The sequence below is a fragment of the Pseudomonas sp. ACN5 genome (assembly GCF_002303975.1).
GTDB classification, from domain to species: domain Bacteria; phylum Pseudomonadota; class Gammaproteobacteria; order Pseudomonadales; family Pseudomonadaceae; genus Aquipseudomonas; species Aquipseudomonas laurylsulfatiphila.
The window spans coordinates 1-54,828 of the sequence record NZ_MRCP01000009.1; the positions used below are offsets into that span (position 1 = coordinate 1).

Sequence of the window (54,828 nt, forward strand, 5' to 3'; positions counted from 1 at the left end):
GAGCCGTGGGGCGGGCAGTTCCTGTTGGGCACCGATAACCTGGGGCGCGACATGTTCAGCCGCCTGGTCTATGGCGCGCGCAACACCCTGGGCATTGCCTTCCTCACCACGGTGTTGGCGTTTTTGCTCGGTGGGTCCTGCGGCTTGATCGCGGCGATCAAGGGCGGCTGGGTCGATCAGGGTTTGTCGCGGGTGGTGGACATCCTGATGGCCATTCCGCAACTGATCTTCGCCTTGCTGATCCTCAGCGTGGTCGGCACCACCGCAACGTCGCTGGTGTTGGTGATTGCGCTGCTGGATGCGACCCGGGTGTTTCGCCTGTCGCGCGCGGTGGCCATGAACGTGGTGGTGCAGGACTTCGTCGAAGCCGCGCGCCTGCGTGGTGAGGGCCTGTGCTGGCTGGTGACCCGCGAGGTGCTGCCGAACGCCGCAGCGCCACTGATTGCCGAGTTCGGCCTGCGCTTCTGCTTCGTGTTCCTGTTCATCAGTGCCTTGTCGTTCCTCGGCCTGGGCATTCAACCGCCCACCGCCGACTGGGGCAGCATGGTGCGCGACAACGCCGTGCTCATCACCTTCGGCGACATCAGTCCGTTGCTGCCCGCCCTGGCCGTGGCCTTGATCACGGTCAGCGTCAACTTCGTCGTCGACTGGATGCTGCATAAATCCAGCGGCCTCAAGGAGTGCTGAACATGAAGACTGCAAAACCTTTGCTGGAAATCCGCGACCTGCACATCGAAGGCCATTACGAAGACGCCTGGCATCCTCTGATCAAGGGCATCGACCTGACCCTGCAACGGGGCGAGGTGCTGGGGCTGATCGGCGAGTCCGGCGCGGGCAAGTCGACCCTCGGCCTGTCGGCCATGGGCTACACCCGCGACGGTTGCCGGATCACCGGCGGCTCGGTGCACTTTGACGGCATCGACCTGCTCAAGGCCAAGCCTGAAGCCCTGCGCAAACTGCGGGGGCTGCGCATTGCCTATGTGGCACAGAGCGCGGCGGCTTCGTTCAACCCGGCCCATCGGCTGATCGACCAGCACGTCGAAACCGCTGTGAAAAACGGCGGCATGAGCCGCGACCAGGCCATGCGCGAGGCGGTGGAACTGTATCGGGTGCTGCGCCTGCCCAACCCCGAAACCATCGGCCAGCGCTATCCGCACCAGGTCTCCGGCGGCCAGTTGCAGCGGGTCATGACCGCGATGGCCATGACTTGTCACCCGGACCTGATCATCTTCGACGAACCGACCACGGCGCTGGACGTCACCACCCAGATCGAAGTCCTCGCCGCCATTCGCGACGCCGTGGCGACCTATGGCAGCGCGGCGATCTACATCAGCCACGACCTGGCGGTGGTCGCGCAGATGGCCGACCGCATCATGGTGCTGCGCCACGGCAAACTGGTGGAAGAGGCCGAGACCCGCAAGATGCTCGGTGACCCGCAGGAGGACTACACCAAGTCGCTGTGGGCGGTGCGCAGTTTCCGCACCGAACCCAAGGCTTGCCCGCAACAGGAGCAACCGCTGCTGGAGCTGCGCAACAGCTGCGCCAGTTATGGCCGGCAACCGGTGCTGCACGACGTATCGTTGAAGCTGTATCGCGGCCAGACCCTGGCGGTGATCGGTGAATCCGGTAGCGGCAAGAGCTCCACGGCGCGGCTGATCACCGGCTTGCTGCCGCCGACTTACGGCCAGGTGCTGTACGACGGCGAACCCTTGCCGGCGGACTTTCGTCAACGCAGCAAGGAACAACTGCGGCGCATCCAGATGATCTACCAGATCCCCGACACGGCGCTGAACCCGCGTCAGCGCATCGTCGATATCATCGGTCGGCCATTGACGTTTTATCTGGGCCTCAAGGGCAAGGCCATGCGCGCACGGGTCGCCGAGTTGCTGGAAATGATCGAACTCGACCCGGCGACCTTCATGGAGCGTCAACCCCGGGAACTGTCGGGCGGGCAGAAACAACGCATCTGCATCGCCAGGGCCCTGGCGGCCGATCCGCAACTGATCATCTGCGACGAAGTGACCTCGGCCCTGGACCAACTGGTCGCCGAAGGCGTACTGAAATTGCTCAACCGCATCCAGCAACAACTGGGTGTCGCCTACCTGTTCATCACCCACGATGTTGCTACTGTGCGGGCGATTGCCGATGAGGTATTGGTGATGCAACGGGGCAGGGTGGTGGACCACGGCTCGCGCAGCCAGATCTTCACCCCGCCGCACCAGGACTACACCGGGCTGCTGTTTTCTTCCGAACCGCAAATGGACCCCGACTGGCTCGACCGCTTGCTGGCCACACGCGCTTGCACACCTTCAACCGATACGCTGGAACACGTCTAAGGAACCACCATGAAAGTACTGATCGTCCACGCTCACCCGGAGCCGCAATCCTTCACCGCCGCCCTGCGTGACCAGGCCGTCGCCACCCTCCAGGCTCAGGGCCACGAAGTGCAGGTCAGCGACCTGTACAAAATGAACTGGAACCCGGTGGCCAGCGACGCCGACTTCTCGAATCGGGAAAACCCCGAGTACCTGGTCTACGCCCTGGAACAACGCCTGGGCGTGAAGAGCCAGTCGCTGGCGCCGGACATCCAGGCCGAACTGGACAAACTGCTGTGGGCCGACCTGCTGATCCTCAACTTCCCGATCTTCTGGTTTTCCACCCCGGCCATGCTCAAGGGCTGGATCGACCGGGTGCTGGTGTCGGGCATCTGCTATGGCGGCAAGCGCTTCTACGATCAGGGTGGATTGGCCGGCAAGAAAGCGCTGGTGACCGTGACCCTGGGTGGCCGTGAACACATGTTCGGTGAGGGCGCGATCCACGGTCCGCTGGAGGACATGCTGCGGCCGATCCTGCGTGGCACGCTGGCTTACGTCGGCTTCGATGTGCTGGAGCCGTTTGTGGCCTGGCATGTGCCGTACATCAGCGAAGAGGCGCGCCAGCAGTTCCTGGTTGATTACGGCCAGCGCCTGCAACACCTGAGTGATGATCAGCCGTTGGTATTCCCGAAGCTGTCGCAGTTCGATGACAAGCTTTATCCACTGACCACCAATGCCTGATCAACATCGCTAACCCTGTGGGAGCGGGCTTGCTCGCGAATACGATGGCACAGTCAACATTGATGTCGGTTGACCCACCGCCTTCGCGAGCAAGCCCGCTCCCACAGTTTGAACTTCAGTGCATTCGAATACCCGCGCCATTGTTCTGAATACGCAAACACTGAAGTCGCCGAGAATGGAATTGTTGGTGCAGTGGCGGGCTTGTAGCCTCCATTACGCCGAACACCACGATCCGCCAACGATCGGGTGGAGCTCAAGCCAGGGCTCATCAAGACGTCATACCTTGCTTTCGGCCTCATGCCCCTTCGGGGGATTGGCGCCTAATAAAAATAAGGAAGGCAGGTATGAGTATTCGTGCATGGGTTTGCGCAGCAACCCTGTTCGCGCCCGTTCTGGGTGCCGACGTTTTGTTTCCCTCTATGGCGCTGGCAGCAGACGATCCCATGGGCTCGCTGGTGCGCAATGTCTTCGGCGACAGCCTTGAGCGTGAACACGGGATCAAGATCTACGGCTGGGCTCAGGCCGGAGTGATCTATAACAACAACGGCACGGATGACGTCAGCAAGCAGAGCTTCTTCAATACCGACGAAGGTGTGAACCTCAACCAGTTCGCCCTGGCCGTGGAGAAGAAACCCAAGAGCAATGTGATCGGCCGCGTCGGACCGTTTCCCGGCGCGATGCCGCAAGAAGCCGATTGGGGGTTCAACGTCACGGCGCTGTACGGGAAGGATGCGCGCTTCTTCAAGACCTACGGCTGGGACGAAGACCTGAGCGTCAACCGCGACAACAAGCCTGAAGATCCGGCGTTCACCGTCGCCCAGGCTTACGTCAACTTCTACTTCCCCGTGCTTGGCGGTTCGGAGTTGATGGTCGGGATTTTCCACACGCCGCTGGAAAACGAAATCGGTTTCGCCTTGCCATCGCCGGCACCGACCGACTTCTACACCCACACTTACTCCTTCATGCACGGCCCGGCCAAACATGCCGGGGCACTGTACTCGTTCAAACTGCCTTCGGAGCCGGGCGAAAGCATGCTCGGCTTCGAGCTGGGCGTGGTGCAGGGCTGGAACAACCTGCAGGACCCCAATCACTCGCCGGACGTGATCGCCAACGTGCGCTGGCGCTCGGCGGACTTCGGCACCTGGATCGACTGGGAAAACATCTATGGCAATGGCGCTGGCGACAGTTTCGCCGAATGCAGTTGTGGCTCGCCGCTGCCGGCGGGCACCAAGGATGACGACTACAAGCGTCTGGCGTCTTACCTGACCCTGTCGCAAGTGCTCGACCCGAACAACCGCGTGGCGCTGGAGTTGAACTACGGCAAGCAGGAGCAGGGCGCCTTCGCCGGGTTCGCCAACAAGAACGACGCCACCTGGTATGGCACGGACGTGAACTGGTACCACAAACTCAGCGAAAACCTGATGTGGAACAGCCGCGCCGAGTGGTTCTACACCGACGCCCCGGTCCACGTGATGATGGCCAACATCGACCCGAACACCGGGATACCCGATCCGACCTGGGGCAGTTTCTACGGCGTCACCACCAACCTGGCCTGGACGCCGAAACCCAACGTGCGCCTGCGCCCGGAACTGCGCTACGACATCCATTCAGGCCCCGGCCGCGATGCCTATGCCGACGGCGAAAAGGATTCGCAAGTGGTCGCGTCGTTCGACGTCAGTTTCTTCTTCTAAACGGATTTCCCTGCTTTATCCCTGACCCTGCGTGATGGCCCGGCCACACGTGGCGACCCCGTTCGTCCAGGCTTTTGGAGTACTTACATGACAGACAACAACGATAAAAACCTGTTAGGCCGCGACTTCTCCCGCCGTGATTTCCTGCGCAGTACCGGTATTGCCGCCGGTGGCGTGGCACTGGCAAGCATGCCGTTCACCTTTGCCATCGGCGGTGAGCGGGTGATCAAGCTCGGATATGTCAGTCCGCAGACCGGGCCGTTGGCGCCCTTTGCGGCAGCCGACAACTACATCATCGAGTCGCTCAAGCAAGTGCTGAAGAATTCGATCAACGTTGGCGGCAAGGCCTATCGCCTGGAAGTCATCGTCAAGGACAGCCAGTCCAACCCCAACCGCGCGGCGGAAGTGGCGAGCGAGCTGATTCTCTCGGACCAGGTCGATCTGATGCTGGTGTCGTCGACCCCGGAAACCACCAACCCGGTGTCCGACCAGTGCGAAATCAACGAGATTCCGTGCATCTCCACGGTGGCTCCGTGGCAACCGTGGTTCTTTACCCGGGGCGGCAAGCCGGAGCAGGGCTTTGAGTGGACGTACCACTTTTTCTGGGGCCTGGAAGATGTGATCGGCACTTACAGCGCGATGTGGGGCGCGATGCCGTCGAACAAAGTGGTGGGCGGTCTGTTTCCCAATGATGGCGACGGTAATGCCTGGGGCGATCAGAAGCTCGGGTTCCCACCGGTACTGGCGCAAAAGGGCTTTCAATTGGTCGACCCTGGCCGCTTCCAGAGTCTGACCGACGATTTTTCCGCGCAGATCGCCGCGTTCAAAAAGGCTGATGTCGAGATCGTTACCGGCGTGGTCATCCCGCCGGACCTGAGCACGTTCTGGACCCAGGCCCGGCAGCAAGGTTTCAATCCGAAAGCCGTATCGGTGGGCAAGGCATTGCTGTTTCCGACGGCAGTCGAGGCATTGGGCAAGGCCGGCAACAACCTGTCGACCGAAATCTGGTGGAGCCCGACGCACCCGTTCAGCTCGTCATTGACCGGCGCCAGTGCCGGCCAATTGGCCCAGGGTTTCACCCAGGCCACCGGCAAGCAGTGGACGCAACCGTTGGGGTTCGTGCATGCCCTGTTCGAACTGGCAGTGGACATCCTCAAGCGCACCGAAGAAATCGGCAACGCCCAAGCGGTCCGTGATGCCTTGCTCAAGACCCACCTCAACACCGTGGTCGGCCCGATCAACTGGAATGGCGGACCGGTGAAGAACGTCGCCAAGACGCCTCTGGTCAGCGGCCAGTGGCGACTGGGCAAGGACAATAAATACGACCTGATCGTGACCAGCAATGCCACCGCCCCGGCGATTCCGCTGGGCGGCGAGATGCAGGCCATTACGTATTGATCGCGCAACAGGACACGGGTGCACCATGCAACAACCACTTCTGCAAATGACCGATGTGCACAAAAGCTACGGCTCGGTGAAGGTCACGGATGCCATCGACCTGACCCTGCAACCGGGTGAAGCCCTGGGTATCATCGGCCCCAATGGCGCGGGTAAAAGCACGCTGTTCAACCTGATCGCCGGTGGCGTGGCGGCCGACAAGGGACAGATCCATTTCGAAGGCCGCAACGTCACCCGCGAACCTGTGTTCAAGCGCTGTCAGCAGGGCATCGGCCGTTCCCACCAGATTCCGCATCCGTTCGTGAAAATGACCGTGTTCGAGAACCTGTTGGTGGGCGCAACCTTCGGTGCACGGCTGCGTGACAACGAAGCCAGCCAGTGGTGTGCGCAGACGCTGGAACTCACTGGCCTGATGCGCAAGGCCAACGTGCTGGCCGGCTCACTGACCTTGCTCGACCGCAAGCGCCTGGAAATGGCCCGGGCCTTGTCGACCCAGCCGCGCCTGTTGTTGCTCGACGAAATTGCCGGAGGCCTGACCGAACCGGAATGCCTGGCACTGGTGGAAACCATTCAGGGCATCCACAAGTCGGGTGTCGCCATCATCTGGATCGAGCACATCGTGCACGCCTTGCTGGCGGTGGTCAGTCGCCTGACGGTGATCAACTTCGGCGCCAAATTGGCCGAAGGCGAACCGCGCAGCGTGATGGCCGACCCTCGGGTCCAGGACATCTACATGGGCATCGGGAGCTGACGCATGCTGACCATCGAAAAACTCTGCGCCGGCTACGGCGACTTTCAAGCGCTATTCGACATCAGCCTGACCCTTGAGGCGGGTGAAACCGTGGCGATCATCGGCTCCAACGGTGCGGGCAAGTCGACGTTCCTGCGCTCCTTGGCCGGGTTGATCAAGAACCAGCCGAGCGCCATTACTTTCAAGGGGCAGGCCATTGGCGACATGGCCGCCAATCAGGTGCTGGAGCGCGGCATCGCGCTGGTGCCGGAGGGCCGAAAGCTGTTTCCGTCCCTGAGCGTGGAAGAAAACCTGCTGATCGGCGCCTACAGCAAACGCCCGGGACCGTGGACGCTGAAGCGCATCTATCAGCTGTTCCCGGTGCTGGAAAAACTGCGCAAGCGTCCGGGCACCGCACTGTCTGGCGGCCAGCAGCAAATGGTCGCGATTGGCCGGGGCCTGATGGCCAACCCGCACTTGCTGTTGTGCGACGAAATCAGCCTGGGCCTGGCGCCGACGACGATCAAGGACATCTACGCCGCATTGCCCTCGATCAAGGCCGACGGCACCACGGTGATTCTCGTCGAGCAGGACATCAATCAGGCACTGAGTGTGTGTGACCGCTTCTATTGCTTCCAGGAAGGGCGCGTGTCCCTGACCGGCCGGCCTGGGGATGCGGACAAAGCACAAATCAAAGCCGCGTATTTCGGGATCTAGTGATGGAATGGCTCAATACTTTGCTTCAAGGCATGTTGCTCGGCGGCCTGTACGCGATGTTCGCGGTGGGGCTGTCGCTGATGTTCGGCATCATGCGTCTGGTCAACATCGCCCATGGCGACTTCATCGTGCTGGCGTCGTACCTGGCACTGCTGGTGGTCAATCACCTGGGGTTCAGCCCGTTGGCGAGCTTGCTGATCGTGGTGCCGCTGATGTTTTGTTTCGGCTATCTGCTGCAACGGCTGTTGCTCAACCGCACGCTGGGCACGGACATCCTGCCGCCGTTGCTGGTGACGTTCGGCCTGTCGATCATCGTGCAGAACGTGCTGCTGGAATTCTTCAGCGCCGACAGCCAGAAACTGGCTCAAGGCGACCTGGAGGTGGCCAGCGTCGGCATGGGCAGCCTGAGCGTCGGCGTGATGCCGCTGATCGTGTTCTGCAGTGCGCTGCTGATCATTGGCGGCCTGCAATTGCTGTTCTACAAAACCTCGTTGGGCCGGGCGTTTCGTGCCACCTCTGATGACCAGCACACCGCACGGCTGATGGGCGTCAACAACGCGCATATTTTCGGCCTGGCCATGGCGCTGGCGATGGCCGTGGTGTCGATTGCCGGCGTGTTCCTGGCGATCCGCACCAGTTTTGACCCTACGGTCGGGCCGGCGCGGCTTTTGTACGGCTTCGAAGCGGTGATCATCGGCGGCCTGGGCAGCCTGTGGGGCACGCTGGCCGGAGGGGTGATTCTCGGCGTTGCGCAAACCCTGGGGGCAAAAATCGATCCCGGCTGGCAAATCCTCGCCGGCCACCTTGTATTTCTGCTGATCCTGGTCGTGCGCCCGCGTGGCCTGTTTCCCCGGAGTGTCGACTGATGAATGCCTTGAACAATCCCGCGCTCGCTTATCGCGTACAACGCACGACCACCAGCAGCACCATCGGCCTGTCGTTGCTGGGCCTGTGCATATTGATCTTGCTCAGTGCACCCTTGTGGGCCGATCGGGCGAGCCTGCGCCTGGTGGTGGAGTTCGCCTATTACCTGGCGTTGGCGCAAATGTGGAACCTGCTGGCGGGCTACGCCGGCATGGTTTCGGTAGGGCAGCAGGCCTTCGTCGGTCTGGGCGGCTATCTGCTGTTTATGCTGGCGAGCCAGTTCGGTGTACCGCCCTTGGTCGCGGTGCTGCTTTCAGGCGTGTTGGTGGCGTTGCTGGCGATTCCCACGGCGCTGATCGTGTTTCGTCTGCGTGGCGCCTACTTCGCCATCGGCACCTGGGTGGTGGCGGAGGTCTTCCGTTTGGGCCTGGCGCAGATGAGCAGCCTGGGTGGCGGGTCGGGGCAAAGCCTGCCGGCAGCGATTGTGCGGCAGATCGGCAATGACCGGGACGGGCGCGAAACGCTGATCTACTTCACTGCACTGGGCATCGCCATCGGCGCCGTGGCCGTCGTGTTTTTTCTGCTGCGCTCGCGTCAGGGTCTGGCCCTGGCATCGATTCGTGATTCCGAGCCGGCATCCGGCAGCCTCGGTGTGGATACGTTCCGCACCAAACTGATGGTCTACGTACTGGCCGCCGGTTGTACGGGCGTGGTTGGGGCGCTGATCTTCCTGCAAAAGCTGCGCATTTCTCCGGATGCGGCGTTCAACCTGCAGGACTGGACGGCGGTGGTGATCTTTATCGTGATCATCGGCGGCATCGGTACCCTCGAAGGACCGTTGATTGGCACGCTGATTTACTTCGTGTTGCGCGGCTGCCTGGCGCAGTACGGTGCGGTGTACATGATTATCCTCGGCGTGGTTGCGGTAGTGATGATGCTCAAGGCTCCGCAAGGGGTGTGGGGACTGATCAGCGAACGCCTGGGCTGGCAGGTGTTCCCGATGCAGCGACGATTGTCCGCCCGGCCATGACCTGTAGGAGAGAGCCCGCTCGCGATGGACGTTAACGATAACGCTGGGTACCTGACACCCCGCGGAGTTCTCAAGTCCATCGCGAGCAGGCTCGCTCCTACAGGCAGGTTTTCGCCCTGGAAGTGGAGCGACAGGCTAACCTCGCTGTTCATACAAGAACAAAAACATCCAGAGAACCTGCCCCATGGATCGTTTACTCAGTGTCGAAGCCTTCGTGCGGGTTGCCGAAACCGGCAACTTCGCCAAGGCGGCCCAGCAACTGGGCGTGACCCGTTCGGTGATCACCCACCGCATCCAACAGCTGGAGCAATTCATCAATGCGCCGCTGTTCCATCGCAGCACCCGCCATGTACGGCTCTCCGAAGTGGGCGAGACCTACTACAAGGAATGCGCGGACATGGTCGCGGGCTTCAACTCGCTGACCGAACACATGCGCGAACTGCGGGCCAAGCCCACTGGCAAGCTACGGGTGCAGATGCTGCCGGGTTTTGCCATCGGTCACTTCGGCCGCATGCTGGCCGAGTTCACGCGCTTGTACCCGGACATCGAAGTGGACGTGATCGTCAACGACCGGGTGGTGGACCCCATCGAAGAAGGCTTCGACGTGGCGTTCCAGATGTTCCCCCCCATGGCCGAAACCCTGATCGAGCGCAAGCTGTTCAGCGTGCGTCGATTGTTCTGCATGTCGCCCGATTACGCCGGCGAGTTCGGTGTACCGACCCATCCCCAGGAGTTGCTGCAACACAAGATCGCCCTGTACGAAGGCTATCCGTCACGCAACCGCTGGATCTTCACCCGCGACGACGAGCAAGTGGAGCTGAGCCTGCCGGGCCAGGTGCGCTCCAACTCGGTGCATTTGCTGCGCGATTACGCACAGACCGGTGTGTGCATTGTCTGCCTGCCGACCCTCGTGGCCAGCGATGACTTGCTCAGCGGCCGGCTGATTCCGGTATTGCCGGATTACGCACTGTCCTCGTTCAATTTTTCGGCGGTGTATCCCGCCACCCAGCGTCGGGCCTTGAAAGTGCGTACGTTGATCGACTTTCTGGTGGACAACTTCGGCGATGAACCATGCTGGGACAAGCCCTTGCTGGAACGTGGCTGGGTCCGCTGAGCCCATACACGAACCCTGTGGGAGCGGGCTTGCTCGCGAAGGCGGTGTATCAGACGACATTTGTGTTGACTGACACTCCGCCTTCGCGAGCAAGCCCGCTCCCACAAGGATTGCGATTGAGCAATGACGCCAGTGTTTGCGTTTCGCAAACACTGTTGTCGCCGGTCCTCTAATTGTTCGCAGAGCGGGTGCGACGTACTGTTGGCTCACTGTTACTACAACAACAAAACGGTGAAAACCATGAGTAGCGCTGCAATCGAAACGGTCTTCGGCTCGCTGGACAACTACACCAAAGGGTCGGTTGAAATCATCAGCGGCCAGGCCAGCCACTATGCCTTTTCCAACATTTTCGAAGTGGCGGATAAATCCCTCCCTTATGAAAAAGTCGTGGTGGGTTTCAACCTCGGCTACGTCGTTGAATCCATCCGTGCCGAAGGCCAGTCGCCCTGGTACACCGCAGCACACGACGAATTCGCCATCGTCATGGACGGTGAGGTTCGCGTGGACTTCCTCAAGCTCGATGCGCCGTTGAAAGCCGGCGAGGGCACGCATCTGGCCGGTGACGTACCTGCAGGCAAACCGATGGGTTATGTGTTGCTCAAGCGCGGCCATCAGTGCCTGTTGCCGGTCGGCACCGCTTATCGCTTCGAAGCCAGCCGCCCGGGTGTGATCCTGCAGCAGACCATCAAAGGCCCGTTGTCGGTCGAGAAATGGGCCGACATCTGCTTCAAGTGATCTGCCACGCCGACCGTCCAACCCACAACAACAAGAGAAATTCCGCCATGGCCATGCTTGAAACCGCTGCCGACACCGCCCACCTTGCCGACGATGAAGTCCAGGCCAGCGCGCCCCATGCCGTCACCGGCTACCGCTCATTCAAACTCGGCGCCTTCGAACTGTCGCGCGACGAGTATTTCGCCCGCATCACCTGGCCGGCCAAGGGCCAGACCCGCTCGCACCTGATTCCGGTCGACGCCTTCCTGCGCGCCATGATGCGCGACGTGGCCTGGGGCTTTTTCTATGGCTGGGTCAACTTTGACCACGTCATCGGCACCCGCAACTACTACGGCAAGGTCGACCTGTACGCCGGCACCTTCAACGGCACGCTCAAGGCGGCCGGGGTCAATTACACCGAAAACTTCGAAACGCCGCTGATCATGGCCACCTTCAAGGCCATCCTGCGCGACTGGACCAACGCCACCTTCGACCCCTTTGCCGCCCCGGAAGAAACCGGCAGCGCATTCGGGCGCAAGAACGGCAACAACATCGAAGCCATCGAGCGCTCGCGCATCGCCACCAAACGCATGCCGGGCCTTAAGGATGACTCGCCGCTACGTGACGACCTGCCGGTCAACCGCCAGTTCATCGATGTGCCGCAGGACGAACCGGAGGTCCACGCCGCCGAAGGCTTCGAAGGCGAATTGCATGCCTTCAACCTGTTCAAGTACCTGTCGCGCTCTGACGTGACCTGGAACCCGTCGGTGACCTCGGTGTGCAAGGCCAGCCTGTTCTGCCCGACCACCGAGGAGTTCATCCTGCCGGTGTTCCACGGCAACGACCGCATCGAGTGGTTCCTGCAGATGTCCGACGAAATCATCTGGGACGTCGGCGACAAGGACGACGGCAATCCCCGTGCGCGCATCACCATGCGTGCCGGCGACATCTGCGCCATGCCCGCGGACATCCGTCACCAGGGCTACTCGACCAAACGCTCGATGCTGATGGTCTGGGAAAACGCCACGCCAAACCTGCCGCAACGCTACGAAAGCGGTGAGCTCAAGCCGTATCCGATCGAGTTCTAGGACCTCGTGTCCGGCCCGGCTTCGCGCCGGGCAATGCGTTCAGCAATCACTTCGTCAAACACTGCGCCAGCCGCGCGGTGCGAGGAAACCATTATGCAAAATCAGCTCTATATCGATGGCCGCTTCGTGGATGCCGTCGCCGGCGGCACCATCGACGTGGTATCACCCCATGACGGCTCGTTGATCACCCGCATCGCGGCTGCCGAAGCCGCTGACATCGACCTCGCCGTGGCCGCCGCCAAACGTGCGTTCCCGGCCTGGTCGGCGCTGGGCGCCGCCGAACGCGGACGCCTGTTGCTCAAACTGGCGGACCGGATCGAAGCGTGCAGTGAGGAACTGGCGCAGCTCGAATCCCTCAATACCGGCCACCCGATCCGCGATTCCCGTGGCCTCGACGTGCCGCGCACGGCGGCGTGCTTCCGTTACTTTGGTGGCATGGCCGACAAGATCGAAGGTTCGGTGATTCCGGTCGAAGCCGGGTTTCTCAACTACGTGCAGCGCAAACCGATTGGCGTGGTGGGGCAGATCGTGCCGTGGAACTTCCCGCTGATGTTCACCAGCTGGAAAATGGGCCCGGCGCTGGCGGCGGGCAACACCATCGTGATCAAGCCTTCGGAAATCACCCCGTTGTCGACCTTGCGCATTGTCGAGCTGATGACGGAAGTCGGTTTCCCCAAAGGCGTGGTCAACGTGGTGCCGGGCTTCGGCCATACCGCCGGGCAAGCGCTGGCCGAACACCTCGATGTGGGCAAGATTGCCTTTACCGGTTCGACCGCCACCGGGCGGCGGATCGTCGAAGCCTCCAAAAGCAACCTCAAGCGCATCCAGCTGGAACTGGGCGGCAAGGGCGCGAATATCGTGTTCGAAGACGCCAACCTGGACGCGGCGGTCAACGGCGCAGCCTGGGCGATCTTTCACAACCAGGGCCAGGCCTGCATCGCCGGTTCGCGGCTGATTCTGCACAAAGACATCGCTGATCAATTCCTTGAGCGTTTCATTGCGTTGGCCAAGTCCATTCGCCAGGGCGATCCGCTGGACCCGGACACCGAAATGGGCCCGCTGACGTCGGCGCTGCACCGCGACCGGGTGATGGCGTACATCGATATTGCCATCGAGCAGGGTGGCAAGGTCCTGACCGGCGGCAAGGCACCGGATGGCCAGGCGTTGGCCAATGGGTTTTACATCGAGCCGACGGTGGTCGAGGCCAAGCCCGGTGACCGCGTTTGCCAGGAGGAAGTCTTCGGCCCGTTTGTGACCGTGGTGCGTTTCAGCACTGACGAAGAAGCCCTGGCGATTGCCAATAGCTCCGAATACGGGCTGGGCAGCGGCCTGTGGACGCAGAATTTGAGCCGCGCGCACAAGATGGCCGACGCGATTCACGCCGGCATGTGCTGGATCAACTGCTACAAACGGGTCAATCCGGGCAGTCCGTTTGGCGGTGTCGGTCAGTCCGGTTATGGCAGGGAAATGGGCTTCGAAGCGATCCACGACTACACCGAAGCCCGTTCGGTCTGGGTCAATGTCGACGCCAACATCCCGCCGTACTACAAGCGCTGAGGCCAGTCATGAATCCCTTTGTCTATCAAAGCCTGCCGACCCGTGTGGTGTTCGGCTGGGGCAAGCTCTCGGCGCTGGCCGAGGAAATCGAACGGCTGGGTGCGCGGCGTGCGTTGATCCTGACCACACCGGAACAGCACGGGCTCGGCGAAAAGGTCGCGGCGTTGCTCGGTGATCGTGCCGCCGGTGTCTATCCAAAGGCCGTGATGCACGTTCCGCTGGAAGTGGCGCAAGCGGCGCGCCTTGAGGCAGCGCGGCTGGATGCCGATTGCTGCGTGGCCATTGGCGGTGGCTCGACTATCGGCCTGGGCAAGGCGATCGCGATGGATTCCGGCCTGCCCATAGTGGCGGTGCCGACCACCTACGCCGGCTCCGAGATGACGCCGATCTACGGGCTGACCGAAAATCGCCTGAAAAAAACCGGACGGGATCTGCGGGTCTTGCCCAAGACCGTGATCTACGACCCGCAATTGACCCTGACCCTGCCAGCGCACATTTCGGCCTGTTCGGGCATGAATGCCATGGCCCACGCGGTCGAGGCGCTGTACGCCCAGGATGCCAACCCGATCATCGGCTTCATGGCCGAAGAGTCGATTCGCTCGCTGGCACAGGCCTTGCCGGGTGTGGTCAACCATCCCGATGACCCCGAGGCGCGCAGCCAGGCGTTGTATGGCGCGTGGCTGGCGGGCATTTGCCTGGGCTCGGTCGGCATGGCCTTGCACCACAAGCTCTGTCACACCCTGGGCGGGACGTTCAATCTGCCCCACGCCCAGGCACACGCCATCGTCTTGCCCCACGCCGCGCATTACAACCGCGAAGCAGCGGCCGGGCCTTTGCAACGGGCTGCACGCGCGTTGGGTGGGAGTGAGGCGAGCGAGGTCGGTGCCTTGTTGTACGCACTGAATCAGAAACTGGGTATTCCACTGGCCCTGGCGGACATCGGCTTCCCGGCCAACGGCCCGGCCGAAGCGGCGCAGATCGCCTGCGCCAGCCCTTACTACAACCCGCGGCCGTTTGAACAAGGCCCGATTGAGGCGCTGCTCAACCGTGCTCTGACAGGTCAGGCCCCAGCCTGATCAGCCAGTCACCCTTATCCTCGTCGGAATAACAACAATGACCGATCAAGACAAAACCATGGAATCACTGATCTCCCGACAGGCAGTGAACAGCTTCAACGACGCGTCGAATGCACGTTACAAACAGATCATGCAAAGCCTGGTGCGCCACCTGCATGGGTTTGTCAGCGAGGTCGAATTGACCGAGCAGGAGTGGTTCGAAGGCATTGGCTTTCTGACCGATACCGGGCACACATGCGATGGCCTGGTGCGCCAGGAATTCATTCTGCTGTCGGACACCCTGGGTGTTTCGATGCTGGTCGACGCGATCAACCATCGGCACAGCGCAACGGCCACCGAAACCACGGTGTTCGGGCCGTTCTACATCGATGGCATGCCGGATCGCGAGTTCGGCGAAAACATGGCCTTCACGCCCGGGGAAACCGCGCTGGTACGCGGGCGTGTGGTCGACATTCATGGCAATGCCTTGTCTGGAGCGGTGCTGGATGTGTGGCAGACCGCCGAAAACGGCATGTATTCCGGGCAGGACACCGAACAGCCTTTCGGCAACTTGCGCGGGCGCTATCGCACCGACGCGGATGGCTGCTTTGCGATTCGCACCATTGTCCCGGTGGCCTATCCGATACCGACCGATGGCCCGGTAGGGCGCATGCTCGATGCCGCCAACCGCCATGCGTGGCGGCCAGCTCACCTGCATTTCATGATTGATGTGCCGGGCTATCGCAAATTGGTGACGCACCTGTTCAACCACGATGATCCGTATCTGCAATCCGATGCAGTGTTTGGGGTGAAACAGTCGTTGCAGGTGATTTACGAAGACTTGACCTGCCACGACGATGTGTCCGCCAGGCTGGGTATGGACGTGCCGTTCAAGCGTGCGTGTTATGAATTTGTCATGGAATCTGCGTGAATCATGGGTCAGTTCTTTGCAGTGTTTGCCACTGATCATTTGGACTGCCAGGCGCTGCGCCAGCGTCTGCGGCCCAGTCACCAGGCGCATTTGCGTGCGACAGGGGATCATCGGGTCGTCGTGCGCCTCGGCGGCCCGATCCTTGATGATGCCGGCGCGGCGATGACAGGTACGTTGCTGGTCATCGAGGCAGGCAGCCTGCCGGAGGTGGAAGCGTTCATGCGCGACGATCCCTATGTCCAGGCGGGGCTGTTCGCCAGCCTGCAGATTCGCCCCTGGCACTGGAGCCTGGGTAACCCGGAACTGCGCGGTTTTCCATGACCAGCATTTCCTTGTGCCGACTGGACGACATCGCCGACGGCGGGGCGTTGGGATTGCCACAGCACCAGCAACTGCATCCCGCCGGGCTGGTGGCGGTGCGCCAGGGCGCACAGGTGTGGGTTTACATCAACCGCTGCCCGCATTTCTCGGTGCCGCTGGACTTCAATCCGCAGCAGTTCTGCACCTGGCGTGGCAAGGTCCTGATGTGCGCCCATCACAGCGCGATGTTTCGTTACGACGACGGGCACTGCATCGACGGCCCTTGTAAAGGCGCACAACTGGAGGCCGTGCCGGTACGTTGGGTCGAAGACCAACTGGTCATGGAGATTGAACCCACCGCCGGTCAGCAATCGGGTGGCTGATGGGGGCTGATCTAAACTCCTGTTGGGGGTGAGCCAGGTTCATCCGGAGGTCATCATGAAAAAATTGTCACCCATCAGCCTATGTCTCGCCTTGTCGGTTTTGAGCGCCCCGGGATGGGCGCAATCGGTGGTGCCGATGAAAGGGCAAAGTTCGCAACAAACCCAGGCCGACATCAACGAATGCAACAGCATCGCCGCCAGCCAAAGCTCCTCGACGGCTTCCACGCCTTCTGGCGGGCGGATCAAGGGTGCCGCTGTGGGGGCCGCCGCCGGCGCGGCTGGGGCCCAGGTGCGCGGCAATCAACGTGACGAGGTCTATGATCGTGTCGACGATGACACCAAACAGGACTATCGCCAGAACCGCGCCAAGGAGACGGCGGCAGCCGGTGCCGTGGTCGGTGCGTCACGTCAGCGCCAGGAACGCCGGGAGCAATCGAAAACCACGCAGGCGAACACCACGTCGGCTTACACCAGCTGTTTGCAGGGCAAGGGTTATCAGGTCAATCCTTGAATCAGGTACTGAACGGTGCCCCGCGGTGTTCTCTGGTTTTTCGCGAGCAGGCTCGCTCCTACAGTGGGGCATTGGCCGCTGGCGAAAATACAAACCCTGTAGGAGCGAGCTCGCTCGCGATGGTCGTCAACGATAACGCTGGTTGGCAGGTGCCCCGCGGTGTTTTCCGGTTTATCGCGAGCGAGCTCGCTCCTACAGTGGGTAATGGCCGCTGGCGAAAATGCAAACCCTGTAGGAGCGAGCTCGCTCGCGATGGTCGCCAACGATAACGCTGGCTGGCAGGTGCCCCGCGGTGTTCTCCGGTTTATCGCGAGCAAGCTCGCTCCTACAGTGGGCAATGGCCGCCGGCGAAAACACAAACCCTGTAGGAGCGAGCTCGCTCGCGATGGTCGTCAACGATAACGCTGGCTGGCAGGTGCCCCGCGGTGTTCTCCGGTTTATCGCGAGCAAGCTCGCTCCTACAGAAGCACCCATCTGACAACCGTTCATCGGTGGACTACGCTGCGGTCTGTACACTCGAACAGAAATTTGTGAAGTAGGGATCTGACAGATGCGGAGCAGGCTGCTCGTTGTATTGTTCACTGTTTTCGGGTTGTTCTGGTCGTTGCAGCTGTGGGCCGAGGATTCACCAAAGGCGGCAGATGCGCCTGCTGAACTGAAAGTGGCCAACCGCAGTGTCATGGTGTTTCGCGCGACCCTCCTCGGTGAAGCCCCGGCCTCGCGGGTCAAACGGGCGAAAGCGGTGATCGGTGAGGCGCTGGACGAGGCCGACGACCTGAAGGTTACCCTCGACCCGATCATGACAAGCTACATGGTGCTGCTCGGTTCTCGCCGCGCTTTCATCGTTACGTCCAAGGATTTCGACGCCACCGAATTCGACTCGGTGCAGCAAGCCGCCGAAGCTGCGGCTGAAAAACTGCGTCAGGTGGTGGCCGAAACCCAGGAAGCTCGCAGCCTGCACTTGATACTCCGGTCGGTGGGTGCCGCGCTGCTCGCCACCGGAATCTATCTGGGCCTGCTCCTGGCCATGGTTTTTCTACGGCGCAAATTGCTGAAAAAACTGCCCGACCTGATGCATCGGCATACCCAGGCCCTGAAGGTCGGGCGGGTGCCGCTGATCGACGCCAACTTCCTCTATCCATTGGTCAGCCGCGTGCTGGAAGTGTTGCGCTGGGTCATCGTGCTGCTGCTCACCTACGAATGGCTGGGGTTTGTCCTGTCGCGTTTTCCCTATACCCGGCCCTGGGGTGAAAGCCTTAACAACTATCTGCTGGAAGTCGCCGACTATTTGCTGCAAGGGATTCTCGGGGCCATCCCCGGACTCGGCGTAGCGCTGGCGATCTTCTTCATTGCACGAGGCGCCACAGCCTTCTCTCGCCGGATACTGCGGCGCATGGCGACGCCCGGCACCTTCAACTGGCTGAACCACGAAACCCTGAAACCCACCCAGCGCCTGACGTCGCTGGCGATCTGGCTGTTTGCCCTGGCCATGGCTTATCCCTACTTGCCGGGTGCCGGGACCGATGCGTTCAAAGGTTTGTCGGTGCTGGTCGGCCTGATGATCTCGCTGGGTGCTTCCAGCGTCGTCGGGCAGGCGGCGGCCGGATTGATCCTGACGTACACCCGAACCTTGCGCCCCGGTGAATTCGTGCGCATTGGCGAGCACGAAGGCACGGTCACTGAACTGGGCATGTTCACCACCAGCATTCGTACTGGCCTGGGCGAGGTGCTGACCCTGCCCAACTCGATGATCACAGGCACGGTCACCAAGAACTACTCACGGGTGGTACAAGGCCCCGGTTATGTGGTCGACACCGTGGTCACCATTGGCTATGACACCCCCTGGCGACAGGTCGAAGGGATGTTGCTGGAAGCCGCCAGACGCACGCCCGGCGTCCTCGAAACCCCACCGCCGCAGGTGTTCCAGACGGCGTTGTCGGATTTCTACCCCGAGTACCGATTGGTGGCCCAGGCCATCCCCAGCCAGCCGAGGCCGAGAGCGGTGCTGCTGAGCATGCTGCACGCCAACATCCAGGATGTGTTCAACGAGTACGGTGTGCAGATCATGTCGCCGCACTACCTGGGTGATCCGCAACAGGAGAAATGGGTGCCCAGGGACAAGTGGTACATGGCACCGGCGCAAGAGTCGAAGGATACGTTGAAGTAATGGCAGGGGACTGACAGGGCGAGGACGCGCATTGCGGCAAGTGCGATGAGCGACCGAGGGCGGTCGCTCAGTTGCAGCGATGTTAAAAAAGCATATAGGCGGATGCAGTCGTCTGATTCAGGTCGATCTCTCCGACCTCCAGCACTTCGTATTCAGCGCGCACACCGATGTTGCGAAAGACATCGAATTCCACGCCGAGACCGTAGGTCAGGTCAACCCCGGTATCGTCGTCGGTGGCATTGCCGTCGGCGTCCCAGGCGTGGGCACCGACACTGCCGAACAACCGCACCCGATCACCCAGCGGAAAGCCGACATGGGCGGCAGCCTGAGCCGACTTGCCGTCGAAATCGATGTTCTTGTCCTTGAATTGACCGAGATCGACGTAGGCACCTTCGAAGGCCAGGTAGCTGTTGACGCGATAGCCGGCATAAACTTTGTAGCTGGTGTCCTCGTCGTCCAGCCGGGATTCTTCGGTCTGGATGCTGCTTACGCCAGCTCCAAGATACAAACCTTTGTCATCAGCGAGCGCCTGGAAAGACAGCAGCGATAGCAGTGAAGCGAAGCCAAGGTTTCGAAGTAGCATGTGTAGTGGAGTCCTTGTACAGGTTTGTCAGGTGTTAGGGTTCGGCGAGCATTTGAGGGGCCATGAGGAGTTAATAGAAGTCATTGATTGATATTTTCGGGTCGTAAGGCGGGCTGTTTGCCGGGCATTGAAAGTAGCGTCTTGCCAACGCCTGGACAGACAGCGCGTTGGAGAACAACCAGCCTTGTGCCAACAGGACACCCTCCGAAACCAGATGCGGCAGTTGCTCCGCAGTCTCGACACCTTCGGCCACGACCTTGAGTCTTAGCGACCTGGCCAACTGGGCAATGTGTCGCCACAGCGCATCCTCGGCCGCGATCCTGTCGGCGGCGATGAACGAGCGATCTATTTTCAGAATGTCGAAAGGCACTGAATCGAGGAGCGAGAGGTTGGAATAGCCGATACCGAAGTCGTCCACGGCGATGCGATGACCGCACGCACGAAGCCGTCGCAATTGTATGGCGGCAGGCTTCTGGTCGAGCATGGTTCTTTCGGTGATTTCAAAGGCCATGGCTGACACAGGCATGTTGTAGGTCGCCAGCACGCTGGCCACATAGTCTGGAAAGTCCGGGTCCTGAATATCCTGGGCAGACAGATTGACCGTAATGTAGAAGTCCTTGCACGCCCAAAGGTAAGTGCTGTAATCCTCCGCTACTTGTCGAATCACCGAACGCGTCAGTGTGCGGATCAGGTCAGACTTCTCCGCCACCGCAATGAACACGTCAGCAGGCACAGGGGTGCCGTTGTCGCTCCAGTGGGAAAGTGATTCGGCGCCAACCAGATAGCCTGTCGTCAAATTGACGATCGGCTGATAGTGAACGCCCAGCGTGTTGGCTTTCAGGGCTTTGCGAAGTCGTACGGCAGTAGAGGTGTAATGCCGTTGGATACACCTTGCGAGCAACAGCAGTGCTGCGAACACGCACGCAAGGCCAATGAATAATTTGAATTTAAGACCTGTCAGGTAACTCGACGGAAGCGAAATGACCGAGATCAGTTCATTTCGGTTGCCTGCAAAGGCGATGAGGACCTTGTCTGCCGAGGCAACCAGTTCTTCAAGGTGGAACGGTTTCAGCATTTGCAGGGGCTTGAGGCCTGTGGAGGCAATGGGTACTGCGCCACCGGGGCCGATGAGGTCCAGTTGCAGATCCTCGGGAAACTTCAAGTTGTCGAGCAGGATCTTCTTGTTTGCCCAGACGTAGGTCGACTGTTCCGACACGATGATAAAGTCGGTGTCCGCAGAAACGGCGTGGCCGGAATCGACCCAATAGGTTCGCCTTCCAACGGAGAACCTGCGCTTCTCATTACCGGCCAGTATCGACGGCAGTTCTTGTCCATAGGAGGAGCAGATCTTGCCATTGGGCAACTGGATTGCCGCTTGATCAACAAATCGCAGGTCTTTGACCAGGTCGGCCAGTTGTGAATACTGCTCGACGGAGCATTCCTGACCTGAGCGATCAAGATCGCCGAGGGTTTCCAGTACCTTGTCGATCTGCGCATTGGGCTCCACTTGAGCCGCACGCAGATCGGCATAAACGTTATTCAACTTCCGTGCAACGACTGACTCCGCCAGACCTGCGGCGCAGAACCATGCAGCCCAGCCCGCTGCAGCAATCAGACATACAGTGATTGCGTGCCTTCCAGATAACGCTTTATATACGGCAATCATCGAAAACCCCGAGGAATCATTATTTCACTGTGCACTTTGCAGTCGCGAGTTAAACCTCTTCAGTACCAGTCAATGACCCAGGCCAATAAGATGCCGCTGACATAGGCGGTCATGCACAGCATGATTTTTTGCTTGAGTGGCAGCGTGTTTATTCGATGAAGCATGCTTATCTCCTTGATTGGGAAAACAAGCAATTGTCGGTATCCATGGCTAATCAACGGAAATTATTAATCCTCATTTTCAGGGGGTTGATGGAAACGCGCCAACGACCTGGTTGTATAGGGATGAGGTGGTATTCCTGGGCCTGGCTGAGTTGCGCCTGGCCGTTTCTGACGGTGTCTCTCCGTAAGCAGTCTGATAGGCCTTGGAAAAGCGGCCCAGATGATGAAAGTTCCAGAACATGGCGGTTTCCGTCACGGTGGGCCATGTTTTATTGATCAGGTCGCGGCGGGCACTGGCGAGTCTCAAGTTTCTGATATAGGCGATTGGCGACATCCCGAATGTCTCGATAAAGCCAAAATGCAGGGTGCGGGTTGTCGTCTCAAGTTGCCTTACGAGTGACTTGATGGTGAGCGTTTTTTTGACATTGTCATGAATGTACTCGATGGCTTCTATCGCCACCTTCCGTCTGGTGGGGACTTTACGTCTAAAGCTGCCAGCGGGGGTCAATGATTGCAATACAGACGCAAGTACCGCAGTTTCAATCGTTGAGCGATCTGCTTGAGCGTACTGTGGGGAGGCCGCGTCATTGATGTCGACACAGCAGGCGCTGATGGCTTGAATGGCGGACTGTATGAATTGAAAGTTATCAACCTGGTAGCTGTGTTTTGTTCTGTTCGCAAGTATATCTTTGACAGGGTGAAGTTGGCGGCACCGGTCATAGTGCTCCAGTGTTGTGGTGATGGTGAACAGTGTTTCATTCGGTTCGCAGGTGTAATGCACCGATTCGTCGCTGTGCAGTACGATGATTTCGTCAGGCCGTAGTTTGTGATTGTTCACGACGGGGCGGCCAATCGGGGCCTGCGAGATGGCGAATGTGACGAATCCGGCGGGAACGGAACTGACCAGGGTGATGGATGAGTCGAACTCAAGGCGACTGCACTGCAGTTCAGGGCTGTGAAAGAGCTTGTGTTGCCGGATGCGCGCCTCATGCTCGGTCGGGATTAGGCTCATTTCCCAGTTGCCTATGGTTCTGTTCAGTTGGCTTGGCAAGGCAGTAGACAAATGAAAGATTTCATCGGGAGGTGCGATACTCATGAAATTGAAAGCTCACCTGTTGAATGATTAGGGTCAGGCAATGACTGTCCGTGCAGCGATGACGGTCACATGCCGGATGAAGGTACAGCCGCGTCGGGAGGGTTGTCAGAGCCCCCGGATTATTTCCAGTTCCGCTGAAAACGCGTAATTGCTGTGCGATGGTGAGTCGTCCAGCTGTTGTACCTTGCGCGGGTCAACCATCGGACTGAATATTTTCGACTGGGGTTTCATCGGGTCAATGGCTGCCGCTGTAAAGGAATAAAAGTCGTCAACACGGTAACCCGTTTTTACCTGATAGCCAGTTTTCACAGAATCCGGAGCCTTCTTGTTGGTTTCGACACTCGTCAATTTTGCACTGTAGATGCCCTTGTCGTCGGCCATGGCCTTGAGCGAAAGCAATAAACCAAACGACACGGTGACGAAGTTTTTCAGTAGCATCGAGGCGATTCCCTTATTTACAGTTCATTCAGGCAGAACCTAGTGTCAGCTGTATCTCTGCCACGACGTGGTCTGCAAATAATCTCACCCCGACTGCGCCTTCCAAAGTCAATAACTCATATTTACCAGGTCGTCAGAAGAGGCCAATCGCCGCTTGCGACGGCAAATACCGCGTTGTTCAAAGTAAAATGAGCGAGGTGGCGTAACTCATTCCAGTATCACTTTGTGGAGGCGAGAGGGCTGAATCACTGTCCTGCTTGTCCGCATGATACTCATTCTCACTATGAATTTTCAGATGCGATAGTTTCTGGGAGTCATCCGGATTTGTTTGAATTTCATAATATTCAATGGTCGTGCTTTCGACGGAGTGTTCGTCGTTCGCTAACGAACAAAAGGGCAGGGCAGACAGGAATAGAACCGCCAGGCATCCGAAGGTCGTCGATGTATTGCTTCGCAGGAAATGCATTGTTTTCACTTGATTCCCCTGTGTAGGGCATTGTCCCGGACGAGAATCAAGCAGGCTCGATTCCAGAGATTATTGGCGGGGGATTTTTTTCCGGGACGCCATCTGATTCAAGTCAATAACTGTTATTTTTATTAGGGGTGATCTTTGATATGAGCCTGTGCCAGGCGAGTGCTGAGTCAATTAATGGTTCATGCAGCGCAAACGGCCAAGGTCATGTATGTAAAAGCATACGGCGTTTTTATTCTGCGTGGGAATCAATTCGTAGTTCAGAATGGCGCCTTCTTGCAAGACGTATTGGCGTCTGAAGAACAGGTCAGGGGTCTTTTCAATGGCAAAGAGTTCATTGTCCTGGCTGAGCTTGACGTTACTGATTTTGATCTGTACCTGCGTTTTACTTTCTTTGATTATATTTGCCGATAGGGTTGCATTGCGGATTTTCCCATTCAGGCTTTCCAGCGTGGTCCCAGTGAGCCGACCATGCCCGATAGTGAGATACTCTTCGGTGTTGAGTTGATTGAGATCTTCCAGCCATTGCCGGGCCTTTGTTTGATAACTGGTATTTTCCATGTAGTGCGAAGGAGAATAAAAAATGGAGAAAATACAGAGTGCATTGATCAAGGCGATAACCGGCCAGTGAACCGCTTGCGGAATTTCAAACTTCATAAGGTAACTTCCAAGCATTGACGAATCATCATGGCGAGGTCTTTTTCGGCGCTGTTTAATTGTAGATTTGCAGTGCTTAGATCCGGGCGAATGCACGAAACGGAATAGTTGGTTTTATACAGGTTGATCCAGACTTGCCCCTTCAGGTTGGGGGGAAGCTGTTCTGATTGTTTGGCCGATAGCTCCAACAACGCTTGTGCCTCGGCAAGATCATTGCCTACGGCGTGGATGATCAGTCCATTTTTGTCGACGCTGGATATTTCAATTTTTGGCGCTTCGAAGTCGAACTGAAAGACCGTCAAGGCAACGACTGCCAGGGTAACGATATAAGCGATCAGTTGGGCCTTGGTAATGCGGGTGGATTTTTCGGTTTTACTCGAGGGCGCCAGCGACTCATCGCCATCGGGCGACGGTCGTTGTCCAGGAGTGGCTGCGGGTGGCTGCACAGCTTCTTCTGAGGGGGCCGGTACGTCGGCTGCTGCATCGACGACAAAGTGCCGGTTGAAGCAATATCCCCGGCGAGGAACAGTCATCAGGATCTCGTGATCCCGACTGTCATTCAAAATGTTTCGTAGTGAGAAAACGGTTTGATTCAAACTGCCGGAAGCAACTACGCGGTCATTCCAGGTGTAGTCGATGATTTCATCGCGGCTTTTAGTGACACCCGGCTCCATCAGCAGCAGGTCCAATAAACGCGATTCGGCTCTGCCTAGCGTGGAATTCTGTACATCTCCATGGGGTGTTGTAAGGGAGAGCATGGCGCTGTCCGGGTCGAATATCGCCACGGCGCCATTTTTCAACTTGAAGGTGTAGCTCATAGAAATTTTCCGATCAGGCGGTACTGGCCTGAGTATAGGGGCCGGATTTGGCTCGGTACATTCTGGACTGGGAGGTGAACGAAGATGGGGACCGTGTGCAAGTCGCGCTGTGTGTCGCCTTTACATTGCGGGACCGGCTCGTTTCAGGAGCGTGCAGTGCGGTAAACAGCCCTGCCTGTCAGAGGCATCAGTTGAATCAGACAAAGGAAAAGCATTGCTGGATGACCCACGGTTTTTGATTTTGACAGCATGAATAATGCTTTGAATGGATGTTCTGCGCTATCCGAAAACTGCAAGCTCGGGCGGGTGGGTTTGTGCGGCGACGGGGTCTGAGCGGATTGCCTGCGCAGTCCAGACAAGGCTTTAGTCACTCCCGAACGGGGCGAGAGTGTTCACAATACAAGTCAATGATTGTTGTTTGTGCGCCCGTTCAACGGCAGATTATTTTTGATTCCAATTAGCTTTGAACCACGCTCGTTAGCGCTTTTAATGGATCTCGAGGAGCGTTGACACTCATCGCGTTCATGCGCGGCGTAAACGATCCTCACCTCTCGTTCAACGGCTTTTGCCCCGCGCCCTTCATGGAGGACGCGGGGTTTTTTTTGGTTTTTTTCACGCAAGCCCGGGAAATTTCAGGAGCTGGCTTGCCAACGATGGTCGTCAACGAAAACGCGTGTGACCTGGATGAACGCGGCGCACTTGAGTCCATCGCCAGCAGGCTGGCTCCTACAGGTTCCCGCGATGCGTGAAGAACCTTTTTTGCGGAGGGTATCGGCGTTACAGGCATTCCTGCGCGGCACGCTCGATGCTCGATGGCCTGAAGGTCGAGGCCAGCAATTGGCGCTCGTACAGATACACCTTGCCTCCATCCTGTGCCCTGTGGGTTTCCAGCACGGTGTCTACGGCAATTTTGCTCGAAACGACAACCCGGTAACTGCGTTCGCTGCCAGATACAACCGGGCTCATCGCGTTGTCCTTCAACTTAGGTACAAGGCAGTCGACATACTGCTCGGGCGATTTGTCCGTTTGCAACGATGAAGTCGGGCTGTTAGGGGAGGCGGCGCAACCGGCCAGGAGCCAGGAAGCGAGGATCACGACTGGAATACCTGCTAGGCGCATCGGTGAAGCCCTCAAATTCGAATCGGTTCGTTGAGTCATGGTGAAGAAGGTCGGCCAATGTTTCTGATCATTGTCGCCGCCGATCAAGGCAAGACATCGTAGCCACGCTGCTGCAGGCAGCTGCTATAGACGGAGTTGTTGGCGGTGACGCTTTGATCGCTCGCCGCATCATTCTGCCGGCGCGCCTGGCGTTGCCTGGAAGCCCCCACCACGGCACCGGCCGCCGCGGCACTGCGCGCGTGGTTCTGGCGATAGTCTTGCCGGGTGTCGTCGTCGATCTGGTCATAGACGTTTTCATGTTGGCGGCCCCGGACCTCGGCCGCGGTCGCCCCGGCCACGGCGGCGGTTGCGGCGCCCTTTACCCGACCACCGGTCGGCACGGTGCTTTGTACCGGATGCTGTGCGTTGGCCTGGGATTGGCAGGCACTGGTGTCCTGTTGGATGGCCTGGGAAGTCTGACCTTTGAGGGGGATCACCGTCACTGCCAGGGCGCTGGTGCTCGGCAACAGCATGAGCACCGCCAGGGTATGGGCCAGTATTTTCATGATGGGGTCTCACGCCAGGCGTCGGCACGGCTGACGGTTTTGTTAGAGAACAAGCGCGGTTCAAACCCCATGCCAGCCTGCGTGCGATGGGGCTTATCCGGGCATCAGTGCTTGAGGAGCAGGGCCTGCATATCGTCTGTCATGCTTTTGAGCGCGACTTTGAAGTCACTGGCAAGCACCGGCTGTTGGGCATTGTCGAGTGTCGCGCCAAACACCTTGCGAACGATCTTCGCGACCGGCATACCGGTCTTGGCATCGATCAGGTTGGCTTCGATGTACATCTCGGCAGTCTGATCCCGATGCCCGGTGGCTGCTTGTGTTGCCCCGACGATGGCGCCGATCGGAACGGCCTCATACCAGTGCATGCCTTCGTTGTTGGCGCTTACATGAGTGATCGCCGCTTGCAGGATCAGCGATCGCGAATTGGTCGGTGCCAGTTGTGGATAAGGGACGATCGCATAGCGGCGGGCAAAGGCTTGCTTGACGCTGTTGCTGGCCATCAATTGCAGGTCCTGCAGGGTCTTCAGGCTGACGCGCTCGGTTGGTTTCGGCGCTGGATACAGTTCCATCTGCCTGAACACCACAGTGGAGTAGGCGCGAGGATCGAACCCCGGCGATACCCAGCGCAGGACCTTCTGCTCACTCGGCGTAGTTTGCTCCTCCAGGCCCTGGTAATTGCCCAGGAAGCCCGAGTATTGCTCCTGTTGCGCCACTTTGGAGACACAGCCGACCTGAAATACACAGCTCAAAGCAATACCCGCAATCCATTTATTCGACATGCCCATGTGTTCGGTTCTCACGTGATGAAAGTTGTCATTCGGGTACAGGTGTTTGCACGCCGGTCAATTCGGGCCGAATGCTGCCTGCAGCAGCGGGATAATCCGAATCAAAAACTCTCAAAAACCGTTAAATACAGGGTCTGCGAGGGGCAGGGCCGGGTTGCACATCGATCACAGTTGCCTACGCTAACCCTTTGCAACACCGGTGTTTGACAACGACAGGTGAGTGAGATGGATTTGAAAGAAGGGTGGATGGGTAGCGCGTCGACGCTCGTCGTCGCGTTGGGCTTCATCCCGATGGCTCAGGCTGAGGATGCGGCAGAGTTGGCGAAAAAAGCCCTCAACCCGGTCGCCGCGATGTACAGCCTGCCGGTGCAGTACAACTGGGACCAGAAAATGGGGCCGACCGGGGAGGGCATGCACAGCGTGACCAATATCCAGCCCGTGCTGCCGTTCGCCCTGAACGAGGACTGGAATCTCATTTCTCGCACCATTCTGCCGATCATCGACCAGCACGGACTGGCCCCCAATGGCGCGGCGGATAAATCCGGCACCGGCGATATCACCCAGAGTTTTTTCTTCTCGCCGACCAAGCCGACGGCAAGTGGCTGGATACTCGGTGCCGGCCCGGCGTTGCTGATACCGACCGGCAGTGATGAGTTGCTCGGCAGCGAGCAATGGGGCCTGGGCCCGACGGGTGTGGCGTTGAAACAGTCCAATGGCTGGACCCGCGGCATTCTGGCCAACCATATCTGGGGCCTGGACGACAGCCCGCCGGACAACAAGGAAAAGGTCAACCAGACCTTCCTGCAACCCTTCCTCTCGTACACCACCCGTACGCTCACGACCTACGGGGTCAACACCGAGTCAACCTACAACTGGCAATCGCGGGAATGGTCGGTCCCGGTCAACCTCACGGTCACCCAATTGTTGAAGATCGGCGGTCAACCGCTGACGGTGCAGGCCGGCCCGCGCTACTGGCTCGACAGCCCGGAAGACGGCCCGCAAGGCTGGGGCTTTCGCGCCGCCGTGACGTTCCTGTTTCCACGCTGATACGCCGTTTCGGACGGCCTGGAGGAGACACCCCATGGACCGATTCACCGGCGGTTGCTTGTGCGCAAAGGTGCGCCTTGTCGCATCGGGGCGCCCGTTTCGGGTTGGCGTTTGTCACTGCCTCGACTGCCGCAAGCATCATGGGGCGCTGTTTCACGCGTCTGCGATATTTCATCAGGATGCCGTGACGATCGAAGGCGAAACACGTGACTACGCCGGGCGGCATTTCTGTCCGCACTGCGGTTCGTCCGTGTTTGCGTGCAGCGCAGACGAAATCGAAGTGAACCTCGGGTCGCTGGATGCCCCGGACCAACTGACGCCAACCTATGAGAGCTGGGTCGTGCGTCGCGAGGCCTGGCTGCCGGCGTTTGCGCTCACACGACGCTACGAGCGCGATCGGGATTCCACGGGGCGTTTTGAAGACTAGCGGTCACGCATTGCGGTACGCCAGGTCTTGAGGCACTGGGTGTCCGGTTCTACGATCGGTGAGTTTTCAGCACCGCACCGCACAGAACGATCGATGCAGCGAATCTGTCGCCGTTACTCAAGCAACTGATCGATCAACACCGCGTTGGTATAAATCAGGCTGCCATCGCTCGCACGATGCCCGACCAGATGAAACTGACCGCGTTCGTGGTGCAGATAGACACGCATCTGACAGTCGGACAAGGGCGCGTATCCCTCGGGCATGATCAATTCCATCGAGTCCATATCGACATCGACCATGGCTTCACGCTCGTGGGTCTTCTGCAGGCGCTCTTCGGCCTCTTCCAGACGGACATGGAGAGGTCCGTCGACGTTGAAATGGACTTCCCCCATCGGGGTGGACTTTTGGTCGCCGCTGGTTTTGCACCAGCCTTCGATCGTCAGGGCACTCATGACGAAACCTCCCATGTGGATTGCTGGACTGTGTGGCTATCGTCCCTGCTCAATGTCACCACATTCGTTTGACGACTCTACGAGGGCAGGGTTCGAACGTTGCCATCCGTCATCAGCAAACAAGTATAGCTGGCAACCGTAACTCCCTTGCCGGCCTCACGGTACAAGCCGATGGCTCTATACTTCTTACTGACTTTAACGCCCGGACGGGTGGTATTTGTCAGCCCTGCTTGGATGTCAGTGGCGATGCTTATTGCATGACCAATGAACAACAGGAATAGGATGAAGAGCAAATGGCAATAGCAATTGTCCTGATACTCATCGTTATTGCCTCCGTGCTATTCCACATACTGGCGCCCTGGCATGCGACACCGGCCGCTTCCAACTGGGGATCCATAGACACCACCCTGTTCATCACTCTGATCATCAGCGGAATATTCTTCATTGCCATCACGGGATTCATGGCGGTAGCGGTGATTCGATATCGTCACAAGGCGGGCGCCAGGGCGGCCTACCAGCCGGAAAACAAAAAACTGGAAACCTGGTTGATCATCGTTACTTCGGCAGGTATCGCCGGGATGTTGGCGCCAGGTCTGGTTGTCTACAACGATTTCATCCGGGTACCGAAAGATGCCTACGAACTTGAAGTGGTCGGCCAGCAGTGGCAGTGGGCCTATCGTTTTGCCGGGCAAGACGCAAAGCTGGGCAAGTCGGATATCAAGTTTGTCGACTCCACCAATCCCCTCGGTCTTGATCCTAAGGATCCTGCAGGCCAGGACGATGTGCTTGTCATGAATAACGAAGTTCGCCTTCCGCTCGATCGGCCGGTGAAAGTTCTACTGCGCTCTAAAGATGTCCTGCACGATTTCTATGTACCGCAAATTCGCAGCAAGATGGATATGGTGCCAGGGATGGTGTCGTACTTCTGGTTTACGCCGACTAAAACCGGAAAATACGAAGTCCTTTGCGCTGAATTTTGTGGCGTAGGTCATTACAACATGCGCGGGCATATGGTCGTGGAAGAGCAGGGCGTCTTCGATCAATGGCTAAAAGGCCAGCCGACCTTTGCACAGACATTGACCACAGCTGCCAAACCCGGTCGAGACAGCGTGCTGGAAAAAGGCCGCCAGTTGGTCGAACTGTACGGCTGCAAGGCCTGCCATAGCCAGGATGGCAGTGCCAGTCTCGGCCCGGGATGGAAGGGGCTGTACGGACGCACCGAACAGCTTGCCGATGGCACCGGCGTGCGGGTCGACGAGGCCTACCTGAAAGAATCGATTCTCGATCCGAAGGCCCGCCTGGTACAGGGCTACCCACCGGTCATGGTGGCCTATACTCTCAAAGACGACGAAATGGGTGCTGTCATCGCCCTGATCAAATCGCTGGGTGCCGATCAAAGTTCGACGGGCGAAGCGTCGAGTCCGGGTGAAGACCTGGTGGCGCAGGGGCAGCGACTGGCCGGGTCGCTTGGCTGCCTGGTCTGCCACAGTGTCGATGGCAACAAGGGCGTCGGCCCCAGCTGGAAGGGCCTGTATGGCAAGACCGAAACCCTTGCCGACGATACGAGCGTAAAGGTCGATGAGGGCTATTTGAAAGAGTCGGTTCTTCATCCCAATGCCCAAATCGTCAAGGGCTACGCAGCCGTCATGCCAGCCATGGCTCTGAGTGACGAGGAACTGAATGCACTGATCGCTTTTATCAAATCCAAAGCGAATGCTGACGCTGATGCGACCAAGGCGGAGCCAGGGAAACAGCCGTAAAGCAGCCAGAAGCACACTGAAACTTCGGAACGAGGATGACGTGATGGCCTATGCGGAGCAAGCCGAAACAGAAGCACTGCACGAGCCCAAAAGCTTCCTGACCAAATATATCTGGAGTCAGGACCACAAGGTCATAGCCATTCAATATTCCTTGACGGCTCTGTTCGTGGGGCTTGTCGCCCTGGTGCTGTCCGGCTTGATGCGCATGCAGATAGGCTTCCCCGGCAGTTTGGCGTTCATGGATGCCAGTACTTACTATCAGGCGATGACCATGCACGGCATGATCATGGTCATCTACTTGCTGACGGCCTTGTTTCTGGGGGGCTTTGGCAACTATCTGATCCCGCTGATGGTGGGCGCCCGCGACATGGTCTTCCCCTATGTCAACATGCTCAGCTTCTGGTTTTACCTGCTGGCGGTAGTGGTCTTGCTCAGCAGCTTTTTCGTCCCGGGCGGCCCCACGGGTGCCGGCTGGACGCTCTATCCGCCACAGTCCATCGCCCAGGGGACACCGGGCGTCGAGTGGGGCATTGTCCTGATGCTCGTCTCACTGGCGATTTTCATTGTCGCCGCCACCATGGGCGGGTTGAACTACGTCACCACGGTGTTGCAGGCGCGCACGCACGGCATGACATTGTTTCGCATGCCGCTTTCGGTATGGGGCATCTTCATGGCCTCGATTATGGCCTTGCTGGCCTTCCCGGCGTTGTTCGTCAGCGCGGTCATGATGTTGTTCGACAAGCTGTTGGGCACCAGCTTTTTCATGCCGGCGATGGTCTCGCTGGGGCAGCAACTGGATCACCAGGGTGGCAGCCCGATATTGTTCCAGCACTTGTTCTGGTTTTTTGGCCACCCGGAAGTCTACATCGTTGCTCTCCCTGCCTTTGGCCTGGTCTCCGACCTGATCAGCACCCATGCGCGTAAAAACATCTTCGGCTACCGAATGATGGTGTGGGCCATTGTTGCGATCGGGGTACTGAGTTTTGTGGTCTGGGCGCACCATATGTATGTCAGCGGAATGAACCCGTACTTTGGCTTTTTTTTCGCCGTCAGCACCTTGATCATCGCGGTGCCGACCGCGCTGAAAGTCTATAACTGGGTACTGACCCTATGGCGCGGCGACATCCATCTGACCGTGCCGATGCTGTTTGCCCTGGCCTTTATCGTCACCTTCCTGGTCGGCGGTCTGACCGGGTTGTTTCTGGGCAATGTGATCGTGGATATTCCGCTCTCGGACACCTATTTCGTCGTCGCCCATTTTCATATGGTCATGGGGGTCGCACCGGTACTGGTGGTGTTCGGCGGTATTTATCACTGGTTCCCGAAAGTCACCGGGCGCATGTACAACGACACCCTGGGCAAGCTGCATTTCTGGATTACCTTCCTGGGCACCTACGCCATCTTCTTCCCCATGCACTACCTGGGTTTCCAGGGCATGCCACGTCGCTACTACGCCTATGAAAACTACGCGTTCATCCCGCAGTCGGCGCAAGAGCTGAATGCCTTCATTACAGTGGTCGCATTGGCCGTCGGGGTTTCCCAGTTGCTGTTCGTGTTCAACATGGCCTGGAGCGCATTCAAGGGCAAGCCCGCAGGCAGTAATCCCTGGGGCGGGGCCAGCCTGGAATGGCAAACGCTGCACACCCCGCCGAAACACGGTAACTGGGGAGAGAAATTGCCGGTCGTGCATCGCTGGGCCTATGACTACAGCGTACCGGGGATAGAACAGGATTTCGTGCCGCAAACGGTCTCCGCCGAGGAGCTGGAGCAGATGCGGCAACTCGGTGCCGGGACTAAAATAGCGGACGCCAAGACATGAACAGGCTGCTATTGAGAAACGTCGACGGCGCTGACCCCGGCGGCAGTTGGAATCGCGACCCTGAGGGTGTTCAGGCCACCGAGGGCGCCAATAGAAGTCAAATCGCAAGAGTGGGCTTGCGCTTGTTTCTGGTGGTGGTGAGTTCGTTATTCTTCCTCTTCCTGATCGCCTTTGTCGCCCGTTCGCAAATGGTCGACTGGCTACCCCTGACAGAGCCTTTGGCACCCTTAGGCAATCTGCGGCCGCTATGGCTGAATTCGGCTTTTCTGCTATTGAGTTGCATCGCACTGCAGTGGTCGCGCATGGCTGCCCGAAAGGCTCGACCGGTCGCAACCGTGATGGGTTTTGCACTGGGGGGCGTCTTTGCAATTGCCTTTCTGGCGGGGCAACTCTGGGTCTGGCAGCAGTTTGTCGCCTGGGGCTACTTTGTCGCCAGCAATCCGGCCAACAGTTTCTTCTACCTGTTGACCGGCCTGCATGGGCTCCACCTGCTGGGCGGACTGATCGCCTGGTGCTGGATTGTCGCCAGATTTGCGCGTCATGTGCCATTGGCGCAATTGAGCGCCAGCGTAGAGCTCTGTGCCATCTATTGGCATTACTTGCTGGGTCTCTGGTTCGTGCTGTTCGCTCTGCTGGCCAGCTCGCCGCAAACCTATGAAGCCATCGCCAGATTCTGCGGCCTGAGGTGAACAGCCATGGCATCGCCCCCGCAAGCCCAAGCCCAAGCCCAAGTCCACGCCCAGGTCCAAGCCGAGACCCGTTCATCCAATCCAGCAGGCTCGCCACCTGCGCCGGGATGGCAAGGCATCGCCAGCGACTGGTCCTCGGACAAAGACGCCTTCAAGCAGGTGCCCTGGGGCAAGGCGATGATGTGGATATTCCTGCTCAGCGATACGTTTATTTTCACCTGTTTTTTAACCGGCTACATGTCAGTACGCATGACCATCACTACGGCCTGGCCGAACCCGAGTGAAGTGTTTGCCTTGACGATCGCAGGAAGGGAAATCCCGCTTATTCTGATCGCCATCATGACCTTTGTGCTGATCAGTAGCAGCGGCACCATGGCCATGGCCGTCAATTTCGCCTATCGCCGTGATCGTATGAAAACGACGGCCCTGATGCTGGCGACCGCTGCCTTGGGTGTGACCTTCGTCGGCATGCAGGCATTTGAATGGAGCAAGCTCATCGCAGAAGGGGTGCGTCCCTGGGGGAACCCCATGGGGGCGGCGCAATTTGGTGCCAGCTTCTTCATGATTACCGGTTTTCACGGGCTGCATGTGTCGATCGGCGCCCTCTACCTCAGCATTGTGGCGCTGAAGGTTTTGCGCGGGGATTATGAACGCTCCGGAAACTATCAGAATGTCGAGATAGCCGGGCTTTACTGGCACTTCGTGGATTTGGTGTGGGTGTTTATTTTTGCTTTCTTCTATTTATGGTAGAGGAGCACGGGTGATGGAGCATGCTCAGGGTCAGCAACATCCAATCAGTCTGTACCTTAAAATCTGGGGGCTGTTATTCGTCCTCAGCACGCTGTCGTACCTGGTCGACTATTTCCACTTCCATGGCTACCTTCGGTGGTCCCTGATCATCATTTTCATGCTGTTGAAGGCAGGTTTGATTGTCTCCATCTTCATGCATATGGCCTGGGAGCGGCTGGCGATGGTCTACGCCATATTGGTACCACCTTTGTGTTTGCTGGTGCTCGTCGGGCTAATGGCCACCGAGGCTGACTACATTTTCCTCAGCCGGGTCATTTTCTTTGGTCAGTAAGCAGTTTTCGGATGGCCTTGAGTCTCCAGGCGCTAACCCGATATCACTCGCTTGAACTGATGCCATTTGTGCTGCCAGGCCACTGTCCAATGGGGAGCTGCCGCTCCAGTACCGGCGATCGTCAGCTTTGGATGTTGTTTGATGACCTGATCCAGTATCGATTCCTGGTTCGGCTCGACATCGACGAAGAAGATATGTTTGCCCTCGCTGACTACCTGCTTGAAATTGCGGAAGTGAGTGTTCGGCACCTGGAACCCGAAAAAACCGCCTTCCCAGATACAGAAGCCCAAAATGACAATGGAAAGGAAGATAAAGGGCATCCAGCCTGCGGCGGATTCGGTCCAGCCCATCCAATAGGCGCCACCCAGAACCAGTGCCGCCAGTGGCAAACCGATCACCGCGCCAATCTCACCCGAGTGAACAGCATCCTGTTCCATTAACGAGTTGACCTCGTGCAGGTGATGTTGTTCGACATCGGCAACGTTTTCACTGAGCACATGAATCTGTTCGGAATTGATGCCGCTGGCTTCCAGTTCATATTCAACGTTTTCCAGATCGTTGAGATTGTCACTGATGTAATAGTGCCGATTCATGCCACACCTCCCGACTCGCGTTTGCTGTAGACCTCCTTTGTCCGGCAGCGGTCAACCTGGGTTGCACACTTCATGCAATCTGAAAAAAAGTATAGCACTCGCCTCCCTGTGGACCGGTCGCTAGTTGATCTGCACTATGACCGGACCTTCCGTCACGATCGGCGGGTTCGCGTGGATATGCGAAGTGTTTTTCTGAATCCACTCACGCGCAACTTTCAGGCTCGCATCACTGCCGGCCTTGTCCATGCAAACAGTGATCGAAGTACCACCATCACCGGTGTTGAGCAGTGTGTAGCTAACGAGGCCAGGTACTGTCCGCAAGGTCGCTTCGATGTCGACGCTGCGCTCTTCCAGAAGCTCGAATAGCTGCTTGGCTCCAGTACCCAGGTAGGTTCTTATCACCGCATACATGGTCGTCTCCTTTGAGCGTACCGTCTTGATGCCAATACAGTTCCGTTGATGTCCGCAGTCCCGGGGTTTCAGGTCGCCCTGATTCAATAAGCTTAGCCAAACGCCGGCGACAATCGACATGCAACGACCACCGGCCACAGGGGGCGATTTCGGCCTGTCCGATCGAAGGCTAAACACGAGAGATATCGATCATTTCGATATGTTTAAGCAGGATTTCACTGTTTTTTCCGATAACGCCATGTCGCGATAATCCGCCTTCAAAAGTGACGGGAAGGGCAGCTTGATGGCGAAGGGAGGAAGTTATACCGGTGTAGCCAAGTGGCTGCATTGGGGCATGGCCCTGATCTGGTTGGGTGCCTGGGTCATCGGAATTGTGGCGACGCATTGGCGCGACGAACTCAATGCCCACCATGAACTCACCTACGTGCACAAGGCGATGGCCAGCACGCTGCTGTTTCTCATCGTCGTGCGTATCGCCTGGCGATTGAGTCACCCGGCACCGGCGCTGCCGGATTCGATGAGCCCGACGATGAAGCGTGGTGCGCTGGTCGGGCATGTGCTGCTGTACGCCGTGGCCTTGATCGGGCTGCCGTTGTCCGGCTGGTACTGGAGCTCGGTCGCCGACAAACCCGTCATGGTGGCGGCGCTGTTCGTGCTCCCGCCAATCGTTGACCCCGATCAGAGCCTGTACGATCTGGCAAAGTCGGTTCACACCTACATGGCGTGGTTGTGTGGCGCCCTGGTAGGTGGCCATCTGCTGGTTGCGCTCAAGCATCACTTCGTTGAAAAGGATGATGTGCTCAAGGGCATGCTGCCCGCACGCAACCGTTGATTTTCCTGTCGTTTCATTTTTGACGCAATTGCACCGGACTCACGCCGAGGCGTTGCCTGAAGGTGGTCGCCATGTGCGCCTGGGAATTGAAACCGCAGGCGTAGGCGATTTCAGCCAGGGTGGCGGTCGAGTCGCGCATCAAGGCGCGGGCCCTGGCCAGGCGTCGGTCGATCAGGTAAGCGTGGGGGCTTTTGCCGGTGGCGTTTTTGAAGGCCCGCATGAAATAGCCTTCGGACAAGCCAAGCAGGCCCGCCATCGCCGGTACGCTCAACGGACCATCGAGGCCCGCGTCAATGAATTCATCGAGCAAGCGCATCCGGCTGCCGGTTATAGAGCCATGGGGCGGTGTCGATACGCCTTCGCTGGCCGTCGCCCGCTCGGACAATGCCAGTGCCCAGGCCTCCCAATCGTCCTCCACGCAAGCGTGCAACAGCGCTGCGCGCATTCGCCATGCGAGGGCCGTGGCTTGCCGGTCGATGCGATTGTTGAAGGCGCGATGGCCCTGCAACGCCATACCGTCGGTGCGTATCACCCGCAGGTATTCACCGCCCTTGGGCGATTCGGACAACACGTCACACCCCGCCGGAACGAACGCCAGGCCGTTGGGCAGGGCATCGAAGGGTTGTACCCGGTCGCTGCCGATCGCGTGCAGGCCTCGCTGGCTGTCGAAGGCAAAGCCGATGCCTGCCTGGGTCGCTACGTATCGGGTCGCGTAGGCGCAGCCGGGGAGCAATTCGATAGCCCAGGGGCCGGCCTCGATACGGCGGACCGGTTCGGACAGCAGGGGTGGATGCAGACGGTTTCGATGGCTCATGAGCACCATAGTAGTGAAGAGAGGGCACAAAAGTCAGGTCGGTTTTTTGAAAGCCTGCGTACTGCGCCGCTGTTCAGACTGGGCAAAATCCCGGGGGAGACAACTCATGCACACACTGACTCGCGACGACATCGAACAGGCCGCACGCCACGTTTACCAGGTCATGCCCGCCACCGCCCAGTACCCTTGGCCCTTGCTGGCCAGGCGGTTGGGTTGCACGGTGTGGGTCAAGCACGAAAATCACACGCCTACCGGTGCTTTCAAAGTGCGCGGCGGCATCACGTTCATGCACTGGCTCAAACGCGAGCATCCGGGCGTGAAGGGCATTGTCAGTGCGACCCGCGGCAACCATGGCCAGAGCCTTGCACTGGCGGCTGGCGCACTGGGTTTGCGGGCGCTGATCGTCGTGCCGCAAGGCAACTCGGTGGAAAAGAACAACGCCATGCGCGGCTTTGGCGCTGAAGTGGTCGAGTATGGGCGCGATTTCGATGAGGCCCGTGAAGAGGCGGCACGGCTTGCGCAGGAGCACGACCTGTTCCTGGTGCCGCCGTTTCACACCGAACTGGTCAAGGGGGTGGCCACCTATGCGCTGGAGCTGTTCAACGCCGCGCCGGATCTGGATACCGTCTATGTACCGATTGGCTGTGGATCGGGGATTTGTGGCGTGATCGCCGCTCGCGATGCACTGGGCCTGGGCACCCGGGTGGTGGGCGTGGTTTCCACAGAGGCGGCGGCCGCACAGTTATCGTTCGACACCGGAGCCCTGTGCGAAACGGCCTCGGCGACCACCTTCGCCGACGGCCTGGCCGTACGCAAGCCGGTGCCTGAAGCCTTTGCCGTCTATGCGGCAGGTGCGACGCGAATCGTTGCAGTCAGTGACGCGCAGATAGCCGAGGCCATGCGCGTGTATTACACCGATACCCACAACCTGGCGGAAGGGGCCGGTGCGGCGGCGCTGGCGGCGCTCATGGCCGAGCGTGAGGCCATGTCGGGAAAAAGGGTGGGGGTCATCCTGTCCGGTGGAAACGTCGACAGATCGGTGTATGCGGGCGTGATCGCGTGAAGGGGAGCTGTAACCTGGTCGCATAAATTTGAAATGCACGGCATTGCCCGACACAATCGCGCCCCGATCCGGCCAAAGGCGCCGGACGTTCGTGGTGAGAAGGGGCCGCAGTTGAACGAACAGACATTGTCCATGCGCCTGGAACGCGTGGCGGCGCATGTGCCGGCCGGTGCGCGCCTGGCCGATATCGGCTCGGATCACGGCTACCTGCCGGTGGCATTGATGCGCCGTGGCGCCATCACGGCGGCGGTGGCCGGGGAGGTGGCGTTGACGCCGTTCCGCGCGGCCGAACGCACCGTGCACGAGAACGATCTGGAGCAACGGATCAGCGTGCGCCTGGCCAACGGCCTGGCGGCAATCTTGCCGGGAGACGGGATCACGGCGATCAGCCTCTGCGGCATGGGCGGCGAAACGATCCGCGACATCCTCGACAGCGGCAAGGCGTACCTGAGCGGGCACGAGCGCCTGATCCTGCAACCCAACGGCGGCGAGCAGCCACTGCGCCTGTGGCTGATGGAAAATGGCTATCGCATCCTCTGCGAGGAAGTGCTGCGGGAAAATCGTTTCGACTACGAAATCATCGTCGCCGAGCGCGCCGGGCCGGTGATCTATACCGCTCAAGAGTTGTACTTCGGTCCGTTGCAGATGCAGGCCCGCAGTCCGGCGTTCCTGGTCAAGTGGCAGCGCAAGCTGCGCCAGAAGCAGAAGACCCTGAGCCAATTTGCCGGGGCGCAGCGGGCCGTGCCTGAGGAAAAGGTGCAGGACATCGCGCGCCAGGTCCGGTGGATCGACCAGTTGCTGGCCTGATTCTGTTGCGCAAGGTACGCGTCTGCGCTTACGCGGGCAATGGATCGCCCTTGTTCCCGGCCCCTTTGGCCAGACGGGCGCTGCGCCGCAGTTCCTGCGGCGTGCGTCCGACGACTCGCACGAAACTGCGCAGCATGTGATCGGCATCGCCGAATCCGAAGCACCTGGCGATCTCCTCGAACGTCTGGTGCCCGTCTTCGACCAGCGGCCGTGCCGACTCGATTCGCAGGCGCTCGATAGCTTTCGCCGGCGTCACACCGACTGATGCCGCGAACACGCGGCCAAACTGGCGCACGCTCATATGGGCAACGTCTGCCAGGCGTTCAACCGACAGATCATCACGCAGATGATCGCGCACGTAGCTCAGCACCGTGCGGATCCGGTCCGAGCCCGGGTCGAAATCCAGCAGCGAAGAGAACTGGTACTGACCACCCGGTCGCCGGTAGTAAACCACCAGCATGCGTGCGACAGCGCGTGACACTTCCTTGCCCAGGTCCTGCTCGATCATCGCCAGGGCCATGTCGATGCCGGCCGACATGCCGGCGGACGTCCAGACATTGCCGTCTTCGGTCCAGATTCGATCACCGTCCACGCGCAGCGCCGGATAGCGTGCCTGCAATTGCGGCGCGTAGTTCCAGTGCGTGGTCGCGACACGACCGTCGAGCAGGCCGCTCTCGGCCAGCAGGAAGGCGCCCGTGCAGACGCTGGCAGTGCGGCGCGCGCGCGGGGACATCTGCCGTATCGCCGCTGCCATCGGCATCATCCTGTCATCGATCGGGGCGGTGGGTGCGCCGACGATGATGAGCGTGTCGAGCGGGTCGACAACCTGCAGGGCTTGCGTCGCGACTTGCACGCCGCTCGAAGCTTCGATCAATCCGCCTTCAAGGGACGCGACCGTGAATCGATAGCCCGAGGGGCGCGCACGGCTGGCGTTGGAGAAGGCTTCGAGCGGGCCGCTCAAATCCAGCAGTACGAACCCCGGGTAGACCAGGAAACAGATGTGACGTTGCATGAACGGAGCGCCCAAAGTCTGCATGGGAGGGGAGCCATGGTACGCGCTTGCCGTCTGCAAGGTCAGGGGCGCGCATCAAGCCCGTAAACCTCACGCGAGATGGCTGCGCCTGTCGGCCGAAATCCAGGGATTAATGTCCATTTGCTGATGCCTTCTCGCCGTACCGTACATGCACCCCCCCACATTGAGGACGTGCAAATGACCTTCAACACAATTCAAGCCGCGAGAATGATCTCCTGCGCCACGTTGCTGTCGGCTTTCCTGATAGCGCCCGGCGTTGGCTTCGCCGCAGAGAACCCTTACGCCGATCCGGCCAAACCCGCGCTCCCGGCCTCCACCTTCGAATGGGATTCCAGTCGAACCGCGCTGGTCGTTATCGACCCGCAGATCGACTTCATGAGCCCGGAGGGGGCGGGCTGGTCGGTCTTCGGACAGAGCGTTACCGAGCAAAACCTCGTGCCGAACCTGAGCCGGCTTTTCGCGGCGTTCAAGCAGGCCGCAGCGACGGTAGCCATCTCGCCGCACTACTACTATCCCCACGATCATGAATGGGAGTTCGAGGCGCCGGCGGAGACCGTGCAGCACAAACTGGGGCTCTTCGATCGCAAGGGCGCCCTGACGCTGGATGGATTCCGCAATTCGGGTGCCGACTTCATGAAGGAGTTCAAACCTTTCATCGAAGACGGCAAGACTATCGTCGCCTCACCGCACAAGTTGTATGGCCCGCAAAGCAACGACCTGATGCTGCAGTTGCGCAAGCAGCGGATCGACAAGATCATCCTGGCCGGCATGGCATCCAACCTGTGCGTCGAATCGCACCTTCGCGAGTTTCTGGAGCGCGGTTTCGAGGTGGTTGTGGTACGTGATGCCATCGCCGGCCCGAAGCTGCCTGACGGCGACGGGTACGGTAGCGCGCTGGTCAATTTCCGCTACATCGCCAACGGCGTGATGACCACAGACGACGTCGTGAAAAAACTGGAAGGGCGCTGATCTGCGGTATGCCCCATCCACTGACCAGGCACGGGGGCCCTTGAGGCTTCCGTGCCTGATGACTGACTTTGATTGACCCATGAGCGATGGATCGGCCTCATCACTCTTCTTCCCTGAGTGCCTGGATCCGCCCTGACTTTTCTGCTGCCAGCAGTGCGGCATGGTCTTTCGCATTTTGATTGGCATAGGCAATGGAGAATTTGCCGATGGCCTGGTCGAAGGAGTCCGTCTTGCCCAGGTAGCCACTGATGAGCGCGGCATCTCCGGATTTGGCATGGGCACGGGCCAGGGTTTGCCCGCACCACTCGGCGTACATCTTCATTCTTGCGGCGCAAACGCCTTCGATGGGGGCTGACATTTTCATGTCGCGCAACTGGCGTACAAAGAAATGCCGGCCATTTTGTCCGCGTGTCCAGCCCAGAAAGATGTCGCTGGAGGACTGCATCAGCCGCTGCCCCGTGACCACACGCTGCCCCTGGTTCTCGAATTCGCTGTCGCCTGCAAAAGGCGCCAATACCGAGGGGCAGGCTTCCTTGAACTGCAGGAGCAAGGGGTTGTTTTCCGCAGAAAAGAACAGGCCGACGAAACAGTAGGTACCCACGCTGCCAATGCCGACAGCCTTGACGGCAACGTCTTCGAGGCGGTACCGATCGAAGAGCACACGTCGTTCATGGGGCAGCGACAAACGATATTCCTGCAGTGCGATACGCACTCGCTGCTTGAAGTCCTTTTCGTACACATGAAAAAGCAAGGGCGGTTGATCGATCAGTCGCCGTCGACCGCCGACTTCGCTGCTGATCTTGGGGTAGAGGTAATCCCCCAGACGCATCTTCGCCTTTGCCACCACTTGCTCGCGAATTTTCCTGATCTGGGCATTGGGCGCCATGTCGATGATCGCTTGGGCATCCAGACGGTCATACCAGACCTCCAGCGGGCCCATTTTCGAGAATTTGCGCAGGCCCTCGCGGTAAGCACAAACGCATTTGACGGCAATGCCCCGTGCCTCTTTATCGGTGAGCCGGTTATCGCGTGCCGCCACGACAAAACTGATTGCCAGGCGTTTGACGTCCCATTCCCAGGGGGCAGGGAGTGTTTCGTCGAAATCGTTGATATCAAAAATCAGATTGCGCTCAGGTGTCGCGAACAATCCGAAGTTCATCAGGTGACAGTCCCCGCAGGCTTGCACCTCAATGCCTGTGGTTGGAGTAGTGGCCAGGTCATGGGCCATCAAACCCGCAGAACCGCGTAAAAAGGTGAACGGGCTGCGCAGCATCCGGCCGTAGCGCAGCGGCACCAGGTTTGGCAGTCGATAGCGGTTGGACTCTTCGAGGCGTTCGATAGGGTCGCGGTGTTTGCCCGGCGGTTTCCATTCGCCGTGAACCGAATGGGGCAAGCGTTCGCGTATTTGCTCGCCTGCGAACAGGCGCTCCTTGCGCGAGAGAAAGACTGACTCGTCTGCGCTGTCGTCCGATTGTTTTGCCAGGCCATCGGCAGCCTTGCTTTTGCGGGGGGGCATGCCCACTCCTTTGCTCAACGAAGGCTGACTCCCTCGGGCACAGGATCTGCTAATGCGACTGTTCCATCAGCCTTCAGGGTGACCTGCACTGGTGTTTCGCAAAGAGTCGAAGCCGTTGTTGAAGCGTAGCAGTTCCGTTCCGGGATGCTGTATTGCCAGCATTGAATGGCGCGGTTGCGTGGGAGCCAAATTTCGCAGTTTGCAGGGGCAAACGGTGTGAGTTCCGCGCGAAATCCGCTTTTTTTTCCGGTACGGAAAGTGAAACGATTCAGCCGCTTTGCAACGGTGGTTTCAGCCAATGAAACCGGCCTTTTGAGGGGGCGTCGACAGTACCGTTTGTCGTGGTTTTTGTTCGAAAAATGAACAATTGGGGTATTCTGGGCTCTGATCTTCCAGCAGGCGGATCCCTTGAGCTTCGCACTGCACTCCCTAGTAAAATGGACGTATACCTCATCTGCATTGAATGGAATGCACATGGGGATTTTTTTTACCTGAGACCTGGAGTGATAGTATGCCGTCATCACTGACTCGCGGGGCGAGTCGCTCTCTCTTGTAATACACAAATTATTTTAGTTGCTTCAATCAATGTGAACTTTGATTGTGCAGGCGTGGAATATTAATTCGCGTGCCTGGGGCATGGTCAATTCACACTGCCGCAATAAGTGGAGATGTAAGCGTGGATATTAATACAATGATCGGCCTGCTCGGCCAGAAAGAATCCATGGAGTTTATGCGTTTAGGAGTTGTTTACGTACACCTGTTGGCATGCTGCGTAGCCATTGGCCTGGTGTTTGCCAGCGATGTCGCAATGGTCAAGGATTTATTGAAAGGCCGTGTATCGTCCGGGCACGATAATGATCATATGGCCAGTCTTCAGAAGTCTGTTTCCAATGCGTTGCTATTCTTGTGGATCACCGGTGCGGCGATTATAGGCATTGATTACCTTGATAAAGGGATGACCTATTTTGCCAACCCGAAACTTCAAGCCAAAGTCATTATTGTCTTGTTGCTGACATTCAACGGCATGCTGTTGCACCGCTATGTATTGCCCGCCATGCTCAAGGCCGGTTCCTTGCTTGATCTGCCTATCAATGTGCGAATGTTTGCCCTGTTCTCTGGTGCACTGTCGGGCGTTTCCTGGCTGTATGCCGCGATGCTCGGTGTCGGTCGACCGCTGGCCTGGAAATACTCGCTGACTGAATTGCTGATGGCCTATCCGGTATTGATCGTGCTCGGCTTTGCGACGATGGTGGCACTGACCCAGTGGGCGCGCAATCGCAACGCGGCAACACCAGCTGAGGAAACTACCTGGCTGTTCGCCGGAATTCCTGCGCGATGAACTGACGAAAGTCCAGGTGAAGACGGGTTAAACCGTTAGAACCCTGCAAACACCAGACCCCCTCCCAGTGAGGGGGTTTTTATTGGGTGTTCACGCAGTTCCGGGGAACACCGATAACTGTAGGAGCGAGCTTGCTCGCGATGGAGGTCAACGATGATGCGGGGAGCCTGACACCCCGCGGTGCTTCGCGAGCAAGCTCGCTCCTACAGATATTTCGCTATCTGTGTTCCTTGTCCATGGCCGAACGTTGTCCACTCATCCCTTGATTCGGCGAGGGGGAGGGCAGCACGCTCGGTCGCGAACCTGCCGTTCATCGCCAAGGCATAAAATAAACTTTGACATCATTGGGGCTTTGGATGAGTATTATCTCATCGCATGCGATCAAGTCGAATGCGATAACAAACAAAACAACCCTTGCCGTTTGGAGATTCAGCCATGAACACCGGAAGCCGCCGCACTCTGTTGATCGCTACCGTTCAAGCTTCCCATGGCCATAACGGCAACAACTGGATCGTTGCGCACGCCAATTGACGAACGTTGTCTTTTTGAATGCCATATGCATCGCATGCGATATTATCGTACAAACTTTAAGCCCTGAGGAAATCCCCATGAGCAAAATCGAAAAAGTACTGGCAACCGGCAAAACCCACACCACCCGCAGCAATGTCGGCGGTCACAACGGTAACCTCGATATCGTCCTGTCGTCACCGGGTTCCACCCAGCCAGCCCACGTCTTTGCCGCCACACAGCCGCATCCGAAAGCCGAGCAACTGTTCGCCGGAGCCTGGTCGGCCTGCTACACCGCAGCAGTGGGGCTGGTGGCCCAGGAACGCAATATCGTATTGCCGGCGGACATGGCCGTCGACATTGAAGTGGACCTGGGCCAGACTGGTCCGGCCTACTTCCTTCAGGCCCGATTGACCCTACGCGTGCCCGGGCTGGCACAGGATGTCGCGACCGAACTGGCGCACATCGCCGACTCCATCTGCCCTTACTCCAAAGCGACACGCGGCAATATCGATGTTGCCCTGAACGTGATCACGGCGTGACGTGCGGACGCATCGTTGATATTGCATACGATGCAAGCGCATACGAACTTAACTGATTGTAATCTTGAGGGAATCATCATGAGCAAGATCGAAAAAGTGCTGGCCAGCGGCAAAACCCACACCACCCAGAACAGCGCAGGCAATACGTCGCGCGGTCATAACGGCAACCTCGACATCGTGCTGTCGTCCCCCGGCAACGACACACCGGCACACGTGCTGACCGCCGTCCAGCCGCACCCGAAAGCCGAGCAACTGTTCGCCGGCGCGTGGTCGGCCTGCTACATCGCAGCGGTGGGGCTGGCTGCCCAACAAATGAAGGTGACACTGCCGACCGACACGGCCGTCGACATTGAAGTCGATCTGGGCCAGACCGGCGCGGCTTACTTCCTCCAGGCTCGACTGACGTTGCGCGTGCCGGGGCTGGATCATGGAGTGGCGACTGAATTGGCCCACAACGCCGATGCAATCTGCCCGTACTCCAAGGCCACACGCGGCAACATTGATGTCGACATCAATGTCCTGACGGCCTGACCCTCTGCACGGCCGGCTCAACGGGGATTTTCCCGGTGAGCCGGCCGTCGGTGTTTATGCGCACTTCCGATACCATCGTGTACGACGTATAGTTTGAGTCTCACAAGATTGCCCCTGAGAACGTCCATGAAAAACACCGCCAAGATATCCGCCCTGGATCTCAAACTCTCCGACTTCCTGTGTTTTGCCGTCTATTCCACCAACCTGGCCTTCGGCAAGGCCTACAAGCCAATGCTCGAGCGGCTCGGCCTGACCTACACGCAATACATCACCCTGGTCGCGCTGTGGGAAGAAGACAACCAGACCGTCGGCAGCCTTGGCGAAAAGCTGTTTCTGGAATCCAACACCCTCACGCCGATCCTGAAGAAGCTCGAAGCGATGGGTTATTTGCTGCGCCAGCGCGACCCGGAAGACGAACGCCAGGTACGGATCAATCTCACAAAAGAGGGGCGAACACTGCGTGAAGGCCTGCGCGAAGACGGCTTCCCGCAAACAGGCCTCGATCCTGACGACTTCGTGCAAATGCAGAAGGCCATCGTCAAGTTACGGGGTAATCTCATCCGGACGACGAAAGACAGGGAGTAAGGGGTATCGATTCAAGACGGTGAGTGGTCCCCGATTTCGGTGTGAGCGTCCCCACAAACGGGGCGCTATTCCCCAGCAGTATTCACAACTCCATCAGCACGGTATTGCAACTTTCGACGAATGTTTGCAGGGACCTTCCGCTCCTCGCTCATATTTTGTTACAGCAATGGCAGGGTAATTGCTGAGTGAGCGTGTCCCGTTCATGAAAGGTTCAGCGTCGGCAAGCTGTGGAACTGTAAGTACCCCCATTGAGTGATTGCACGTAACCATCGGTTTGCATCACGAAATACCCTTGGCGACTCAATAGAAGTGCTGCAGTCATCCTCTGCGAACCGTCCAGAGGAAATGCCATGAGCCACACCAGACCAACGTGTGCACAGTTAGCGCTGCACGGGCTATCGGCCTTGATTGTTCTTTGGACGATCAGCGCCGGCTCTTACATGGCAATGTTCAACGTACCGCCAGGGGTCAAGCTGGCTATTGTCGACTTGAACATTTCCCTGGCGTCATTGTTCATACCGTTGTTCCTGGCGCTCAAACCTCTGGCTCGCCGTTTTTTGTTCTTCCTGGCCTGCCTGCTGACGGTGACGCTGGTGGCGGCCGACGAACCGCAGAGCAGCAACAATCAGGGCAATGACAATCAGAGCAATGACAAGTGGCTGGAGCCGGCACGCTCCAGGCTCATGCGTGTGACGGGCGGGATGCCGTTCTTTCCGCATCGGGCCAATACCACCGGTAACCTGGTGTTGAATGTGAAGGACTTCGACAATGCCCAGGTCTGTGGCGCTTGTCATACGGAGATCTACAGGCAGTGGCGCTCGTCGATGATGTCCCAGGCCTGGGATGAACCCATCTATCGGGCCTTGCTCAAGCGTGCGAGTGCGGCCACCGAGGGCAAGGTCGATAACTTCTGTACCGGCTGCCATACCCCGATCGGTCTCACGACCGGGCAGATCACTTCGCAAGTCAACCGCTCCTCGATTGAAGACAGTGAGAAGAATCATCCGATGCCCGGGGTCGACTGCGAGACCTGCCACAACATCAGTGCCCGTACGGGCCTCGATAACGGGGCCTATGTCTTGAGTCCGCGGGCACACGGTAAACCGACCAAGTTCGGTCCGCGCAAAGACGCCGTTTCGCCTTATCACGACACGGTGTACTCGGCTTTGCACACCCGCTCGGACTTTTGCGGCACCTGCCACAACGTCACGCATCCGTTCAGCAGCGTGGCGGTGGAGCGCACCTATGACGAATGGCAGGAGAGCACCTACAGCCTTAACGATATCACCTGCCAGAGCTGCCACATGCCGGGGTTCAAGGGCAAAGCCGCGATCATGGGGCCGGAGCGCGAGTCGGTCGCCTCGCATTGGTTCAGTGGGGCCAACGCGATGATGCTCAACCATCTCGGTCAGGAAGAGGGCGCGCAACGGGCTCGCAATATGCTCACGCGCGCGGGGGAAATAACCTTCGAGCAATTGCCGGCAGCGATCGTTGCCGGGCAATACACCTCGGTCGCCGTCAAGGTTTCCAATGTCGGCGCAGGGCACAAGCTGCCGACCGGCTTTCCGGAGGGACGGGAGATGTGGATCGATTTCCGGGTGCTGGATGCCACGGGTCGCGAGATCTACCGACTGGGTTCGATCAAGGACGGCAAGACCGAAATCAACACGCGAAACTTCAAAGTGCACATAGGCGACAAGGACGGCAACCCGCTGGACGTCGAGGTCTGGAATGCCACGCAGATTCTCTCGGACAACCGCATTCTGCCCAAGGGCTACGATATCGGGGAGTTCTCCTTCCTGGTGCCGGCCGACGCCGTCGGGCCGCTGACCCTGACGGCCGACCTGAACTACTGGCCGTTTTCGCAGAAACTGGCCGACTACCTGCTCGGCAAAGACAAGGTGCAGGTGGAAATCACCCGGATGGCCAACGTCACCCAGAGCGTACCCCTGTCGACCCGCCTGCCGGTTGCCGGGGCGGATACGGATGCAGTGTTGACGCCCGGGCTGGCCCCGGTCATGCAAGGTGACAATCAGAAGACCACTGAAGAGAATCGTTTTGTCACCTTCAGACTTCGTTAAGAATTGTCTTTGATACTGCTCCCCAATTGATCCGGGGAGATGTTTTTCAATGTCCGATTTCAACTGGAACGTTCAGTTGCCACTGCGCTTTGGCCTGACCGAAGCACAGCAGATGCATCTTGTCAGGGCCTTGCCGGACGCCCCGCAAAGGGGTGTCTTCGAAGCCTTTATCCAGCAACGGTTTCGCAGGTCCCACGGTGCCGATGTTCGTCACTTCATGCCGGAGCTGTTTGGCATGAGCGATGCGTGCGGCACGCTTTGTGCGGTGGTTGGCGTGCGTCTGGCGAGCGACGGACCGCTGTTTCTGGAAGGTTACCTGGACGAGGCGATCGATGCGCTGATCAGTACCGCGGCCGACCAGACCGTAAGCCGCTCAGCCATCATCGAGGTCGGCAACCTGGCTGCCAGCGACACGGGCAGCGCACGGATGAGCATCATCGCGATGACTTACCTGCTGGCCATGGGGGGGCTGGAATGGGTCGCTTTCACTGGAAACCTGGGGCTGGTCAATAGCTTTCATCGTCTTGGCTTGAAGCCCGTGACCCTGTGTGCTGCCGACCCGGCGCGTCTTGGCGAAGACCGCCACGCCTGGGGCAGTTACTACGAAAGCAAACCGTGGGTTCATTTCGGCAATATTCGTTCCGGTTTCATTCATTTACGCAACACGGGCCTGTTCAGTCGCCTGGGCTTGCCGACCTCCATTGAAGGGGCCTGCCATGTCGCCTGAAATGGAACGTTTCAAACAGACCCTGCGTCATCATGCTGAGCAAAAAACCAACACCATTGCCTTGTGGGATGACCATCGCAAGCTCGACTACGCCACGCTCTTTGCCGAGGTCAGTTATCGTCAGCAGCGCCTGCGCGATGAGCGGGTCAGGGTGGTCGCCCTGGCACTGGACAATGGTATCGAGGCCATGCTGTGGGACCTGGCCGCGCTGTTCGAGGGTTTGACCTGCGTAGCCTTGCCACCGTTTTTCAGTCCGGCGCAACGCAAGCATTGCCTGGAGCAAAGCCAGGCCGAACACGTCATTGCCGAACCGCCATTGCAGGACGAACTGCAAGCCGCTGGATATCAGAAGTGCGGCGAGTTCTGGCACCGCACGTTCAGTGGCCCGAACCGGATGCCTGACGGCACCGCCAAGTTGACCTTCACCTCCGGCACCACAGGCACACCCAAGGGCGTGTGCCTGAGTGCCGACAGCATTCTGCGGGTCGCTCGCGAGCTGGATCAGGCCAGCAAACCCACTGACCCGCAACACCACCTGGCGCTGCTGCCGCTGGCCATTTTGCTGGAGAACATCGGTTGTTACGCCGCACTGTATGCCGGGGCCACCTTGAGCCTGCCCAGCCAGAAAACCCTGGGGATTGCAGGCGCCAGCGGTGTGGAGGTGCCGAAATTGTTGGGATGCCTGGCCAGCCGCTCGCCTCAGAGCCTGGTTCTGGTGCCGCAGTTGTTGCTGATGCTGGTCGCTGCTGCCGAGCAGAAGGCTTTCGACCCACAGCACTTGCGTTTTGCCGCCGTGGGCGGTGCCCGGGTCAGTGAAGATCTCCTGTATCGGGCTCAACGCGTGGGTGTACCGGTCTACGAGGGTTACGGGCTGTCGGAATGCGCATCGGTGGTGTGCCTCAATCGCCCGCAAGCACGGCGCCCCGGCAGTGTCGGACGGCCATTACCCCATGTGGAGATTCGCCTGGCGGATGACGGAGAAGTGCTGATCAAGGGTTCAACCTTGCTGGGCTATCTGGGAGAGGCGCCGCACACCGCCCAGTGGTTGCCTAGCGGCGATCTCGGCGAGTTCGACGCCGAAGGTTTTCTCTACCTCAAGGGACGCAAGAAGCATCAGTTCGTGACCAGTTTCGGGCGCAACGTGAACCCCGAGTGGGTGGAAGCCGAGTTGACTCAGCGCGGGCCTGTCGCCCAGGCCTTCGTCTATGGCGAGGCGATGCCTCACAACCATGCGCTGCTCTGGCCGCATCGACCGGACTGTAGCGACGAACAACTGGCCGCCGCCGTGACCCAAGCCAACGAGGCCTTGCCCGAGTACGCCCAGGTCCGCCACTGGAGTCGGCTCGACCAACCCTTTACCGTCACCAACGGTTTGCTCACCGCCAATGGCCGGCCCCGCCGTGACGCCATCATCGAGCGCTACCGGCGGCAATTGACCGAATCTGCATTTTCCGAGGAATCCGCATCATGAGTTTTTTTGACACGTTGCAACAAGCCACTGAGCAAGAACGCAATGAGTTGTTCAACCTGCCGATCATCCGTGAAGCGCTGCAGGGCGATGTCAGCCTGGAAAGTTACCGGGCCTTTCTGGCACAGGCCTATTACCACGTGCGCCATACCGTGCCGTTGATGATGGCCTGTGGTGCGCGCCTGCCATTGCGTCTGGAATGGCTGCGCGAAGCGGTATGTGAATACATCGAGGACGAATACGGCCACGAACAATGGGTACTCAATGACATTCAAGCCTGCGGCGGTGACAGGGACGCTGTACGGGACGGGCGCCCGTCATTGCCGATCGAACTGATGGTCAGCTTCCTCTATGACCTGATTGCCAGGGACAATCCGGTGGGACTGTTTGGCATGGTCAACGTACTCGAAGGCACGAGCATCGCCCTGGCGACCCATGCCGCGGACAGTATTCGCCAGCGCCTGGGCTTGCCGGAAAGCGCCTTCAGCTACCTCAGTTCCCACGGCTCGCTCGATATCGAACATATGCAGACCTACCGTCGACTGATGGACACGCTGGATGACCCGCAAGACCAGGCCGCCGTCATTCATGCCTCCAAAGTGGTGTACCGGCTCTACACCGATATGTTTCGTGGCTTGCCACGTAACGGGGAGAGCCTGCATGCGCCTGTCTGAAGCCCGCGTCGTGTTGACCGGTGCCAGCGGCGGCATCGGCCTGGCCATCGCCACTGCACTGTGCGCCAGTGGTGCCCAGGTGCTGGCCGTGGCTCGCCATCGGGAACCCCTGGTGCCGTTGTTCGAGCTTTATCCCAATAATCTGTGTTGGATCCGTGCAGACCTGACGTTGCTCTCCGACCGCCGCGAGGTGCTGGCGCGGGCCCAGAACATCGGCGGCATCAACCTGCTGATCAATGCCGCCGGGGTCAACCATTTCGCCATGCTCGAACAGCTCGACGACAGTGAGATCAATTCGATGCTCGCGGTGAACATCAGTGCGCCGATGTGCCTGACAAAACTGATGTTGCCGCTGCTCAAGCAAGCCGACAGTGCCATGGTGGTCAACGTCGGTTCGACCTATGGCTCCATTGGCTACCCAGGCTACGCCAGTTACTGCGCCACCAAGTTTGCCCTGCGCGGGTTCTCCGAAGCCCTGCGCCGAGAGTTGGCGGACACCCGGGTCAGTGTGCTCTACGTCGCCCCGCGCGCGACCCGTACCGGCATGAACAGCCCGGCAGCCCAAGCGCTCAATGATGCGCTCAAAACCAATGTCGACGATCCGCAAACCGTGGCGGCCGCGGTGACTCACGCCATTGCCGGTGACCGTCGCGACTTGTACCTGGGCTGGCCCGAGCGTTTTTTTGTACGCCTGAACAGCCTCCTGCCCCATCTGGTGGACCGTGGTTTGCGCAAACAACTGCCACTGATCCGCCGCCTGAGCCAGAATCCCGACCAGGAGAATCTCGAACCATGAAAAAGATCATCGCTTGTCTGCTGCTGGGCGCATTGAGCCAGAGCGCCTGGGCGCTGGATGCTGCCGACCAGCAGCGTCTCAACGGTATCCAGCAAAGCTGGGCGCACATTCAATACGAGTTGCCCGAGGGACAACGCACCGCGGCTTTTGAGAAGCTGGCCGCCCAGGCTTCGAGCTTCAAGCAGGAACGCCAAACGGTGGCGGAGGCCTGGATCTGGTCTGGCATCGTCACCAGTAGCTGGGCGGGTGCCCAGGGTGGGCTGGGTGCGCTGAGCAAGGTCAAGGATGCCAAAGCCGATCTGGAAAAAGCCCTGGCCCTGGACCCCAAGGCCCTGCAAGGCTCAGCCTATACCAGTCTGGGGGCCCTGTATGACCGTGTACCGGGCTGGCCCATCGGTTTCGGCGATTCGGACAAGGCCGAGCGGTTGCTCAAGCTGGCATTGCAAATAAACCCCAACGGCATCGACAGCCTGTACTTCTGGGGCGATCACCTCTACCGTCAGAAGCGCTATGGCGAAGCCAGGGCAGCGTTGCAAAAAGCCTTGCAGGCTGCGCCCCGACCTGGCCGCGAGAGCGCTGATGCCGGGCGCCGCAAGGAGATCGAAGCGTTGTTGGTGGACGTGAACAAGAAACTCGGCTGACAGGAGACCCTGTGCGTTTATTACTCGTAGAGGATGACGTGGCGCTCGGCGAGGGCATTCATCAGGCCCTGCGCCGTGAAGGTTATACCGTCGACTGGTTGCAGGACGGCAACAGTGCCTTGCACTCGCTGCGCAGTGAAATCTTTGATCTGGCGGTGCTCGACCTTGGCCTGCCACGCATGGACGGTCTCGAAGTGCTCAGGCGCTTGCGTGACAGCGGCTCCAACCTGCCGGTGCTGATCCTGACGGCGCGCGATGCCACCGAAGACCGCATCGCCGGTCTGGATGCCGGCGCCGATGACTACCTGATCAAGCCCTTCGACCTGGCAGAATTGAAGGCGCGCCTACGTGCGTTGCTTCGGCGCAGCGCCGGGCGTGGGCAATCGCTGATCGAGCACGCGGGCATCAGCCTCAACCCCGGCACCCAGCAAGTCAGCTACAAGGGCGAACCGGTGGCCCTGACACCCAAGGAATACCAGTTGCTCCACGAACTGCTCTCGCCACCGGGCCGGGTAATGACTCGCGATCATCTGATGCAGTTGCTGTACGGCTGGAGCGAGGAGGCCGAAAGCAACACGCTGGAAGTGCACATCCATCACCTGCGCAAGAAGCTCTCCACCGATCTGATTCGCACCGTCCGTGGTGTCGGATACTTGGTGGAGGAGCGTCCATGACCTCGATCCGGCGTCGCACCCTGACCCTGATCATTGGCCTGATGCTCACAGGTCTGGCGGTGATCAGCGTGCTGAACCTGCACGACAGCAACCATGAAATTGCCGAAGTCTATGATGCCCAACTGGCCCAGAATGCTCGCCTGCTGCAAGGCGTCATGCGTATGCCCATGGTGAGCGAGGATCACGCAGATCTGTACAGGGCTTTCAACCAGGCCCTGAACGAGGCGACGCCCAGGGCCGACGGGCATCCGTATGAAACGAAGATTGCGTTTCAGGTCTGGAATGCCAGGAATGAAGTGCTGGTACATACCGCCAGTTCTCCGTCCTTCAGCCAACCCCCGGTCACACCAGGCTTCAGCGATGTCGTCGACCTGAACAACCGGCACTGGCGCGCCTTCCTGCTTGAAGACAAGCAGAACAACCTGCGCATCTGGGTGGGGGAACGGGACGACGTGCGAACGGACCTGGTGGACCGCATCGTACGCCACACCTTGTGGCCTAACATTCTGGGGAGTTTGATACTGGCCGCCATGCTCTGGCTGGCCATCGGCTGGGGATTGAAACCTCTGGTCAACATGGCTGCAACACTGCGGGCGAGGCAGCCCGGTTCACTCGAACCCCTGCAATTGACGCCGCTGCCTACCGAGCTTGAGCCGATGCAGGCAGCCCTTAACCGTATGCTTGCGCAGATTCAGGACGTCATGGGGCGTGAGCGACGTTTTATCGCGGATGCCGCCCACGAAATGCGCACACCACTGGCCGTGCTCAGGGTGCATGCGCAGAACCTGATGGAAGCGGGGAGCGAAGGAGAGCGTCGTGCATCGCTCGAGCACTTGATTGCCGGAGTGGACCGTACCAGCCGGCTGGTCAATCAATTGCTCACGATGGCTCGTATCGAGCCTCAAGCAGGTGCGCAACCGCCTGTACCTATAGATCTGGCAGCCACGGTTCGCGACAGCCTGGTTCAGTTGACACCCTGGTTGTTGAGCCAGGATCTTGAATTGGTTTTCGATGTCGGCGACAACATCGGCCTTGTGAGGGTCGACCCTGCGGCCATCGACATTGCCTTGAACAACCTGGTCACCAACGCGGTGAATTTCTCCCCCCGGCACGGAGTGATCACGGTAAAGCTGGTCGAAAAGAGAAACGGCTACGAACTGTCTGTCGAAGATGAGGGGCCGGGTATCGATGAGCAGGATCGTGATCGGCTCTTCGAGCGGTTCTACAGTCGCGCAAACGATCAGGGGGCAGGGTTGGGGCTGACCATCGTCAAGGCCATTGCCGATCGCCTGGGTGGACAGATC

60 protein-coding genes (1 of these 60 only partly in view) are annotated in these 54,828 nt (G+C 59.0%); 43 read left to right on the forward strand and 17 right to left on the reverse strand.

Features of this window, described 5'->3' with window-relative positions; translation table 11 throughout:
* From BSF40_RS17415 to BSF40_RS17505, 19 genes are all read left to right on the forward strand, one after another.
* The coding region (locus BSF40_RS17415) for an ABC transporter permease (RefSeq protein WP_095966208.1) at window positions 1-687 on the forward strand (687 nt) is incomplete at its 5' end.
* Window positions 688-689: 2 nt separating this feature from the next.
* Window positions 690-2,336 carry an ABC transporter ATP-binding protein gene (locus BSF40_RS17420; RefSeq protein ID WP_095965994.1) on the forward strand — a complete coding sequence of 549 codons (1,647 nt, stop codon included), beginning with the start codon at window positions 690-692 and terminating at the stop codon, window positions 2,334-2,336.
* Between the two features lie 9 nt (window positions 2,337-2,345).
* Window positions 2,346-3,056 (forward strand): NAD(P)H-dependent oxidoreductase, encoded by a 711-nt coding sequence (locus BSF40_RS17425; protein ID WP_095965995.1) that lies wholly within the window; start codon window positions 2,346-2,348, stop codon window positions 3,054-3,056.
* Window positions 3,057-3,400: 344 nt separating this feature from the next.
* Complete coding sequence (locus BSF40_RS17430) at window positions 3,401-4,747, forward strand: outer membrane beta-barrel protein (RefSeq protein WP_095965996.1); 1,347 nt, start codon at window positions 3,401-3,403, stop codon at window positions 4,745-4,747.
* Window positions 4,748-4,834: 87 nt separating this feature from the next.
* On the forward strand, window positions 4,835-6,145 hold the full coding sequence (locus BSF40_RS17435; protein ID WP_095965997.1) for an ABC transporter substrate-binding protein: 1,311 nt from the start codon (window positions 4,835-4,837) through the stop codon (window positions 6,143-6,145).
* Window positions 6,146-6,170: 25 nt separating this feature from the next.
* Complete coding sequence (locus tag BSF40_RS17440; protein WP_095965998.1) at window positions 6,171-6,896, forward strand: ABC transporter ATP-binding protein; 726 nt, start codon at window positions 6,171-6,173, stop codon at window positions 6,894-6,896.
* A gap of 3 nt (window positions 6,897-6,899) precedes the next feature.
* The gene (locus BSF40_RS17445; protein WP_095965999.1) at window positions 6,900-7,592 is read left to right on the forward strand and encodes an ABC transporter ATP-binding protein; all 693 of its coding nucleotides are present in this window, start codon (window positions 6,900-6,902) and stop codon (window positions 7,590-7,592) included.
* A 2-nt stretch (window positions 7,593-7,594) separates the two neighbouring features.
* A complete protein-coding gene (locus BSF40_RS17450) occupies window positions 7,595-8,458 on the forward strand; it encodes a branched-chain amino acid ABC transporter permease (RefSeq protein ID WP_095966000.1) in 864 nt (287 codons plus the stop codon).
* A complete protein-coding gene (locus BSF40_RS17455) occupies window positions 8,458-9,486 on the forward strand; it encodes a branched-chain amino acid ABC transporter permease (protein WP_095966001.1) in 1,029 nt (342 codons plus the stop codon). Before BSF40_RS17450 ends, BSF40_RS17455 begins: the two co-directional genes overlap by 1 nt.
* 184 nt (window positions 9,487-9,670) lie before the next feature.
* Window positions 9,671-10,600 (forward strand): LysR family transcriptional regulator, encoded by a 930-nt coding sequence (locus BSF40_RS17460; RefSeq protein WP_095966002.1) that lies wholly within the window; start codon window positions 9,671-9,673, stop codon window positions 10,598-10,600.
* 240 nt (window positions 10,601-10,840) lie between these two features.
* Window positions 10,841-11,335, forward strand: a complete 495-nt coding sequence (locus BSF40_RS17465) for a hydroxyquinol 1,2-dioxygenase (protein ID WP_095966003.1) — start codon at window positions 10,841-10,843, stop codon at window positions 11,333-11,335.
* 47 nt (window positions 11,336-11,382) lie between these two features.
* A complete protein-coding gene (locus BSF40_RS17470; RefSeq protein WP_008053564.1) occupies window positions 11,383-12,402 on the forward strand; it encodes a hypothetical protein in 1,020 nt (339 codons plus the stop codon).
* Between the two features lie 93 nt (window positions 12,403-12,495).
* Window positions 12,496-13,959, forward strand: a complete 1,464-nt coding sequence (locus BSF40_RS17475) for an aldehyde dehydrogenase family protein (protein ID WP_095966004.1) — start codon at window positions 12,496-12,498, stop codon at window positions 13,957-13,959.
* A gap of 8 nt (window positions 13,960-13,967) precedes the next feature.
* Window positions 13,968-15,035, forward strand: coding sequence for a maleylacetate reductase (locus tag BSF40_RS17480; protein ID WP_095966005.1), 1,068 nt, complete (start codon window positions 13,968-13,970; stop codon window positions 15,033-15,035).
* 37 nt (window positions 15,036-15,072) lie between these two features.
* A complete protein-coding gene (locus BSF40_RS17485; RefSeq protein WP_095966006.1) occupies window positions 15,073-15,945 on the forward strand; it encodes a dioxygenase in 873 nt (290 codons plus the stop codon).
* Between the two features lie 3 nt (window positions 15,946-15,948).
* A complete protein-coding gene (locus tag BSF40_RS17490; RefSeq protein WP_015095236.1) occupies window positions 15,949-16,266 on the forward strand; it encodes a YciI family protein in 318 nt (105 codons plus the stop codon).
* On the forward strand, window positions 16,263-16,628 hold the full coding sequence (locus BSF40_RS17495; RefSeq protein WP_095966007.1) for a Rieske 2Fe-2S domain-containing protein: 366 nt from the start codon (window positions 16,263-16,265) through the stop codon (window positions 16,626-16,628). The genes BSF40_RS17490 and BSF40_RS17495 overlap by 4 nt, the downstream gene beginning before the upstream one ends.
* Window positions 16,629-16,683: 55 nt before the next feature.
* Window positions 16,684-17,139 carry a YMGG-like glycine zipper-containing protein gene (locus BSF40_RS17500; RefSeq protein WP_095966008.1) on the forward strand — a complete coding sequence of 152 codons (456 nt, stop codon included), beginning with the start codon at window positions 16,684-16,686 and terminating at the stop codon, window positions 17,137-17,139.
* A 550-nt stretch (window positions 17,140-17,689) separates the two neighbouring features.
* Window positions 17,690-19,306 (forward strand): mechanosensitive ion channel family protein, encoded by a 1,617-nt coding sequence (locus tag BSF40_RS17505; protein WP_095966009.1) that lies wholly within the window; start codon window positions 17,690-17,692, stop codon window positions 19,304-19,306.
* Between the two features lie 82 nt (window positions 19,307-19,388).
* On the opposite strand, the gene BSF40_RS17510 is transcribed toward BSF40_RS17505, so the two are convergent.
* The 7 genes from BSF40_RS17510 to BSF40_RS17540 all read right to left on the reverse strand — a co-directional run bounded on the left by BSF40_RS17510 (window position 19,389) and on the right by BSF40_RS17540 (window position 25,197).
* Complete coding sequence (locus BSF40_RS17510) at window positions 19,389-19,889, reverse strand: outer membrane beta-barrel protein (RefSeq protein ID WP_095966010.1); 501 nt, start codon at window positions 19,887-19,889, stop codon at window positions 19,389-19,391.
* 70 nt (window positions 19,890-19,959) lie between these two features.
* Window positions 19,960-21,555: an EAL domain-containing protein gene (locus tag BSF40_RS17515; RefSeq protein WP_095966011.1), complete on the reverse strand. Its 1,596-nt coding sequence runs from the start codon at window positions 21,553-21,555 to the stop codon at window positions 19,960-19,962.
* A gap of 240 nt (window positions 21,556-21,795) precedes the next feature.
* On the reverse strand, window positions 21,796-22,812 hold the full coding sequence (locus BSF40_RS17520) for a helix-turn-helix domain-containing protein (RefSeq protein ID WP_095966012.1): 1,017 nt from the start codon (window positions 22,810-22,812) through the stop codon (window positions 21,796-21,798).
* Window positions 22,813-22,917: 105 nt separating this feature from the next.
* Window positions 22,918-23,250 (reverse strand): hypothetical protein, encoded by a 333-nt coding sequence (locus BSF40_RS17525; protein WP_095966013.1) that lies wholly within the window; start codon window positions 23,248-23,250, stop codon window positions 22,918-22,920.
* A gap of 178 nt (window positions 23,251-23,428) precedes the next feature.
* Window positions 23,429-23,716, reverse strand: a complete 288-nt coding sequence (locus tag BSF40_RS17530; protein ID WP_095966014.1) for a hypothetical protein — start codon at window positions 23,714-23,716, stop codon at window positions 23,429-23,431.
* A 180-nt stretch (window positions 23,717-23,896) separates the two neighbouring features.
* Window positions 23,897-24,379, reverse strand: a complete 483-nt coding sequence (locus BSF40_RS17535; RefSeq protein WP_095966015.1) for a hypothetical protein — start codon at window positions 24,377-24,379, stop codon at window positions 23,897-23,899.
* Window positions 24,376-25,197 (reverse strand): winged helix-turn-helix domain-containing protein, encoded by an 822-nt coding sequence (locus BSF40_RS17540; protein ID WP_095966016.1) that lies wholly within the window; start codon window positions 25,195-25,197, stop codon window positions 24,376-24,378. Before BSF40_RS17540 ends, BSF40_RS17535 begins: the two co-directional genes overlap by 4 nt.
* A gap of 506 nt (window positions 25,198-25,703) precedes the next feature.
* Between BSF40_RS17540 and BSF40_RS17545 the strand changes: the two genes are divergently transcribed.
* The gene (locus BSF40_RS17545; RefSeq protein ID WP_095966017.1) at window positions 25,704-25,946 is read left to right on the forward strand and encodes a hypothetical protein; all 243 of its coding nucleotides are present in this window, start codon (window positions 25,704-25,706) and stop codon (window positions 25,944-25,946) included.
* Window positions 25,947-25,974: 28 nt separating this feature from the next.
* Here BSF40_RS17545 and BSF40_RS17550 read toward each other — a convergent pair whose 3' ends face one another.
* From BSF40_RS17550 to BSF40_RS17560, 3 genes are all read right to left on the reverse strand, one after another.
* Window positions 25,975-26,316 (reverse strand): hypothetical protein, encoded by a 342-nt coding sequence (locus tag BSF40_RS17550; protein WP_095966018.1) that lies wholly within the window; start codon window positions 26,314-26,316, stop codon window positions 25,975-25,977.
* An 83-nt stretch (window positions 26,317-26,399) separates the two neighbouring features.
* Window positions 26,400-26,861 (reverse strand): hypothetical protein, encoded by a 462-nt coding sequence (locus tag BSF40_RS17555; protein ID WP_095966019.1) that lies wholly within the window; start codon window positions 26,859-26,861, stop codon window positions 26,400-26,402.
* Window positions 26,862-26,965: 104 nt separating this feature from the next.
* Window positions 26,966-27,646, reverse strand: a complete 681-nt coding sequence (locus tag BSF40_RS17560; RefSeq protein WP_095966020.1) for a DUF3313 domain-containing protein — start codon at window positions 27,644-27,646, stop codon at window positions 26,966-26,968.
* Window positions 27,647-27,871: 225 nt separating this feature from the next.
* On the opposite strand from BSF40_RS17560, the gene BSF40_RS17565 reads away from it, so the two are divergent.
* Window positions 27,872-28,693 carry a hypothetical protein gene (locus BSF40_RS17565; RefSeq protein ID WP_095966021.1) on the forward strand — a complete coding sequence of 274 codons (822 nt, stop codon included), beginning with the start codon at window positions 27,872-27,874 and terminating at the stop codon, window positions 28,691-28,693.
* Window positions 28,694-28,727: 34 nt separating this feature from the next.
* Window positions 28,728-29,120: a GFA family protein gene (locus BSF40_RS17570; protein ID WP_095966022.1), complete on the forward strand. Its 393-nt coding sequence runs from the start codon at window positions 28,728-28,730 to the stop codon at window positions 29,118-29,120.
* Between the two features lie 113 nt (window positions 29,121-29,233).
* On the opposite strand, the gene BSF40_RS17575 is transcribed toward BSF40_RS17570, so the two are convergent.
* Window positions 29,234-29,572, reverse strand: coding sequence for a hypothetical protein (locus BSF40_RS17575; RefSeq protein ID WP_095966209.1), 339 nt, complete (start codon window positions 29,570-29,572; stop codon window positions 29,234-29,236).
* 293 nt (window positions 29,573-29,865) lie between these two features.
* Between BSF40_RS17575 and BSF40_RS17585 the strand changes: the two genes are divergently transcribed.
* Genes BSF40_RS17585 through BSF40_RS17605 form a run of 5 tightly spaced genes read left to right on the forward strand, consistent with a single transcriptional unit; the run spans window position 29,866 to window position 34,921 of the window.
* A complete protein-coding gene (locus BSF40_RS17585; protein WP_095966024.1) occupies window positions 29,866-31,332 on the forward strand; it encodes a cytochrome c oxidase subunit II in 1,467 nt (488 codons plus the stop codon).
* 43 nt (window positions 31,333-31,375) lie between these two features.
* A complete protein-coding gene (gene ctaD / locus BSF40_RS17590; protein WP_095966025.1) occupies window positions 31,376-33,151 on the forward strand; it encodes a cytochrome c oxidase subunit I in 1,776 nt (591 codons plus the stop codon).
* Window positions 33,148-33,840: a cytochrome c oxidase subunit 3 gene (locus BSF40_RS17595; RefSeq protein ID WP_095966026.1), complete on the forward strand. Its 693-nt coding sequence runs from the start codon at window positions 33,148-33,150 to the stop codon at window positions 33,838-33,840. Before ctaD ends, BSF40_RS17595 begins: the two co-directional genes overlap by 4 nt.
* Before the next feature lie 6 nt (window positions 33,841-33,846).
* Complete coding sequence (locus tag BSF40_RS17600) at window positions 33,847-34,590, forward strand: heme-copper oxidase subunit III family protein (RefSeq protein WP_095966027.1); 744 nt, start codon at window positions 33,847-33,849, stop codon at window positions 34,588-34,590.
* A gap of 13 nt (window positions 34,591-34,603) precedes the next feature.
* Window positions 34,604-34,921, forward strand: coding sequence for a cytochrome C oxidase subunit IV family protein (locus BSF40_RS17605; protein ID WP_095966028.1), 318 nt, complete (start codon window positions 34,604-34,606; stop codon window positions 34,919-34,921).
* A gap of 32 nt (window positions 34,922-34,953) precedes the next feature.
* Here BSF40_RS17605 and BSF40_RS17610 read toward each other — a convergent pair whose 3' ends face one another.
* Window positions 34,954-35,514, reverse strand: a complete 561-nt coding sequence (locus tag BSF40_RS17610) for a hypothetical protein (RefSeq protein ID WP_095966029.1) — start codon at window positions 35,512-35,514, stop codon at window positions 34,954-34,956.
* 120 nt (window positions 35,515-35,634) lie between these two features.
* Window positions 35,635-35,925, reverse strand: a complete 291-nt coding sequence (locus BSF40_RS17615) for a hypothetical protein (RefSeq protein WP_095966030.1) — start codon at window positions 35,923-35,925, stop codon at window positions 35,635-35,637.
* Window positions 35,926-36,208: 283 nt separating this feature from the next.
* On the opposite strand from BSF40_RS17615, the gene BSF40_RS17620 reads away from it, so the two are divergent.
* Window positions 36,209-36,757, forward strand: a complete 549-nt coding sequence (locus BSF40_RS17620) for a cytochrome b (RefSeq protein ID WP_095966031.1) — start codon at window positions 36,209-36,211, stop codon at window positions 36,755-36,757.
* Window positions 36,758-36,770: 13 nt separating this feature from the next.
* On the opposite strand, the gene BSF40_RS17625 is transcribed toward BSF40_RS17620, so the two are convergent.
* Window positions 36,771-37,580 (reverse strand): AraC family transcriptional regulator, encoded by an 810-nt coding sequence (locus BSF40_RS17625; protein WP_095966032.1) that lies wholly within the window; start codon window positions 37,578-37,580, stop codon window positions 36,771-36,773.
* Window positions 37,581-37,677: 97 nt separating this feature from the next.
* Here BSF40_RS17625 and BSF40_RS17630 point away from each other — a divergent pair, with 97 nt between their 5' ends.
* Together BSF40_RS17630 and BSF40_RS17635 are read left to right on the forward strand one after the other, a co-directional pair.
* Window positions 37,678-38,634 (forward strand): threonine dehydratase, encoded by a 957-nt coding sequence (locus tag BSF40_RS17630; protein WP_095966033.1) that lies wholly within the window; start codon window positions 37,678-37,680, stop codon window positions 38,632-38,634.
* Between the two features lie 111 nt (window positions 38,635-38,745).
* Window positions 38,746-39,441, forward strand: coding sequence for a tRNA (adenine(22)-N(1))-methyltransferase TrmK (locus tag BSF40_RS17635; protein WP_305887521.1), 696 nt, complete (start codon window positions 38,746-38,748; stop codon window positions 39,439-39,441).
* A gap of 28 nt (window positions 39,442-39,469) precedes the next feature.
* On the opposite strand, the gene BSF40_RS17640 is transcribed toward BSF40_RS17635, so the two are convergent.
* Window positions 39,470-40,453, reverse strand: coding sequence for a GlxA family transcriptional regulator (locus tag BSF40_RS17640; protein WP_095966210.1), 984 nt, complete (start codon window positions 40,451-40,453; stop codon window positions 39,470-39,472).
* 198 nt (window positions 40,454-40,651) lie between these two features.
* Here BSF40_RS17640 and BSF40_RS17645 point away from each other — a divergent pair, with 198 nt between their 5' ends.
* Complete coding sequence (locus BSF40_RS17645; RefSeq protein WP_172435722.1) at window positions 40,652-41,443, forward strand: cysteine hydrolase; 792 nt, start codon at window positions 40,652-40,654, stop codon at window positions 41,441-41,443.
* Between the two features lie 100 nt (window positions 41,444-41,543).
* On the opposite strand, the gene BSF40_RS17650 is transcribed toward BSF40_RS17645, so the two are convergent.
* Together BSF40_RS17650 and BSF40_RS32010 are read right to left on the reverse strand one after the other, a co-directional pair.
* Window positions 41,544-42,959, reverse strand: coding sequence for a DUF2252 domain-containing protein (locus BSF40_RS17650; protein ID WP_207258407.1), 1,416 nt, complete (start codon window positions 42,957-42,959; stop codon window positions 41,544-41,546).
* Window positions 42,960-42,973: 14 nt separating this feature from the next.
* Complete coding sequence (locus BSF40_RS32010; protein WP_141249753.1) at window positions 42,974-43,258, reverse strand: hypothetical protein; 285 nt, start codon at window positions 43,256-43,258, stop codon at window positions 42,974-42,976.
* A gap of 392 nt (window positions 43,259-43,650) precedes the next feature.
* On the opposite strand from BSF40_RS32010, the gene BSF40_RS17655 reads away from it, so the two are divergent.
* The 12 genes from BSF40_RS17655 to BSF40_RS17710 form a co-directional block, all read left to right on the forward strand.
* Window positions 43,651-44,298: a hypothetical protein gene (locus BSF40_RS17655; protein WP_095966035.1), complete on the forward strand. Its 648-nt coding sequence runs from the start codon at window positions 43,651-43,653 to the stop codon at window positions 44,296-44,298.
* 608 nt (window positions 44,299-44,906) lie between these two features.
* Complete coding sequence (locus tag BSF40_RS17660; protein ID WP_095966036.1) at window positions 44,907-45,347, forward strand: Ohr family peroxiredoxin; 441 nt, start codon at window positions 44,907-44,909, stop codon at window positions 45,345-45,347.
* Window positions 45,348-45,425: 78 nt separating this feature from the next.
* Window positions 45,426-45,878, forward strand: coding sequence for an Ohr family peroxiredoxin (locus tag BSF40_RS17665; protein ID WP_095966037.1), 453 nt, complete (start codon window positions 45,426-45,428; stop codon window positions 45,876-45,878).
* 126 nt (window positions 45,879-46,004) lie between these two features.
* On the forward strand, window positions 46,005-46,463 hold the full coding sequence (locus BSF40_RS17670; RefSeq protein ID WP_095966038.1) for a MarR family winged helix-turn-helix transcriptional regulator: 459 nt from the start codon (window positions 46,005-46,007) through the stop codon (window positions 46,461-46,463).
* A 350-nt stretch (window positions 46,464-46,813) separates the two neighbouring features.
* On the forward strand, window positions 46,814-48,544 hold the full coding sequence (locus BSF40_RS17675) for a multiheme c-type cytochrome (protein ID WP_095966039.1): 1,731 nt from the start codon (window positions 46,814-46,816) through the stop codon (window positions 48,542-48,544).
* Window positions 48,545-48,593: 49 nt separating this feature from the next.
* A complete protein-coding gene (locus tag BSF40_RS17680; protein WP_095966040.1) occupies window positions 48,594-49,271 on the forward strand; it encodes a thermostable hemolysin in 678 nt (225 codons plus the stop codon).
* The gene (locus tag BSF40_RS17685; protein WP_095966041.1) at window positions 49,261-50,742 is read left to right on the forward strand and encodes an AMP-binding protein; all 1,482 of its coding nucleotides are present in this window, start codon (window positions 49,261-49,263) and stop codon (window positions 50,740-50,742) included. Before BSF40_RS17680 ends, BSF40_RS17685 begins: the two co-directional genes overlap by 11 nt.
* On the forward strand, window positions 50,739-51,413 hold the full coding sequence (locus tag BSF40_RS17690; protein ID WP_095966042.1) for a TenA family transcriptional regulator: 675 nt from the start codon (window positions 50,739-50,741) through the stop codon (window positions 51,411-51,413). Before BSF40_RS17685 ends, BSF40_RS17690 begins: the two co-directional genes overlap by 4 nt.
* Window positions 51,400-52,209, forward strand: coding sequence for an SDR family oxidoreductase (locus tag BSF40_RS17695; RefSeq protein WP_095966043.1), 810 nt, complete (start codon window positions 51,400-51,402; stop codon window positions 52,207-52,209). Before BSF40_RS17690 ends, BSF40_RS17695 begins: the two co-directional genes overlap by 14 nt.
* Window positions 52,206-52,850, forward strand: coding sequence for a tetratricopeptide repeat protein (locus tag BSF40_RS17700; protein WP_095966044.1), 645 nt, complete (start codon window positions 52,206-52,208; stop codon window positions 52,848-52,850). The genes BSF40_RS17695 and BSF40_RS17700 overlap by 4 nt, the downstream gene beginning before the upstream one ends.
* Before the next feature lie 11 nt (window positions 52,851-52,861).
* Window positions 52,862-53,524 carry a response regulator gene (locus BSF40_RS17705; protein ID WP_095966045.1) on the forward strand — a complete coding sequence of 221 codons (663 nt, stop codon included), beginning with the start codon at window positions 52,862-52,864 and terminating at the stop codon, window positions 53,522-53,524.
* Window positions 53,521-54,828: the 5' portion of a HAMP domain-containing sensor histidine kinase gene (locus BSF40_RS17710; RefSeq protein ID WP_095966046.1), read on the forward strand. Its footprint extends 60 nt past the window's final position; only the first 1,308 of its 1,368 coding nucleotides appear in the window; the start codon lies at window positions 53,521-53,523; its stop codon lies off the right edge, out of view. Before BSF40_RS17705 ends, BSF40_RS17710 begins: the two co-directional genes overlap by 4 nt.

What these genes read in the sequence shown, in the direction of transcription:
- BSF40_RS17420 (WP_095965994.1), top strand. Translation starts at nt 690, where the DNA reads ATGAAGACTGCAAAACCTTTGCTGGAAATCCGCGACCTGCACATCGAA.
- BSF40_RS17425 (WP_095965995.1), top strand. Translation starts at nt 2,346, where the DNA reads ATGAAAGTACTGATCGTCCACGCTCACCCGGAGCCGCAATCCTTCACC.
- BSF40_RS17430 (WP_095965996.1), top strand. Translation starts at nt 3,401, where the DNA reads ATGAGTATTCGTGCATGGGTTTGCGCAGCAACCCTGTTCGCGCCCGTT.
- BSF40_RS17435 (WP_095965997.1), top strand. Translation starts at nt 4,835, where the DNA reads ATGACAGACAACAACGATAAAAACCTGTTAGGCCGCGACTTCTCCCGC.
- BSF40_RS17440 (WP_095965998.1), top strand. Translation starts at nt 6,171, where the DNA reads ATGCAACAACCACTTCTGCAAATGACCGATGTGCACAAAAGCTACGGC.
- BSF40_RS17445 (WP_095965999.1), top strand. Translation starts at nt 6,900, where the DNA reads ATGCTGACCATCGAAAAACTCTGCGCCGGCTACGGCGACTTTCAAGCG.
- BSF40_RS17450 (WP_095966000.1), top strand. Translation starts at nt 7,595, where the DNA reads ATGGAATGGCTCAATACTTTGCTTCAAGGCATGTTGCTCGGCGGCCTG.
- BSF40_RS17455 (WP_095966001.1), top strand. Translation starts at nt 8,458, where the DNA reads ATGAATGCCTTGAACAATCCCGCGCTCGCTTATCGCGTACAACGCACG.
- BSF40_RS17460 (WP_095966002.1), top strand. Translation starts at nt 9,671, where the DNA reads ATGGATCGTTTACTCAGTGTCGAAGCCTTCGTGCGGGTTGCCGAAACC.
- BSF40_RS17465 (WP_095966003.1), top strand. Translation starts at nt 10,841, where the DNA reads ATGAGTAGCGCTGCAATCGAAACGGTCTTCGGCTCGCTGGACAACTAC.
- BSF40_RS17470 (WP_008053564.1), top strand. Translation starts at nt 11,383, where the DNA reads ATGGCCATGCTTGAAACCGCTGCCGACACCGCCCACCTTGCCGACGAT.
- BSF40_RS17475 (WP_095966004.1), top strand. Translation starts at nt 12,496, where the DNA reads ATGCAAAATCAGCTCTATATCGATGGCCGCTTCGTGGATGCCGTCGCC.
- BSF40_RS17480 (WP_095966005.1), top strand. Translation starts at nt 13,968, where the DNA reads ATGAATCCCTTTGTCTATCAAAGCCTGCCGACCCGTGTGGTGTTCGGC.
- BSF40_RS17485 (WP_095966006.1), top strand. Translation starts at nt 15,073, where the DNA reads ATGACCGATCAAGACAAAACCATGGAATCACTGATCTCCCGACAGGCA.
- BSF40_RS17490 (WP_015095236.1), top strand. Translation starts at nt 15,949, where the DNA reads ATGGGTCAGTTCTTTGCAGTGTTTGCCACTGATCATTTGGACTGCCAG.
- BSF40_RS17495 (WP_095966007.1), top strand. Translation starts at nt 16,263, where the DNA reads ATGACCAGCATTTCCTTGTGCCGACTGGACGACATCGCCGACGGCGGG.
- BSF40_RS17500 (WP_095966008.1), top strand. Translation starts at nt 16,684, where the DNA reads ATGAAAAAATTGTCACCCATCAGCCTATGTCTCGCCTTGTCGGTTTTG.
- BSF40_RS17505 (WP_095966009.1), top strand. Translation starts at nt 17,690, where the DNA reads ATGCGGAGCAGGCTGCTCGTTGTATTGTTCACTGTTTTCGGGTTGTTC.
- BSF40_RS17510 (WP_095966010.1), bottom strand. Translation starts at nt 19,889, where the DNA reads ATGCTACTTCGAAACCTTGGCTTCGCTTCACTGCTATCGCTGCTGTCT.
- BSF40_RS17515 (WP_095966011.1), bottom strand. Translation starts at nt 21,555, where the DNA reads ATGATTGCCGTATATAAAGCGTTATCTGGAAGGCACGCAATCACTGTA.
- BSF40_RS17520 (WP_095966012.1), bottom strand. Translation starts at nt 22,812, where the DNA reads ATGAGTATCGCACCTCCCGATGAAATCTTTCATTTGTCTACTGCCTTG.
- BSF40_RS17525 (WP_095966013.1), bottom strand. Translation starts at nt 23,250, where the DNA reads ATGCTACTGAAAAACTTCGTCACCGTGTCGTTTGGTTTATTGCTTTCG.
- BSF40_RS17530 (WP_095966014.1), bottom strand. Translation starts at nt 23,716, where the DNA reads ATGCATTTCCTGCGAAGCAATACATCGACGACCTTCGGATGCCTGGCG.
- BSF40_RS17535 (WP_095966015.1), bottom strand. Translation starts at nt 24,379, where the DNA reads ATGAAGTTTGAAATTCCGCAAGCGGTTCACTGGCCGGTTATCGCCTTG.
- BSF40_RS17540 (WP_095966016.1), bottom strand. Translation starts at nt 25,197, where the DNA reads ATGAGCTACACCTTCAAGTTGAAAAATGGCGCCGTGGCGATATTCGAC.
- BSF40_RS17550 (WP_095966018.1), bottom strand. Translation starts at nt 26,316, where the DNA reads ATGCGCCTAGCAGGTATTCCAGTCGTGATCCTCGCTTCCTGGCTCCTG.
- BSF40_RS17555 (WP_095966019.1), bottom strand. Translation starts at nt 26,861, where the DNA reads ATGAAAATACTGGCCCATACCCTGGCGGTGCTCATGCTGTTGCCGAGC.
- BSF40_RS17560 (WP_095966020.1), bottom strand. Translation starts at nt 27,646, where the DNA reads ATGGGCATGTCGAATAAATGGATTGCGGGTATTGCTTTGAGCTGTGTA.
- BSF40_RS17565 (WP_095966021.1), top strand. Translation starts at nt 27,872, where the DNA reads ATGGATTTGAAAGAAGGGTGGATGGGTAGCGCGTCGACGCTCGTCGTC.
- BSF40_RS17570 (WP_095966022.1), top strand. Translation starts at nt 28,728, where the DNA reads ATGGACCGATTCACCGGCGGTTGCTTGTGCGCAAAGGTGCGCCTTGTC.
- BSF40_RS17575 (WP_095966209.1), bottom strand. Translation starts at nt 29,572, where the DNA reads ATGAGTGCCCTGACGATCGAAGGCTGGTGCAAAACCAGCGGCGACCAA.
- BSF40_RS17585 (WP_095966024.1), top strand. Translation starts at nt 29,866, where the DNA reads ATGGCAATAGCAATTGTCCTGATACTCATCGTTATTGCCTCCGTGCTA.
- ctaD (WP_095966025.1), top strand. Translation starts at nt 31,376, where the DNA reads ATGGCCTATGCGGAGCAAGCCGAAACAGAAGCACTGCACGAGCCCAAA.
- BSF40_RS17595 (WP_095966026.1), top strand. Translation starts at nt 33,148, where the DNA reads ATGAACAGGCTGCTATTGAGAAACGTCGACGGCGCTGACCCCGGCGGC.
- BSF40_RS17600 (WP_095966027.1), top strand. Translation starts at nt 33,847, where the DNA reads ATGGCATCGCCCCCGCAAGCCCAAGCCCAAGCCCAAGTCCACGCCCAG.
- BSF40_RS17605 (WP_095966028.1), top strand. Translation starts at nt 34,604, where the DNA reads ATGGAGCATGCTCAGGGTCAGCAACATCCAATCAGTCTGTACCTTAAA.
- BSF40_RS17610 (WP_095966029.1), bottom strand. Translation starts at nt 35,514, where the DNA reads ATGAATCGGCACTATTACATCAGTGACAATCTCAACGATCTGGAAAAC.
- BSF40_RS17615 (WP_095966030.1), bottom strand. Translation starts at nt 35,925, where the DNA reads ATGTATGCGGTGATAAGAACCTACCTGGGTACTGGAGCCAAGCAGCTA.
- BSF40_RS17620 (WP_095966031.1), top strand. Translation starts at nt 36,209, where the DNA reads ATGGCGAAGGGAGGAAGTTATACCGGTGTAGCCAAGTGGCTGCATTGG.
- BSF40_RS17625 (WP_095966032.1), bottom strand. Translation starts at nt 37,580, where the DNA reads ATGGTGCTCATGAGCCATCGAAACCGTCTGCATCCACCCCTGCTGTCC.
- BSF40_RS17630 (WP_095966033.1), top strand. Translation starts at nt 37,678, where the DNA reads ATGCACACACTGACTCGCGACGACATCGAACAGGCCGCACGCCACGTT.
- BSF40_RS17640 (WP_095966210.1), bottom strand. Translation starts at nt 40,453, where the DNA reads ATGCAACGTCACATCTGTTTCCTGGTCTACCCGGGGTTCGTACTGCTG.
- BSF40_RS17645 (WP_172435722.1), top strand. Translation starts at nt 40,652, where the DNA reads ATGACCTTCAACACAATTCAAGCCGCGAGAATGATCTCCTGCGCCACG.
- BSF40_RS17650 (WP_207258407.1), bottom strand. Translation starts at nt 42,959, where the DNA reads ATGCCCCCCCGCAAAAGCAAGGCTGCCGATGGCCTGGCAAAACAATCG.
- BSF40_RS17655 (WP_095966035.1), top strand. Translation starts at nt 43,651, where the DNA reads ATGATCGGCCTGCTCGGCCAGAAAGAATCCATGGAGTTTATGCGTTTA.
- BSF40_RS17660 (WP_095966036.1), top strand. Translation starts at nt 44,907, where the DNA reads ATGAGCAAAATCGAAAAAGTACTGGCAACCGGCAAAACCCACACCACC.
- BSF40_RS17665 (WP_095966037.1), top strand. Translation starts at nt 45,426, where the DNA reads ATGAGCAAGATCGAAAAAGTGCTGGCCAGCGGCAAAACCCACACCACC.
- BSF40_RS17670 (WP_095966038.1), top strand. Translation starts at nt 46,005, where the DNA reads ATGAAAAACACCGCCAAGATATCCGCCCTGGATCTCAAACTCTCCGAC.
- BSF40_RS17675 (WP_095966039.1), top strand. Translation starts at nt 46,814, where the DNA reads ATGAGCCACACCAGACCAACGTGTGCACAGTTAGCGCTGCACGGGCTA.
- BSF40_RS17680 (WP_095966040.1), top strand. Translation starts at nt 48,594, where the DNA reads ATGTCCGATTTCAACTGGAACGTTCAGTTGCCACTGCGCTTTGGCCTG.
- BSF40_RS17685 (WP_095966041.1), top strand. Translation starts at nt 49,261, where the DNA reads ATGTCGCCTGAAATGGAACGTTTCAAACAGACCCTGCGTCATCATGCT.
- BSF40_RS17690 (WP_095966042.1), top strand. Translation starts at nt 50,739, where the DNA reads ATGAGTTTTTTTGACACGTTGCAACAAGCCACTGAGCAAGAACGCAAT.
- BSF40_RS17695 (WP_095966043.1), top strand. Translation starts at nt 51,400, where the DNA reads ATGCGCCTGTCTGAAGCCCGCGTCGTGTTGACCGGTGCCAGCGGCGGC.
- BSF40_RS17700 (WP_095966044.1), top strand. Translation starts at nt 52,206, where the DNA reads ATGAAAAAGATCATCGCTTGTCTGCTGCTGGGCGCATTGAGCCAGAGC.